A 54,984-nucleotide genomic window follows, 5' to 3' on the forward strand; every position below is an offset into this window, starting at 1 on the left:
CCGGCATCCTGGCGCTGGCCCGGGCCGCCGTGGACCGGGGCCTGGACGTGGTGGTCGCCGCCCCGTTGGAGGAGGCGAGCGGCACCAGCGCGTCGATGACCGCCGTGGAGCGGGAGGGGCACGTCGTGGTCCGCGACCATCCGCTGCCCGAGCTGCCCGGCGTCCCGGCGTACGGCGTGGGGGGCTCGCCCGGTTTCATCGCGCTGATCGCGATGCACGGCGCGTTCGGGCCGCCCCCGTCGCTGGTTCTCTCCGGCGTCAACCGGGGCGCGAACGCCGGCCGGGCCATCCTGCACTCCGGCACGGTGGGCGCCGCCTTCACGGCCGCCGCGAACGGCTGCCGGGCCATGGCGGTCTCGCTCGACGTGCTGTCCGCGGGTGAGGCGACCGCCGCCAGCGGTGGGGCCGCGGTGGCCGCCGCCGGGCGCGTACGGGACGCCGAGCGGCACTGGTCCACCGCCGCCCGCGTCGCCCTGGACCTACTCCCCCGTCTCACCGCCGCGCCGCCGGAGAGCGTGCTCAACGTCAACGCCCCCGACCTGCCGCACGGGCGGCTGCGCGGGGTGCGTCGCGGCTCGCTGGCCACCTTCGGCCAGGTGCAGATGACCGTCGCCGAGACCGGGCACGGCTTCGTCCGCACCTCGTTGCAGGAGCCCGGCCAGGCGGCGCAGGCCGGCACCGACGTGGCGCTGCTGGCCCACGGGTACGCCTCGGTCACGGCGATCCGCGCCGTGAGCGAGGTCGGTGACGTGGACCTCTCGGGCCTCGACGGGGAGTGAACGCCCCGGGCGTCAGGCGCCCGGCAGCACCTCGGGCGTGGGGGCGCCCGCGTAGTAGGGCTCGGGCGCGCCGAACAGCCCGAGCAGGCCGGTCACCCAGAGCTGCCGGTGCACGAAGCGGCTCGGCTCGGTGACCACGAGCTTCACGCCGCTCACCTCGGCGGTCTGGAAGCCGGCGACCATGGCGCTGATGCCCACGGAGTCGATGAAGGTGACCAGGCGCATGTTGAGCTCGATGCGCTCCGGACGGCCCTTGGCCAGCACCTCGGCGATCGCCTCGCGCACCTCGTACGCGGTGTCGACGTCGATCTCGCCCCGCGGGGCGATCTCCACCACACCACCGGACAGAACCGACTTCACGATCGACAGGCTCACGCGAGCACCTCCACCCGCCCGTCCCCCGGGCGCCTCATCAGTACGCGGGCCGCGACCGAGAGTATTCCTCCGACGGCCTTGGTCGCCACCCCTGAGGGATGAGCATTTCGCGGATCAGGGCACGTGTTGTCGCCCTTGTCCCGACTCTTCTCTTCGTCTGTTCGTTCAACGATTCGCCACGACTCATGCGTCGCGGACCCAGGGTAACCCGTGCCGCCCAGCCGGGACGAAACGGCACGTGCCGCCCCGGCCAACCTCTGGTGATCATGAGGGTGCGCGGGGTGGGGCATTCATGATCGACTCCGCCCGGCGCCGTTGCGGGAGCTGCCTAGCATCGGCCGGGAGCCCACCCGCGACGGAGAGGACGATCGATGATCAAGAGACTTGCCGGCCTGGCCGGCGTGGCCGCCCTGCTCGCCCTCGTACTGGCCTGCGGGTTCGGCGGCGGGGACGACGACGATGACGACGACGACTTCGCCCGGGGCGTCACGGTGGCCGTCCTGCGCTGAGCGACCGCCCGGGCCGGCGGGTTTGCGCAGTCGGGGGGCGGGGCACTGGCGGAGGAGGCCAACCGTGACGCGCCGGGACGGACGGCCGAGCAGCCAGCGACCGTCCGCGCCGGCACCCCGAGGAGGTAACCCCGATGTTCGGAACCACCCTGCTCGACCGCCGCAGCAGACCCGAGCGGATCGCGGACCAGGCGTGGCAGCACCTGGCTTCCGCCGTCAGCTCCGCCGGGGACAGCGTCCGCGACACCGCCCGCTCCGCCCGGCGCGGCGGTCACCGTCTCGGCGACGAGGCCGGTGACCTCGTGGGCACCGCCGCCGAGGAGGCCCGGCGCCGGGCCAGCCTCGCCTTCGACGCGCTCGCCGGCCGCCGGCCGGCACTGCCCTGGACCCTGCTGGTCGCCGCGGCCCTGGTCGGCGCCGCCGTCGGTTGGGCCGCCGGCACCGCCGCCCGAGCCGCCGGCAGCCGCGACGACCGGGCGGTCGACGACATCGAGTTCGTCGACGTGGACCGGCCCAGCTCTCCCGCCAACCTGGAGTGATCCGCGCCGTGACGGTGTCGCCACGGCGGCACCGTCACGGTCGGGAAGCGTCCAGCCCGTCAGAATGCGGTGACGTCGGCGGGGGCCCGCTCGGCGCGGGCCAGGGCGCGCAGCACGGCCGGCTGGCCGCGCCGGCGTACGGCGAGCCGGGCGAGCAGCGAGACCACCGGGTCGATCGCCTCGGCGGGAAGGTCCGGGGTGGGCACGTCGACGCTGACCGCGAGGTCGTCGGAGTGCACCGCGATCTCCATGAGCCGGGTGGTGAGGAAGTCGTCCAGGGTGAGCGACCACGGGCCCCGGGCCAGGTGGACCACCCGCTGCGCCGGCTCGGCGGCCAGCGCCTCGGCGAGCCGCTGCACCGCCTCCGCGGTCCGGGCCGTGAGGGCGTCCGGCCCCTCCTCCGCGATCTTCTCGCCGACGCGGCGGATGCCCACGTTCACCTCCGCGTCGACGCCCGCGCCGACCCACACCCCGCGCGCGTAGTGGTCGAGCAGGTCGATGGGCTCGCCGGGCGGTACGGGCTCGGCCAGCACCGCCTCCACCTGGAAGACCTGCGACGCCAGGTGCCCGGCCAGGCCGGCGACACCGAATTCGGCGAGCGCGCTGGGGCTGTTCCACAACCGCGCGACGGCCGGATCGCCCAGCAGTCGTACGGCCGAACGCGCGGCGGTCAGGTAGGCCGTCCGGATCGGACCCATGTCGTACCTCCTCGGGGTGGGACCAGGGCGAGCCTAGGGTGCCGCGCGCGCCGGCCGGGCGGCGGTGGTGCTCCCAGGGCCCGGACCGCCGCTCACCCCCGTCGGGCGAGGACGGCTCACCCCGGGCGGCGGCACCATCGCGTGGAGGCGGCGTCCGTGCCGTGAGGCCGCCCCGCGCACCGGGAGGAGGGACAGATGGCCACCGAGACCGTCACGCGTACCGACCAGGACATCCAGTCCGACGTCCTCGACGAGCTGACCTGGGAACCCCGGGTACGGCCGCACGAGATCGGGGTGTCCGTGTCCGAGGGCGTGGTCACGTTGAGCGGCCGGGTGGACAGCTACGCCAAGAAGTGGGCCGCCGAACGGGCCGCGCACCGGGTGACCCGGGTCCGCGCGGTCGCGAACGACCTGACCGTGCAGCTGCCCGGCGGGGCCGAGCGGGCCGACCCGGACATCGCCGCAGCCGTCGGGCACGCCCTGGAGTGGGACGCCTTCGTGCCGGTGGAGCAGGTGCAGGCGACCGTCTCCGGCGGCTGGGTCACGCTGCACGGCGACGTGGAGTGGGAGTACCAGCGGCGCGCCGCCGAACGGTCGGTGAGCCGGCTCGCCGGCGTACGCGGCGTCAGCAACGGGCTCACCGTCCGCCCGGCGACCCGGCCCGACACCTCGGACCTCGCCCGCCGGATCGTCGACGCGCTGGCCCGCAACCGGGCCACCGAGGCCGAGCGGGTCACGGTGCGGGTGCACGGCGACACCGTGCTGCTGAGCGGTCTGGTGCACTCCATGCCCGAGCGTGCCGAGGTGGAGCGCGTCGCCTGGTCGGCGCCGGGCATCCGGGAGGTGCAGAACCGGATCGCCGTGGCCCCGGCGCTCCGCTAGAACCACCCCGGCCGGGTGACCCGCCCTCACCCGGGCGGCGGCCAGTGTGGGAGTCATGACTGATCCGAACGGTCTGATCGGGCCGGGGCGGCCGGCGCCCGACTTCGCGCTGCCGGCCACCCCGGACGGGCGCCGCACCGGGCCGGGCGACTACCGTGGCCGCCCGGTCGTGCTCGCGTTCTACCCGGCCGACTGGAGCCCCGTCTGTGGGGACCAGATGGCGCTCTACCAGGCCGCCATGCCGGAGTTCGAGCGGTACGGCGCGGCGGTGCTGGGCATCTCGGTGGACAGCATCTGGTCGCACCGGGCCTTCGCGGAGAGCCAGGGGATTCGTTTTCCGCTGCTCGCCGACTTCGAGCCCAAGGGTGCGGTGGCCCGCGCCTACGGCGCGTACGCGCCGAGCGGAGAGGCGGACCGGGCCCTCGTGGTGCTCGACCAGAAGGGCACCGTGGCGTGGAGCCACGTCTCCCCGCCGGACGTCAACCCGGGCGCCGACGGGATCCTCGACGCGCTGGAGCGGTTGTGCAGCAATCGTGAGGTGATGGCCGGATGACAACGCCACTGCAGGTCACCGCCCGTCTGCGGACGCCGGTGACCGGAGCCGACCATGTCCGGGGCGCGGACGACGCCCCGGTGACCGTCGTCGAGTACGGCGACTTCCAGTGCCAGTACTGCGGGGCCGCGTACCCGAACCTGCACGAGCTGCTCCGGCAGCGGGAGGGCACGGTACGCCTCGTCTACCGCCACTTCCCGATCGCCAATGTCCACCCGTACGCCGAGAGCGCCGCCGAGGCGGCCGAGGCGGCCGGTGCGCGCGGCAAGTTCTGGGAGATGCACGACTGGCTCTTCGAACACCAGGACCAGCTCGACCCCGTGCACCTGTCGCTCGGCGTCGAGCAGCTCGGCATGCCTCCCGACGAGATCGGCGCCGAGGTGGAGCGCCAGGCGCACGCCGACCGGGTACGCCGGGACTTCGTGGGCGGCATCCGCAGCGGCGTGAACGGGACGCCGACGCTGTTCCTCAACGACGTCCGGCACGACGGCGGGTACTCCCTGGCCGACCTGCTGGCCGCGGTCGACGCCGCGGCGGAGACGTAAGGCCGGGGCTCGGGCGTTCGCGCCCTCCCGGCCGTCTCAGATCAGCCGCAGCTCGCGCGCCCGCCGCACCGCCTCGCGGCGGCGGGTCGCGTCGAGCTTGCGGTAGATGTTGCGCACGTGCGTCTTCACCGTGTTGACCGAGAGCGACAGCTCGCTGGCGATCTCCACGTTGGACAGGATGCTCTGCAGGTAGCGCAGGATCGTCAACTCTCGCTCGGTGAGCGGCTCGTCCAGCGTCGGCCCGGGCTCGACGGGCGCCCGGTCCGTCGGCTCGTCCGCGCCCCGGACCAGGTCGCTCACGGTCGACCAGTGCGCCGTGCCGGTGTCGAGGTGGGCGGCGAGCAGGTCCCGTACGCCGGGCCCGGCGCGCAGGAACACCCGCCGGAAGCCCTCCGGGGCGGCCAGGTCGAGCACCTGTTCCAGGAGCCGGCCAGCCCGCCGCTCGTCCCCGCCCCGCTGCGCCAGGACCGCGTCGAGCAGGCCGGCCTCCAGCCGTACCGGCAACGGCCAGGCGGCCGCCTCCGGGGCCTGCCAGTCCGGCAGCACCCGGCCGGCGGCGCGCGCGTCGCCGGCCCGCAGCTCGACCCGGGCCAGCGCCACGGCCAGCGGCTCCACCGGCTCGGCGCGGTCCCGGACCGGCTCGGCCAGCAGTCCCCGTGCGCTGTCGAGGTCGCCGCGGTCGGCACGCAGGTCGGCGTCGGCCGCCACCAGCAGGTGCGCCAGCTCCGCCCCACCCGGCCGGTCGGCGGTCCGGGCGCGGGCCTCGGCCAGCAGCCGCTGGGCGGCCGCCGCATCGCCCCGGTCGTGCCGCAGCCACGCCCGGCAGAGCGCCGCCACAGCGGCCGCGGTGGCCTCCCCGGCCGGCACCCGTGCGCCGGGCGGCCTCCCGTTCCGCTCGTCGCCGGTCGCGGGCGCCGCGAGCGCCAGGTTCGCGGCGGCCTCCTCGGGCTGGTCCCGGTGCAGCGCCACCACGGCCAGGGCGAGGTAGGCGTACCCGCAGTCCACACGGCAGGCCCAGCCGTGGCAGGCGGGCATGGCCAGGGCCTCCCGGGCGGACGCCTCGGCGGCGCGCAGCTCGCCGCGTACCGCCTGGAGCAGCGCGGACCGGCTCGCGCACACCAGCTCCGTGCGCGGGCGGCCGGCCTCCCGCGCCGCCGCGAGCGCCCGGGCGAACCGTCCCGCCGGGAGCTGCCCCTCGGCCAGTTCGGTGAGCCCCAGCGCCGTGCCCGCGAACGCGCGCAGGTCGGCGTCCTCGGTGGCGCCGCCCCGCGGCCCACCGGTCGGGCCCGGCGTCTCCTCCGCGGTCGCCGCCCCGCCGGTACGTGCCGCCGGGGCGATGCGGTTGCGGACGAGGCGGGCCGCCGCGGCGCGCACCTCGGCAGGGTCGCCGGCGAGCCGGGCCAGGGTGAGTTCCAGCGCGGTGGCCAGCCGCAGGAAGCGGTCGCGGTGCGGCACGGGCAGCGTGCCCGCGTGGGTGACCGCCGTACGCAGGTGCGCCGCCGCGGCGGTGCCGTCACCGGCGTGGGCCCGCTCGGCGGCGCAGGCCAACGCCACCTCCGGGTCACGCCGCACGGCCTCGGGCGGCGGTGGCGTGGGGGCGGGCCCAGCGGAGGCGACCCCGTCGTACGGGGCCAGCTCCGGCCACTCGGCGACGAAGATCTCGCTGGCCAGGTCCCACCGGCCGGCGGTCAGCGCGTGCCGCAGCGCGTCGGCCGGCCGCCCGTTGTCGGCGTACCAGCCGGCCGCCCGCAGGTGCAGCTCGCGCAGCTCGTCGTCGGGCACCCGGCTCAGCTCGGCCCGCAGCAGGTCGGTGAGCAGCGGGTGGCAGCGGTACCAGGGGGGCCGGCTGTCGTCGCGGGTCAGCAGGCCGCCGTCGCCGGCCAGGTCGCCCAGCACCCGTCCCGAGTCGCCCCGTCCGGTGAGGGCGTCGGCCAGGTCGGCGCAGACCGTCTCGGCGAGGGCGGTGCGGCGCAGCAGGTCACGGGCCTCGGGCTCGACCGCCGCGAGCACCTCCTCGTGCAGGTATCCGGCGATCTCCGGCTGGTCACCGCCGAACCGCTCGACCCACCGCGTGACGTCGGGCTGCCGGCGCAGTGCCAGCGCCGCGAACCGGAGCACCGCGGGCCACCCACCGGTCCGTTCCCGCAACCGGCGCAGGGCCGCGCCGGGCAGGTGGACGCCGTGCGCCGCGAACAGGTCGGCCACCTCGTCGTCGGTGAAGGCCAGGTCGTCCGGCCCGATCTCGGTGAGTTCTCCGGCGAGCCGGAGCCGGTGCACGGCCAGTGGGAGCCCGGCGCGCGCCCCGACGACCAGGCGCAGCCGCTGCTCGGCGTGGCGGAGCAGGAACTCCAGGCCGGTGAGCGCCGCCGGGTCGGTGACCCGGTGCAGGTCGTCGAGGACCAGCAGCACCGGGCGCTCACGGGCGGCGAGGGCGGCGGCCAGCAGCTCCAGTTGGTCGGGGCGCGGCGGATGATCCGGAACCGGCCCCGCCCCCGCCGCGTCGGTGGTGTCCCGCAGCGCCGCCGCCAGGTACGACCAGAGCCGTTCGCCGTCGTCGCCCACCTCCACCGACACCCAGGCCGGCACCGGTGCGGAGGTGGGGTCGACGCTGCCGTCGGGCCGCACCTCGGCGCCCTCCCCCGCGCTGCCGCCCACGAGCCGGATCCACGAGGCGAGCAGGGTCGTCTTGCCCCAGCCCGCCGGGGCGCTCACCAGCGTGACCGGCCCGGCGCTGCCGGCGTCGAGCCGGCGCAGCAACCGGGGCCGGGCCACCACGGGTTCGGGCGGCGCGGGCGGCGTGAGCCGGGACGCCAGCAGCGGCGACCCGGTCGGCCCCCGCTGCGCCGTACCCACCCGCGCGCCGCTTCGCTGTTCCGGCATCCGGCCCACCCCCACGGACGCGTTCCTCCCCCGGTCGGCGGGCGGTTACCCGGCCGGGGGCCGTTCACCCCTTCGGGGCGAGTGGCCTTCCGCGGAACCGGTCGGCGAGGCCGGAGCGGGACGGGACGGGAGCCTGCGGACCTCGTCCGCTGTCGGCGCGGACGGGCGGGTGGCAGACTCGCGGGATGGCCGGGGAGCGGACGTACGACGTGGTGCTGTTCGGCGCGACCGGGTTCACCGGCGGCCTGACCGCCGAGTACCTGGCCCGGCACGCGCCGGCCGGGCTGCGGTGGGCGCTGGCCGGCCGCGACCCGGGCAGGCTCGCCGCCGTCCGCGAGCGTCTCGCCGCGATCGATCCGGGGCTCGGCGGGCTGCCGCTGGTGACCGCCGACGTGTCCGATCCCGCGTCGGTGGACGCGCTCGCCGCGTGCGCCCGGGTGGTGGCCAGCACGGTGGGCCCGTTCGTCCACCACGGGGAGCCGCTGGTGGCCGCGTGCGCCCGCGCCGGCACCGACTACCTGGACATCACCGGCGAACCCGAGTTCGTCGACCTCATGTACCTGCGCCACCACGCGGAGGCGGTGCGCACCGGCGCGCGTCTCGTGCACGCCTGCGGCTTCGACTCGGTGCCGCACGACCTGGGCGCGTGGTTCACCGTACGGCAGCTGCCCGCCGACGTGCCGATCACGGTGGACGGCTTCGTCCGGGCCGGCGGGCGGATCTCCGCCGGCACGTACCAGTCGGCGCTCCTCGCCTTCTCCCGCCGCGCCGAGGCGAGCCGGGCGGCGCGGGAGCGGCGGGCGGTGGAGCCGCGCCCCGAGGGCCGGCGGGTCCGGGCGGTGCCGGGCCGGATCGCCCGCTCCGCCGAGCTGGGCATGTGGGCGGTGCCGCTGCCCACCATCGACCCCCAGGTGGTCCGGCGCACGGCGGCCGCCCGCCCGGAGTACGGCCCGGACTTCCGCTACCGGCACTTCGCGGCCGTGAAGCGGCTGCCCACGGTGCTGGCCGGCGTGGTGGGGCTCGGCGCCGTGGCCGGCCTCGTGCAGCTGCCTCCCACCCGGCGCTGGCTGCTCGGCCGGCTCACCTCCGGTCAGGGACCGTCCCCGGAGCAGCGGGCGCGGTCGTGGTTCCGGATCCGGTTCGTGGGCGCGGGCGGCGGCCGGCGGGTACACACCGAGGTGGCCGGCGGCGACCCCGGCTACGACGAGACGGCGAAGATGCTCGCCGAATCGGCGCTGTGCCTGGCCCTGGACGACCTGCCCCCAGCCGCCGGCCAGCTCACCCCGGTCGCCGCGATGGGCGAGGCGCTGCTGACCCGCCTCGACCGCGCGGGGATCACCTTCCGTGTGCTCGACCGGGTTTGACCCTCGACCAGGTCGAGGCGACAGGATTCCGGGCGTGGAGAGCGGACTGCGCAGCATCGGCGAGCTGGCCCGGGCCAGTGGCCTCACGGTCAGCGCCTTGCGGTTCTACGACTCGGCAGGGGTGCTGGTGCCGGCCCGGGTGGACCCGGTGACCGGCTACCGCTGGTACACCGACGCGCAGGTGGCCCCGGCGCGACTGGTGGCCGGGCTGCGGCGGGTCGGCATGCCGGTGCCCGAGATCGCCGCCGCGGTGCGGGCCGAGCCGGCCGCCGTGCACCGGCTGCTGGACGCGCACCTGCGCCGGCTGGAGGACGGTCTCGCCGACGCCCGCCGCGAGCTCTCCCGGATCCGTACGCTGATCGGCCCCGAGGAGCCCGCCATGACCACCCGTCTCGTGCTGTCCCGCGTCGACCTGGCACGCGCCGTCGACGCCGTCCGGTTCGCCGTCGGCACCGACCCCGACCTGCCCGCCAGCACCGGCGTCCTGCTGGACGTCGAGCCGGACGGGATCCGGCTCGTCGCCACCGACCGGTACCGGCTCGCGGTGGCCCGGGCCGCCGCCACCCGGGCGGACGGGCCGCCGGCCCGGGTGCTCGCCCCGGCGGGCTTCGTCGACGAGGTCCGGGCCCTGCTCGACACGGGGGCCGGGACCACCCCGGAGGCCCACCTGACCGTCGAGGGCGACGCGATCGCCGTCTCGGTCGCCGGCCGGGTGGTGACCGGCGCCGCACTGCCGTACGACTTCCCGGACTACCACCGGCTGGTGCGGGCGGCCGTGGGGGGCCCGCCGGTCCACCGCGTCCCGGTCGACACGGCGGCGCTCGCGGCCGCGCTGCGGGGCCCCGACGCTCCGACGGTCGCGCGGGAGCACGACGGTGTGCCGATCGCGGTGACCGTGCTGGGCCTCGACGACCGCGGCGCGCTGCGGCTGGTCGGCCCGGACGAGCCGGTCGGGCCGGACGACCTGCGGGTCGGGGTGAACGGCGGGTACCTGCTCGACGCGCTGGACGCGGCCGGCGGGCCGCAGCTGGTGCTGGAGCTGGACGGCCCGATCGCCCCGCTGGCGCTGCGCCGCCCGGACGACGGGGACGCCTTCTCGATCCTCATGCCCATCCGGCTCTGACCGGCCGAATCCGTGGCGGGCCGCGACGGTAGCATTCGGTGGATCCACCCGAAGCTCGCAACGGAGGCGTACGGAGCAGCATGCTCGACATGGAGTTGATCCGGAAGGATCGCGAGGCGGTGGCGACCGCGCTGGCGAAGCGTCTGGATCCCGCCGAGGTCAACCGGGCACTGGACGAGATCCAGCGGCTCGACCAGGAGCGCCGCGCCCTGATCAGCGAGATCGACGCCGATCGGCAGCGCCGCAAGGCGGAGGCCCGGGCGTACGCGGAGGCGAAGCGGGCCGGCGTCGAGCCGCCGGTCACCGCGCCGGAGGCCGAGCGCAAGCAGCTCGCCCAGCTGGAGTCCGAGCTGGACGAGGTGCAGGCCCGCCTGCGCACCGCCATGAGCGAGCTGCCCAACCTGCCCGCCGACGACGTGGTCGCCGGTGGCAAGGAGGCCAACCGGGTGGTCCGCACCTTCGGCGAGCCGCCCGCGATCGAGAAGGTCCGCGACCACGTGGAACTGAGCCGGGCCCTCGGCCTGGTCGACCACGAGCGCGGCGTCAAGCTCGGCGGCTCGGGCTTCTGGATGTACACGGGTGTGGGCGCCCGGATGGAGTGGGCGCTGCTCAACTGGTTGATCGAGCAGAACATCGCGGCCGGCTACGAGTTCCTGCTCCCGCCGCACCTCCTGCTGGACAGCGCCGGTTTCGCCGCCGGGCAGTTCCCGAAGTTCTACGACGACGTCTACCACCTCGACCGGCAGTCCGCCCCGCGCGGGCAGTTCCTGCTGCCCACGGCGGAGACGGCGATCCTCGGGGCGTACCAGGACGAGATCCTCGACACGGCGAGCCTGCCGCTGAAGGCGTTCGCCTACACGCCGTGCTACCGGCGCGAGGCGGCCGGCTCGCACTCGGACGAGCGCGGCACCGTACGCGGCCACCAGTTCAACAAGGTGGAGATCTTCCAGTTCACCCTGCCGGATCAGGCAGACGACGCGCTGGCGTCGATGGTCGACCACGTGGAGGGTCTGGTCGGGAAGCTGGGCCTGCACTTCCAGACCAGCCTGCTCGCGGCCGGCGACGCCAGCGCCGCGATGCGCAAGACCCTCGACGTCGAGGTGTGGATGCCGAGCACCGGCAGGTACAAGGAGGTGTCGTCGGTCTCCTGGGGCGGCGACTACCAGGCGCGCCGGGCGGCCATCCGCTACCGGGAGCCGGGCGGCAAGCAGACCCGCTTCGTGCACACACTGAACGGCTCGGCGCTGGCCACCAGCCGGCTCTTCCCGGCCATCCTGGAGCAGTTCCAGCAGGCCGACGGCTCGGTGCTGGTGCCCGAGGTGCTCCGCGACAAGCTCGGCATCGACCGCCTCACCCCGAGGGGCTGACCCGCCCTTCCTCGCTGTCGATCATGCAGGTGTGGTGCCCGGTAGGTGGTGACTCGCCACCTTCGTCCACCACCACACCTGCATGATCGGCGCGTCCGTGGCGGCGAGACAGGGCGGCGACGGCGAGGAGCAGCGCGGCCAGCACCGCCGTGAGGAGCGCCGGGCCGATCGCGTCCAGCATCTCGGCCAGGGCGCGCTGGGCCCGGGTGGCGGCGACGACGATCGGGTCGGTCAGGGCGTCCCGGCGTCCGGCGACGAGGCGGGCCTCGTACCAGCCGTACCAGGCCACGTAGCCGCCGGCCGCCACCAGCACCGCGCCGCTGAGCCGGGGCACCAGGGCGCCGGCGCCGCGCAGCCGGGCCACCAGCCCGTCGCGCAGCAGCGCCACACCGAGCGCGGCCACCGCCACCACGAGACCCATCCCCAGGGCGTACGCCCCGAACAGCGCGAGGCCGGCCCCGGTCGACCCGGCCTGGAGGCTCGTCACGACGGTCGCCAGGAACGGGGCGATCGCGCAGCCGAGCGAGGCCACCGCGTACGCCGCCCCGAAGAGCACCACGGACGGCAACGACCGGGTGAGCCGGGGCGCCCGGGCGAGCCGGCCCGGTGCGGGCAACCGCCGGCCGGCGAGCAGCCAGGCGCCGGCGGCCACCAGCAGCAGCCCGAGCACGACGGTGAGCCACGGAAGCCGGGGTCGCAGCCATCCGGTGAGCGGGGCGAGCGCCAGGCCGAAGGCCCCGAAGACCAGCACGTAGCCGAGGGTCAGCCCGGCCGCCGCGGTGAGGGCCCGGCCGACCGCGCCCCGGGTGCCCGGTTCCCCGGCCACGAGCAGTGACAGGTACGCCGGCAGCAGCGCGAAGCCGCACGGGTTGACCGCGGCGAGCATGCCGGCGGTCAGCGCGAGCAGCAGCCCGGCGGTCATCGGCCGGCGAGCGTTGCGAGGCGGGCGGTGAGCGCCTCCCCGTCGAGGAAGCCCCGGTGGACGATCCGCCCGTCGCGGTCGATGATCACGAAGGTGCTCTGCTCGACCACCTCGAAGCGGCGCCAGAGCACCCCGGCCCGGTCATCGATCTGCGGTGTCCCGGCCAGCGCGAACTCGGTGACGAAGTCGCGCATGGCCCGCTGCTCGCCGAGGCCGGCCACGCCGACGATCGGGACGGTCTCGCGGTACGCCGGCGCGACCTCGGCCACCGTCCACGCCTGGCTCGCGCAGGTGGCGCACCAGGGCGCCCAGAACCACAGCACCACGGGACGGCCGGCCAGCGCGGCGCCGGAGAAGGAGACTCCTTCCAGGGTGGTGGCGGTGAAGGCGAGGGCGTCCGGGACGCGAGACCCTCCCGCCGCCGTGCCGGCGGGCCCGGCCGGGCCGGCGACCCGCGGTGGCTGGCCGCCGCCGCACCCGGCGACCGCCAGCGCCGCGAGCAGCGCCACCACGACAGCGCCGCGGGTCGACGCCCCCATCGCGATCGTCCGCATCGGCGACCTTCCTTCCGTACGGGCCGCTACTCGGCCTTGGCCAGCCGCAGCGCCAGCTCGGGGCAGACCTTGACCGCCTTCATGGCGCCCGCCCGCAGCCACGTCGGCACGGGCGTGGGAGGGAAGGCCGGATAGCCGTTGCCGTCGAGGCGGATGAAGTCGGGTACGACGTGCGCGCAGAGCCCGTGACCGTCGCAGCGGGACCAGTCGAGGGTGAGCTTCTGCGGGTTCGGGTCGGGCGCGCCGGGCAACCCCATGACGCCCTTCACCCGCCGGCCGCACCCCTCCCCGGTGGAGTGCAGGCGCAGGTCCTCCGCGAAGACCTCGATCGCGGAGAGCGCGAACCGGGCCGTACCGTCCGGGTGGCTGCACGCGCCGCGGCCCTTGACCTCGCCGGCGGCGGCCCGGACGACGTCGGCGGGTTGGCTGCCCGCGACCGCGAGGTCCACGGCCCGGGCCAGGTCGGGCAGCCCCATCCGGCACGGCCCGCACTGGCCCGCGGACTCACCGGCCAGGTAGCGCACCACCTGGGCCGCCTCGCCGAGCGGGCAGGTGTCGGCGCCGAGCGGGATCATGATCCCCGCGCCGAGGGTGCCGCCGACCGCGGCGAACCCCTTGCGGGAGATCTCGGCGCGGTCCGCGGCCTCCGCCGTGATCCACTTTCCGTGGTAGCCGCCGGTCAGGATGCCCGGGCCGGCGGGCACCTCGCAGAGGTCGAGGATGTCCCGCAGCGGGGTGCCGGCGGCGCACTCGACCACGGCCGGGCGACCCGCCGCGCCGGTGACGGTGAGCAGCACGGTGCCCGGCTCGTCGTCGGTGCCGACTGCGGCGTACTCGTACGGACCGAGCCGGGCGGCCACCGCGAGGTGGGCGTACGTCTCGGCGTTGGACAGCAGCGTGGGCAGTCCGCTCACGCCGGAGTCACTGGAGCGCTTCTTGGTGCCCGGCGGGATGTGCGGCAGGCCGTTGATGCCGTTGACCAGCGCGCCACCCTCGCCGGAGATGAACCGGTGCGGGACGGTGACCACGCTCGACGGCACCGGCATCCGGCGCTCGGCGAGGGCCTCCATGATCGAGTCCCGCCCCACCCCGTCGTCGGCGACGCCGATCACGATCTCCTCGGCGTCGAGCGCGTAGGCGGCCAGCGCCGCGCCGTCCAGGATGAGGTGCGGCGCCCGGGTGAGCAGCACCTTGTCCTTCCAGCTCGCCGGCTCTCCCTCGGTGGCGTTGACCACCACCACGGCGCTCGCGTCCTGCCGCTCGCAGGATTCGAGCACGGCGCGCAGCTTGCGGGCGAACGGGAAGCTCGCCCCGCCCTTGCCCTTGAGCTGGATTCCCTCGGCGAGCCGCAGCAGCGTGGCGGGTTCCATCGGCCCGACCGGGCCGTGCACCTCGTCGTGCGCCGCCAGGTCGAGCCGGCCGAACTCTGCGAACCCGGCGGTCAGGCGAGGTTCGCCGACGCAGGCCACCGGCGGGACGGTCGTCCTCGTCACCGGGCCTCACCCCGCAGCCCGGCCCAGTACGCCCCGTCCACGGCGTCGGCGTTCGCGCGCCGGCGCCGGCCGGAGCGCCCCTCGCCGGCCGCCTTGCGGGCGCGCCTGGACGCCAGGTCGACGAGCGTCGGGGTGTCGTCGGCGGGCTGGTCCTCCGGCACGTACCGGGCCGGCGGGCGCCAGTAGTCCGGCTCCTCCGGCACGTCGTCGTCGGCGCTGTGCCGTCCACCGCTGGTGGGCGTCGCCGAGACGGGCCCGGCGGAAATCGGCCCGGTGGAGATCGGCCCGGCCGAGATCGGCCCGCCCGAGATCGGCCCGGCCGAGATGGGCTCGACGGAGATCGGGTCGGCGCTCTCCCAGCGGCGCGGGCTGGTCCAGGGCTCCTCCGGCCCGTCGGCCCTGCGGGACACCGGCGCGTACCGGGTGGCGTCGTCGACGTCGTCGCCCCGGCGGCGACGCCCCGCCGGCACCGCCGTCTCGCGCCGGTCGCGTTCGCCGGCGCGGCGGGCCGGTTCCGGCTCCTCCGCGCGGCGCCGCCGCGACCGGCGGGCCACCGACTCGCGCTCCTCCTCGCGGGACCGGATCGCCGCCGACTCCCGCTCGTCCTCGTCCCGGTACCGGCTCGGCTCCCGCATCTCGCCCCGGTTGCGGGTCGTCGCCCGCTCCCCGTCGCGGCGGCGGGTGGACCGCCCGGAGGTCGCCGCTCCCGACCGCGCCGCCTCCTCGTCCCGGCGGCGCCGGTCGGGTCGGGCGGACTCGCGCAGGGTGCCCGGCTGCGGCACGACCGGGACCGTGAACCGCTCCGGGTCGCGTCGCCGGCCACCCGCCGGCACCGAGAACTCGGCGGTGGCCTGCGCCCACTCGGCCTCGCGGCGCTCCCGGGCGGCCTGGGCCGCCCGTCGGGCCTCGGCGCGGCTGCCCAGCCCCGCCAGCAGCGACCGTCCGCGGCCGTCCTCGGCGGGCCGGCCCGCGAGGGCCTTGTTCATGACGGCGGCCTGGTGCTGCTCGCGGCTGCGCCGGCCCAGCGTGACCGAGAGGCGCACCAGCAACGCGAGCACGACCAGCAGGACGCAGGCCAGGTAGCTCAGCACCACCCAGGACTTCGCCGCGCGGCCGGCGTTGAGCCCGTGCACCAGGGCGAACGGCCACGAGACGTACGCCATGGAGTGCAGCGCCCGCCACAGCCACCGCGGACCGACGCCCGCGAAGCGCGCACGTACGACGCCGGTCCAGAGCACGCCCACCATGAGCAGCGCGGCCACCGTGCCGAGCCCGACATAGAGCCCGCCGCCGGAGACGAACGGCACCACCGCGTCGGTGCTCGCCGCCCGGCCGGTGGCCACCTTGGTGAGCACGTGGAAGCCGAGCCCGACGATGCCGAGGACACCGGTGGCCCGGTGCGCGGACTGCATCAGCACGCGATGCCGGATCAGCAGCACGAGCCGGTCGGTGGCGAGCAGGCCGAGCATCACGGTGAGGCTCAGCGCGACCAGGGTCACCACCCCGGCGAAGAACTCGGTGAAGAAGAAGCCGTACGCGTACGCGCGCTGGCCGGCGCCCGTGAGCATGACGGCCGCCCACAGCGCGGCGAGCGTGGAGACCACGAGCACCGCCGCGGCGGACCGGGACGGGGCGCGTACGCCCCGGCTGCTGGCGCTGGTCCGGACGGCCGTCGGCTTCTGCTTCTGCTTGACGCGGGCCATCTGCTCCTCGATCGTCCCGTGGCGGCGAACCGCCGGCCGACTCCGCTCCCCTCTCCAGTACGGAGCGTCGGCGTGGGCGGATCACCGGCGCCCGAGAAATTTCCGCGCCGGATCGAACCGGCCGGCCCCGTCGCGCGTGTACTGGCCATCCAGGACGACAGGCAGTGATGTATGTCCATGCGTTGACAGCCACTGCAATACGCTTGTAACCTTTCCGAAAATTTCAGCCCCGACTGCAAGATCCCAGCAACCAGGGCCTCCCCCGCCGCACCACCCCCGTCCTCCCACCCCTGTCAGGAGGTCTCCGATGCACCGACGCCGTTCGGCGATCCTCGCCTCCGGCCTGGTCGCCGGCCTGCTCGCTCCCACCGCCGTCACCGCACCCCGGGCCGCCGCGGCGCCGAGCGGCACCCGGAAGGTCATCGTCCAGCTCTTCGAGTGGAACTGGCCGTCGGTCGCCGCCGAGTGCCAGAGCACGCTCGGCCCGAAGGGCTACGGCTACGTGCAGGTGTCCCCACCCCAGGAGCACGTCCGCGGCCCCCAGTGGTGGGTCGCGTACCAGCCGGTCAGTTACCGGATCGAGTCACGCAAGGGCACCCGCGCCCAGTTCCAGTCCATGGTGAACACGTGCCACGCCGCCGGGGTGAAGGTGATCGTGGACGCGGTGGTCAACCACATGTCCGGCCAGGACGGCGGCGGCACCGGGTGGGCCGGCTCGACGTACGGCCACTACGACTACCCGGGCACCTACCAGACGCAGGACTTCCACCACTGCGGGCGCAACGGGAACGACGACATCGTCAACTACAACGACCGGTACGAGGTGCAGAACTGCGAGCTGGTCAACCTGGCCGACCTCAGAACCGAGTCCGACTACGTGCGGGGCCGGCTCGCCGCGTACCTCAACGACCTGCTCTCCCTCGGCGTGGACGGCTTCCGGATGGACGCCAGCAAGCACATGCCGGCCGCCGACATCGCGGCGCTGAAGTCGCGGCTGTCGCGGCCCGCGTACCTCGTGCAGGAGGTCATCCACGGTGCGGGCGAGCCGATCCAGCCGGGCGAGTACACCGGCAACGGCGACGTGCACGAGTTCCGCTACGGCAAGGACCTGGCCCGGGTCTTCCGGTCCGAACGGCTCGCCTACCTGCGCAACTTCGGCGAGGCCTGGGGGCACCTGCCCTCCGGCTCGGCGGCGGTGTTCGTGGACAACCACGACACCCAGCGCGACGGCGGCGTCCTCACCTACCGCGACCGGGGCATCTACGCGCTGGCCAACGCCTTCATGCTGGCCTGGCCGTACGGCTCCCCCACGGTCATGTCGAGCTACACGTTCGCCAGCCGCGACCAGGGTCCACCGTCGGACGGCGGAAACCGGACGCTGAACACCACCTGCTACTCCGGCTGGGAGTGCGAGCACCGCTGGCCGGTCATCGCCAACATGGTCGGCTTCCGCAACGCCACCGAGGGGGCCGGTGTCGCCAACTGGTACGACAACGGCAACAACCACATCGCCTTCAGCCGGGCCGGCAAGGGCTACCTCACCCTCAACGACGAGGACAACGCGATCACCGGGCGGTCGTACTACACCGGCCTGCCCGCCGGCCGGTACTGCGACGTCATCCACGGGACGTACGCCAACGGCGCCTGCAACGGCCCGGTCGTCACGGTGGACGGCAACGGCTGGTTCGCGGCGGACGTACCCGCCCACGACGCGGTGGCCATCCACCTAGGCGCGCGTCTGACGCGCCCCGCCGCACTCGGTTGATCAAGAGGTTTGCGTCGATCCGTGCCCGGATTCTGACGCAAACCTCTTGATCACGGATGTGGGGCGTGGGGTTTTTGGGGCTAAGGGGGCTGGTGGTGAGCTATCGGGTTTACAGTGGTTTCGTGCCGTTTGACCGAATCAGATCCCGTGGCCGTCGCGGCTGGCTCGCAGCCGGCGTTGGCGTACCGGTGCTGGTCGTGACCGCCCTGCTCACCGGCCTGGCGCTGACCCCCGCGGCGGAGCAGGCGGCCAGCCCGGCGGACACCGCCACACCCGCCCCGCCGGCGCCGAGCAGCGCGGAGCAGGTCCCCGAGGAGAGCGTGCCACCGGCGGCGCCGGCCCCGGCCGGGCTGCCCGTCATCACGTACGACCCCGCGCCAGCCGGTTTCCCGGACGATCCGGCCGCCCTGGACACCACGCCGCTCACCGAGGGGCTGCACCCGACCCGGAAGATCGTCGCGTACGACGCCCCGGGCGGGCGGCCGGTCGCCTTCCTCGCCCCCACCATCAGCGAGGTCGAGGTCACCATGCCGATCGCCGATCGGCGGGCCGGCTGGACGGCCGTGCTCGTCCCCTCGGCCAACCGCAAGCTGGCCTGGCTCCCGCCCGGCGGCTTCACGACCGTCCCGTTGCGCGACCAGATCGTGGTGGAACGCCGCCAGCACCGGCTGACCTGGTACCGCGCCGGGCGGGCGGTGCGCACCTGGGAGGTCAGCCTCGGCCAACGCGGTCAGGAGACGCCGCTGGGCCGCACGTTCGTCCTCGGGCGCACCCCGCCACCGCAGGACGTGTACGGCGGGGTGGACATCTACGCCCTCGGCTCGGTGCCGGACGACCCGGACGCCGTCCCCTCCGGCCTGCGCGGGGCGCACATCGGCCTGCACACCTGGTACCACGACGGCGAGCTGGGAGAGAACACCACCAACGGATGCATCCGCGTCACCCGCAGCGGCCAGCGGGAACTGCTCGCCGAGGTGCGGCCCGGCAGCAGCGTCGTGGTGGTCGAGGAACTGCCCACGCCACCCCCGACGGCCTGAGCCACCGGGCGCTCAGTCGCCGAGCAGCCAGCCGTTCTGCTCGGCGATCCGCACGGCCGCGGCCCGGTTGCGGGCGCCCGTCTTGCCGATGGCCGCCGACAGGTGGTTGCGGACGGTCCCCTCCGAGAGGTGCAGCGCGGCGGCCAGGTCGGCCACCGTGCCGCCGTCCCGTGCCGCCCGCAGCACCTCGGTCTCCCGCTCGGTCAACGGGCTCGCTCCCGTGGCGAGCGTCTCGGCGGCCAGCGTCGGGTCGACCACCCGCAGGCCGGCGTGCACCCGCCGGACCGCCTCGGCCAGTTGCCGGGCCGGCGTGTCCTTGACGACGAAGCCGTTCGCGCCGGCCTCCATGGCGCGGCGCAGGTAGCCGGGCCGGCCGAACGTGGTCACCACCAGCACCCGGCACGAGGGCAGGGCCGCCCGCAGGGCGGCGGTGGCGGCGATGCCGTCGAGCCCGGGCATCTCCACGTCGAGCAGCGCGACGTCCGGGCCGGTCCGCCGCGCCTCGGGCACCACCTCGTCGCCCCGGCCCACCTCGGCGACCACGGTCAGGTCGGGTTCGAGCGAGAGCAGCGCCGCCAGCGCGCCCCGGACCAGCGCCTGGTCGTCGGCGAGCAGCAGCTTGATCGGCTCGGTCACCGGGCACCCGCCGACGAAAGGGCGACCCGGAGCACGAATCCACGCCCGCGCGGGCGACCGCCGACGACCACCGCCGCGTCGAGCCGTTGCGCCCGCTCGCGCAGGCCGACCAGACCGTGTCCGGCAGCCGCCGTGTCCGGGGTGGGCCCCCGGCCGTCGTCACTGATCTCCACCGCCTCCGGGCTGACCCGGATCGTGCAGTGACGCGCCCCGCTGTGCCGGACCACGTTCGTCACTCCTTCCCGTACGGCCCACCCGAAGAGCTGGTCCCGCTCGGCCGGCAGCTCGGGCAGCTCGGCCGGCAGGTCGGCCGCTATGCCCGCGGCGGCCAGGGCGGAGCGGGCGCCGGCCAGCTCCTCGGCCAGCCGCACCCCGCGGTACGCCCCGACGGTGCGCCGCACATCGGCCAGCGCCGCCCGGGCAAGGTGTTCCACCTCGGCGATCTCCGCGGCGGCCCGGGACGGGTCGACCTCGACGAGGCGGCCGGCCAGCTCGGCCTTGATCGCCACCACCGTGAGCGAGTGGCCGAGGATGTCGTGCAGGTCGCGCGCGGTCCGGGCCCGTTCCTCGGCGACCGCCAGGCGGCCGATCTCCTGCTGTGCGGCGCGGAGCTCGCCGTTGCGCTGCGCCAGCGCGGCGACGCCGAACATGGCGAACGAGGCGAGCAGCACGGCGAAGAAGACGGTGGTCTCCCCCGTCCAGCTCGGCACCAGGTAACCCGCCAGCAGCGGCGTCGCCGCGGCGAGCGCCACGACGACCAGCGCCCACCAGCCGGGAAGCAGGAACACCGCTGCCGTGGCCACGAAGACCAGCGTCGTCATCCAGTCCGCACCGGTGCCGAAGCTGCTGAGCAGGCCCAGCGCGAGCAGGCCCACCAGCTTCGCGACGGCCCGCCCCCGGGGGATCGGGCGGCTCGCCTGCCGGTGCGCCCGCGCCCACTCGAACAGCAGCACGTACGCCACACCGAAGGTGACCAGCGCCCCCACACCGAGCCACCGGCGCCACGGCTCGGCCTGCCCCAGCGCCGTCCCGAGCGGCACGTTGAGGAAGAAGAGCCAGACCGCGGCCAGCAGCCAGCCGGTCAGCCGCCACTTGCGGCTGGCGGGCTGGAGCCGTCCCGTCGACACGTCCATCGGGTCCACGCTAGCGACCGGTTCCCCGGGTCACACCCGCGCGGTGTCGCGGCGGAACAGCCGGGCCGCGCCGACCGCGAAGACGGCCGTCCAGACCAGGATGTTGGCCAGGGCCCCCGCGCTCACGCCGTCGCCGGTCAGCGGGGCGCGTGCCAGCTCGCCCACGCCGTACACCGGGGTGAACCGGGCCACGTCGGCGAGGACGTCCGGCAACACCTCCAGCGGCACGAAGAGCCCGCCGAACATGGCCAGGACGGCCAGGATCGGGCCGATGAACTGCATGACGTTCTCGGCCGGGAAGAGGTAGCCGACGAAGAGGCCGAACGCCGCGAACACCAGCGAGCCGAGCCACGCGCCGAGACCCGCCAGCAGCCAGACGTGGGCGGGCATCCGCACACCCGCGGCGGCGCCGACCGCGAACTCGACGCAGACCGCGACCAGGCCGAGGGCCATCGCGGTGAGGACCTTGATGGCGATGTACGCGGCGGGGCGCAGCGGCGTGAGGCGCAGCTGCCGGCTCCAGCCCAGCGCCCGCTCGGTGGCCACGGCGGCGCCCGTGCTGGTGGTGGCGACCATGGCCGCGTACACGGCCAGGCTGATCATGATGTACCCGAGAACCTGGCTGCCGTTGTCGAGCTGCTGCCCCCGCTGCGGCAGGCCGAAGATGAGGAAGAAGACGGCCGGCATGATCAGCGTGAACGCGAGCGTACGGCGGTTGCGCAGCACTCGGCGCAGCTCGATGCGAAGCACGGCCGGTGAGAACCCGCCGAGGGCGGGCGGACGCCGCTCGGCGGAGTCGGAGCGGGCGGTGGACGCGGCGGTGGGCAGGGCGGTGGTCATCGTGCGGCTCCGATGTGGTCGGTCCGGTCGGTGGTGAGGGCGAGGAACGCGTCCTCCAGGTTCCGGGAGGTGATCTCCAGGTCGCGGGCCGCGGTCCGGGTGAGCAGGTGCCGGGCGACGAGGTCGGAGTCGGCGGTGGTCACCAGCACGGTGTCGCCGCGGACCTCGACGGCGTCGACGCCGGGCAGCGCCGCGAGCGCGGCCTGGTCGGCGTCGGGCAGGGTGGCCCGGACCAGCCGGCCGGATGCCAGGTTCTTGATCTCGGCGGTGGTGCCGTCCGCGACGATCCGGCCCTGCCGCACCAGCACGATCCGGTCGGCGTACGCGTCCGCCTCGTCGAGGTAGTGGGTGGCGAAGATGACGGTCCGCCCGCTTCGCGCGTCGCGCCGCAGCGCCTGCCAGAACTCGCGGCGCCCCTCCACGTCCATGCCCGTGGTCGGCTCGTCGAGCACCATGAGGTCGGGGTCGGGCAGCAGGGCGAGCGCGAAACGCAACCGCTGCTGCTGGCCACCCGAGCAGCGGCCGACCACCCGGTCGGCGATGTCGGCGATCCCGGCCCGCTCCAGCACCTCCGTCGCGGGGCGGCTCTGCCGGTAGAAGTTGGCGGTCAGTCGTACCGTCTCGCCGACCGTCAGGTCCTTGAGCAACCCGCCGGTCTGGAGCACGGCGGCGACCCGGCCCCGGGCGATCGCGTCCGCCGGTGCGCCACCGAGGATCCGCACCGTGCCCGAGTCGGGACGGGCCAGGCCGAGCAGCATGTCGATGGTGGTGGTCTTGCCCGCCCCGTTGGGGCCGAGGAACGCCACCACCTCGCCGGGCTCCACCCGCAGGCTCAGCCCGTCGACCGCGGTGACCGCGCCGAAGGTCTTGGTGAGGCCGCTCAGCTCGACGGCCGGATGCGTACTGGTCATGACAGGAATGCTCCGGCCGGCGGGGCCCGCGTACCCGGAGCGCCCGTCATGATCCGGCCATGACATTTGTCAGGGGGCGGCACCCGCGGTGCCGCCCCCTGACGGATCAGTGCTGCCCGGCCGCGTCCTCGCGAGCCGCCCGTGGCAGCAGGAACGCGGTGACGACGGTCACCGCGAGCAGCGCCGCCTCGACCCAGAGCGTGGCCCGGACGGCCACGCCGGCGCCGTCCTCGGTGAACTGTCCGAAGAAGACGGTGCCGAGCACCGCCACACCGAGGGCGCCGCCGAGCTGCTGCACGGCGGTCAGGGTGCCGGAGGCCGAGCCGGTCTCGGCCGGCTCCACCCCGGACAGCACGATGTCGAAGAACGGGGCCATCACGAGCCCCATCCCGAAGCCGACGACCACCAGCGCCGGGACCAGCCGCCAGGTCGTGACCTCCGGGCCGGCAAGCCGCAGGGTGAGCAGCATCCCGCCGACGCCGGCCAGCACCACGACCAGGCCGGCGTGGATGAGCGTACGGCCGAACCGCCGGGCCAGGCCGGCTCCGGCGAGCACGAAGGCGGCCACCATGCCGAGCGCCTGCGGTACGCCGGCCAGCCCCGCCCGCAGCGGCGAGTAGCCGAGACCGAGCTGGAGGTAGAGGCTGAACACCAGTGAGAAGCCGGTGAGCGCGGTGAAGAACGCCAGCCCGGCCACGAGGCCGCCGGTGAACGCCCGGCGGCGGAACAGCGACGGCACGACGAGCGGGTCCCGCCCGGTGCGCTGGCGGCGGATCTCGTAGCGGGCGAAGATCACGAAGACGGCGACCGCGGCCGCGAGCATCGCGAACATCCAGGCCGGCCAGCCGCGCTCACGCCCCTGCACGAGGGGGTAGACCAGCAGCACCGCGCCGAGCGCGACCAGCCCCACGCCGGGCAGGTCGAGCCGGGACGCGTGCGTCGCGCGGGACTCCGGCAGGAAGCGCAGCGCGCCGAGCGCCGCGAGGAGACCGAGCGGCAGGTTGATGAGGAAGATCGCGCGCCAGCCGGTGCCGGCGATGTCCGCGTCGACCAGCCAGCCGGCGAGGATCGGCCCGCCCACCGCGGAGATCCCCATCACCGGGCCGAACGCGCCGAACGCGGCCGCCATCTCCCGCGGGGGGAACACCTCCTTGATGATGCCGAGGCCCTGCGGGAGCAGGACCGCGCCGAAGAGGCCCTGCGCCACCCGGGAGGCGACCAGCATCCCGGGCGTGACGGACAGCGCGCACAGCGCCGAGGCGGCGGTGAAGCCCAGCACCCCGACGAGGAACATCCGACGGCGGCCGAAGAGGTCGCCGAGGCGGCCGCCGGTCACGAGGCCGACGGCCATGGCGAGGGTGTAGCCCGCGCCGAGCCACTGGATCAGGCTCTCCGAGCCGCCCAGGTCGGCGCGGATCGCCGGCCCGGCGAGGTTGGTGATGAGCGCGTCGAGGAGGTCCATGACCTCCGCGGCGAGGATGACGGCGAGGGCGAGCCAGCGCCAGCGGTACGGCGCGTGTTCGGGGACGGTGGCGCGGCTGGCGCCGTCGGCGCCCGTCTCCCCCGTGAACGTCTGGGACATCGGAATCTCCTCTGGCGAACAGCGTTCGTTGGCGAACACCGTTCTACAACGAACACGGTTCGTCGGCAAGTAGGATGTCGTGGTCCCGATCGGAGGTCACCCGTGAGCGAACTGCCCGACCCGCCCTGGCGTACGCCCTCGCGCAGCCGACCCGCGCGTCGACAGCTGAGCCAGCAGGCCGTCGTGGACGCGGCTATGGCCGTGCTCAGCCGGGAGGGCCTGGGCGGGCTGAGCATGCGGCGGGTGGCCCAGGAGCTGGGCACCGGGCCGGCCTCGCTCTACGCGCACGTCTCCGGCAAGGAAGAGCTGCTGGAGCTGCTGCTCGACCGGGTGAGCGCGGCCATCACCGTGCCCGAGCCGGACCCGGAACGCTGGGCCGAGCAGATCACGGACGTGGCCTGGCAGGCGTACCGGGTCTACGTCGTACACACCAACCTGGCGCTGGCCTCGCTGGCCACCATCCCCACCGGGCCCAACGCGCTGCGCGTCACCGAGGGGATGCTGGCCATCCTGCTCGCCGGCGGCGTACCACCCCAGCCGGCGGCCTGGTTCCTGGACCGGCTCTTCCTCTACATCGCCGGCGACGCGTACGAGGGGGCCCTCTTCGGCGAGAAGGTCCGGGCGTCCGGCAAGAGCATCGAGGGGTACTGGACCGACATGCTCACGCAGCTACGCGAGTACTACCTGAGCCTGCCGGCGGAGCGCTTCCCGCACACCCGGGCACACCTGGACGCCCTGATGTCCGGCGGCGGGGACGAGCGCTTCGCGTTCGGTCTCGACCTGCTCGTGCAGGGCGTCGCCCGCTACGCCACGCCCCGCTGACCGTCCCGCCACGGCGCGGCGCTCCGGCGCGGCGCTCCGGCGCGGCGCCCCGGCGCGGCCGTTGATCGACTCCATTCCGCCGAGCCGGCGGGGTCCCGGCCGGCCCGACACCGCCACATCGGCGAACCGGCGTCGATCAAGCCCGGCCCGGTCGTGATCCACTCGAGATCCTTGAAGTCGCGGTGTCCCGGACGCCCCGACACCGCGACTTCAAGGAACCCGTGTCGATCACCCGCGAACACCGCTCGGCCCCGCCCGCGCCGGCAGGATTCCGGCCCCGCCAGCCGGGTAACCGCCGGGGTCCGCACGCGTGACACCGGGGAGGGACGCTCATGAGCAGCGCGCCGCTGGGAGACGTCGACACGGTCGTCCTGGTCCACGGACTCTGGATGACGTCGCGCAGCTGGGAACGGTGGGTCGACCGGTACGCCGCGCGCGGCCTGCGGGTGCTGGCCCCGGCCTGGCCCGGAATGGAGGGCGAGGTCGAGGATCTGCGTGCCGACCCGACGCCGATCGCCGAGCAGCGGCTCGGCGACATCGCCGACAACTACGAGGGGATCATCCGCGGCCTCCCCCGCCCGCCGATCATCATGGGGCACTCGTTCGGCGGGCTCGTCACCCAGATCCTCGTCGACCGGGGTCTCGGCGCGGCGGCGGTGGGCATCCACCCCGCGCCTGTCAAGGGGGTGGCCAAGCTGCCGCTGAGCACGCTGCGCTCCGCGTTCTCGATCCTGCGCAACCCGGCCAACCGGCACAGGGCCGTACCGTTCACCCAGGACGACTTCCACTACGCGTTCGGCAACACCATGAGCCGGGCCGACTCAGACCGGGCCTGGGAGCGGTACGCGGTCCCCGGCGCCGGGCACGTGCTCTTCGAGGGCGCCTTCGCCAACCTCGACCCGCACTCGGCCGCCGACGTGTACACCCGCCGCGACGACCGGGCCCCCCTGCTCCTGATCGCCGGGGGCGCCGACCACGTGGTGCCGCCCGGCGTGGTACGCAGCAACGCCGCGCTCTACACGAAGTCCCGGGCGTTGACGGCGTACCACCCGTTCCCCGGCCGGTCGCACTTCACCGTGGGCGAGGACGGCTGGGAGGAGGTCGCCGACTACGCGCTGGACTGGGCGTTGGAGGCGGCCGCCATCCCGCGCGAGCAGACGATCGCCAGCGAGAACCCCCGCCGATGACGGTGCGCGGGATCGATAGCACCGGCGGCGCGGGCATGGGCATGGCTGGTGGGGGTATCAGCGGAAGATGAGGGCGAGTTTCCGGCTCGGCCGGGTCGCGGGTGTACCTGTCGGGGTCAACTGGAGCGTCCTGGTCATCTTCGCGTTGATCTGGTGGGGGCTGTCGGCCAGCCAGTTCCCCCGCGCGTACCCCGACCGCCCGGGCGGGCTCTACGTCCTGTCCGGCCTGGTCGCCGCCGTGGTGTTCTTCCTCGGCCTGCTGGCCCACGAGGTGTCCCACGCCATCGTGGCCAAACGTAACGGGCTGGAGGTCGGCGGCATCACGCTGTGGCTCTTCGGCGGGGTGGCCGAGCTGCGCGGCGAGGCGAAGGATCCCGGGGCGGAGCTGCGCATCGCGGGCATCGGCCCGCTCGTGAGCTTCTGCATCGGCCTCGTCTTCGGGGCGTTCGCCATCATCCTCGCGCAGGTCGGGTACCGCGGCCTGCTGCTCGGCGTGCTGGCCTGGCTGGCCGGCATCAACATCCTGCTGGCCGTGTTCAACGTGCTGCCGGCCGCCCCGCTCGACGGCGGGCGGCTGCTGCGGGCTGCGGTGTGGAAGTGGACCGGCGACCGGACGCGGGCCACGGTGGTGTCGGCCCGCGCCGGCTGGGTGCTCGGCGCCGTCCTCATCGCGCTCGGCCTCTGGCAGTTCATCGCGGGCCGGGGCGTCGGCGGGCTGTGGCTCGCGCTGATCGGCTGGTTCCTCATCGGCGCGGCGGGCATGGAGGAACGGCAGGCTCGCATGGGCAGCGCGCTGCGCGACGTCCGGGTCGCCGACGTGATGACCCCGCAGCCGCAGACCGCCTCGGCGGATCTGACGGTCGCGGACTTCGTGGACCGCTACCTCTTCGCCTACCGGCACTCGGCGCTGCCGCTGACCGAGGGCGGGCGGCCGGTCGGCCTGGTCACCCTGGACCGGGTCCGCGGTGTGCCGGCGGACCGCCGGGACGCCACCACGCTGGCCGAGGTGGCCTGCCGGGAGGACCAGCTGGTGCTGGCCAGGCCGGACGAGCAGCTGAACGAGCTGCTACCCCGGCTCAACGAGTGCGCCGACGGCCGGGCCCTCGTGGTGACCGACGGCAACCTCGTCGGCATCGTGTCGCCGAGCGACATCAGCCGGGCCGTACAGCGCGGCAGCATGCGCGACCAGCTCGCCGGCCGGCGCTGACCGCCGCCCGCCGGGACCGCGGGCCGAACGGGCCGACGCCCGCCGGGACCGCGGGCCGAACGGGCCGACGCCCGCCAGGACAGCAGGCCAGGGCCGGCGCCCGCCGGGACCGCACGCCGGACGGGCCGGCGTCCCAAGGACGTCCGGGCCACGGACCGGTCAGCGCGGGAAGTACCGGTCGAGCAGCTCGGTGCGGAACGTTCCGGCCGGGTCGAGGCGGGTCAGCAGGGCCGCGAAGTCGGCGTACCGGGGGTGGGCGGCGGCCACCCGTTCCGGCGCGAGCCCGAACACCTTGCCCCAGTGCGGGCGCGGCGCGAACGGCGCGAGCCGCTCCTCGACGGCGGCCACCACCGGCAGCACCGCGGCGGCGTCGTCGCTCCAGGTGAAGTGGACGGCGAGGCTGTCGCGGTCGTAGTTCGGGCTGAGCCAGAGCCGGTCGGCCGCCACGGTGCGCAGTTCGCAGATCTGGAGCACCGGGGCGATCAGGTGCGCCACCGGATCCAGCGCGGCGAGCACCTCGGCCGCGGCCTCTCGGGGCACGTGGTATTCCGACTGGAGCTCGTCGCCGCTGCTCGGGGTGAAACCGAGCCGGAAGTGCGGCAGCCGCTCGTGCCAGGGCCCGGGCACACCGAGCTGCGCCGTGCAGTTCTCCGCCGGCATGCCGGGCACCGGGTGGCAGGCCGTGACGGCCGCCGTCGTACCCAGCCAGCCGGGCGGCGGCGCGGCCTGGTCGGCCCGCTGCTTGCGCCACACCTGCTCGATGCGGGGCGAGCGCCAGTCGGTGAAGAGGCTGACGCTGTACGCCGAGCCGAACGCGGCGTCCAATTCCTCGCGGGGCAGGCGGAGGTGGACGTACTGCCGGACGTCGAACGTGGGTACAAGGTCGAGCGTGACCCGGGTGACCACCCCGAGCGCGCCGAGGCCGACGACCATCCCGGCGAAGGTGTCCCCGTCGGTGTCGCGGTCGACCCGCAGCAGCTCGCCGTCGGCGGTGACCAGTTCCAGCCCGGCGACGGCGGTGGCCAGGTTGCCGTTGGCCACGCCGGAGCCGTGGGTGCCCGTGGCGACCGCTCCGGCCACCGAGATGTGCGGCAGGGAGGCGAGGTTGGCCAGGGCGTACCCCTCGGCGTGCACGCGTGTGGCCACGTCCCCGTAGCGCAGGGCGGCGGCCACCGTGACGGTCCGCCGCTCCGGGTCGATGGTGATCTCCGGTGGCAGCCCGGCCAGGCTCACGAGGTCCCCGGTGGTGTCGCCCAGCCGGTTGAAGGAGTGGCCGGTGCCGACGACCCGGAGCCGGTCACTGCCGGCGACCAGCCGCCGCAGCTCGTCGACGCTGGTGGGCCGGTGGAACCGGCGGGCCGCGTAGCGGACGTTGCCGGCCCAGTTCCGGCGGGGCACGTCGTGGCCCGGGGTCGCAGCGTCGGCGCCGGCCACAGGCCCGGACGCCGTCGCATCGGCGCCGGCCAGAGGTCCGGACGCCGTCGCATCGGCGTCCGCCGGAGCAGAGGACGCCGGTGCGGCGGGGTCGGTGCGCTGGTCGGCGGTGGTCACGTCGTCGGCTCCCGGTGGGTCGAGGTGTCGTCGGCGAGGGCCGTGCTGAGCCCGTGCAGCGCCTCGTCGACCTGCGCCACGGCGAAGCCACGCCCGGCGACCGGCAGCCCGGCCGCCAGGGCCTGTTCGATCTCGTCCCGCGCCGCCTGCCGCGCGCCGGCGTCACCCCAGGCCAGGGCCTCCTGGCCACGCCGGACGAGCTGGTCGACGCGGTCCATCCGGTAGCCGCGCAGGGCGACGGTGAACTCCTCGACCCCGAACGCGGCCCGCCGGCGGCCGAGCACGTCGACGAACCGGTCGCCCGCGTACCGGGTCAGCGCGGCGGCGATCTCCTCGGGCTTCTCCCGCACCTGGTCAAGATCGAGCAGTTCGGCGGCCGGCCGCCCGTCGATCGGGTGCCGGGCGGTCGTCGGCAGGCCGAGGGCGCCACCCGGAGCGGGTACGAGCAGCAGTCGCGGCGTGGCGGGCCGGTCCCCGGACACCGGTGGCGAGTCGAGCACCAGCGCGCCGACCTCCGTCCACGGGATCGTCCGGCGCAGCCCCGGTCGCCGTACGTCCAGACCGTCAGGGCCGATGGCGAACCGGAACGGCCGCACCGCGCCGAGCAGCACCGCCCCGCCCAGGACGATGACGCCGATCGCGACGACGTTGCGCAACGCGGACTCCCTGCTGGGCATCGCCAGCAGGACCACGCCCCCCAGTACGCAGACCAGGGGCAGCACGAGCGACCCCCGGTTCCGGCGCAGTTCCACGTCGTGACCCCCGATCCGATTCGTGGACGTCGGTGTAGCGCATCCTCCGACAACACGCAAGCGGCGCGCACCGGTCGTTCGGGCACGATTGGCACCGGCATCGGGGGGAACCCTACGCCCATGAGCAGCTATCGAGATCCGGCACCGCGCGGCGACGTGTTCCCCTCCGAGGAGGAGATCGACCCTACGGGCACCGGCGTGGAGCCGGCCGACGTGGCGGCGTACCCCTCGTCGCCCGGGCCCCGGCCGACCCCGGCCCCGCCGCCGGCGCCGACACCCGTGCCGACGCCCGGCCCGCCGCCCCGCCCGCCGCGGATGGTCGGCCCGGCCCGCTGACTGGGCCGGGCCACCGCGGAGGGTCAGACCTTCGGCAGCACCTCGGCCGCCACCAGCTCGATGTGGTCGAGGTCGGCCAGGTCGAGCACCTGGAGGTAGAGCCGCTGGGCGCCGACGGCCGCGTACTCGCCGATCTTCTCGATGATCTCTCCAGGCGTGCCGGCCAGGCCGTTGGCGCGCAGTTCCTCGGGTTCCCGGCCGATCGCGGCGGCCCGCCGGGCCACCTCGGCATCGTCCCGGCCGCAGCAGAGCACCAGCGCGTTGGACCAGCACAGCTGCGCCGGGTCACGCCCGATCTCGGCGCACGCGGCGCGCACCCGGTCGAACTGGGCGGCGGAGTCCGCCACCGAGGCGAACGGGAGGTTGAACTCGTCGGCGTACCGGGCCGCGAGCTGCGGGGTGCGCCGCTTGCCCATGCCGCCGAGCAGGATCGGCGGGTGCGGGTCCTGCACCGGCTTGGGCAGCGCCGGCGAGTCGGTCACCGGGTAGTAGCGGCCCGGGTGGTCGTACGTCTCGCCGCGCGGCGTCCGCCAGAGGCCGGTGATGACGGCCAGCTGCTCCTCGAGCCGGTCGAACCGTTCCGCGAGGGACGGGAACGGGATGCCGTACGCCGTGTGCTCCTCGGCGAACCAGCCGGTGCCGATGCCCAGCTCCACCCGGCCGCCGCTCATCTGGTCGACCTGGGCCACGGTGATCGCGAGCGGCCCGGGCAGCCGGAAGGTGGCGGCGGTCATCAGCGTGCCGAGCCGGATTCGGCTCGTGTCGCGGGCCAGGCCGGCCAGGGTCGTCCACGCGTCGGTGGGCCCGGGCTCACCGCTCACCCCGCCCATCTTCAGGTAGTGGTCGGAGCGGAAGAACGCGCCGTAGCCGGCGTCCTCCGCGCAGCGGGCCACGGCGAGGATTTCGTCGTAGGTGGCGCCCTGCTGGGGTTCGGTGAAGATCCGCAGTTCCATGCCCCGAGCATATGAAGCCCGCCGGGGTGCCGGCCGGGCGACCGTGGGCGCCCCTGGAGGTGTTGATATGCCTTGACAGGCATATGCCTCGCGAGGCATGTTGACGAGGTGACCGCCGACGTCTTCACCGTCCTCGCCGAGCCCACCCGGCGCCGGATCCTCGACCACCTCCGCCTGGGCGAGCGCAGTGTCGGCGACCTGGTCGACACGCTCGGCGTCAGCCAGCCGGCGGTCTCCAAACACCTGCGGGTCCTCCGCGAGTCCGGGTTCGTGACCTGCCGCACGGCCGCCCAGCAGCGGATCTACCGGATCGACGTGCGCCCGCTGCGGGCCGTCGACGGCTGGCTCGACCCGTACCGGCAGCTCTGGACCCGGCACCTGGACGCCCTCGAACGGCACCTCGACAGTCAGGAGCAGTGATGGACCGCGACGCGTACCGCCCGAGCCCGACGGCGGAGGTGGCCTGCGAGACCACCGACGGGCACGCCACCCTCGTCTTCGTACGCGACCTGCGGCACCCACCGGCCACGGTCTGGGCGGCGCTGACCGACCCGGCCCGGCTGGCCGAGTGGGCGCCGTTCCTCGCCGACCGGGATCTCGGCTCGCCCGGGGCCGCCGTGCTCACCATGCTCGACGGCGACACGCGCGAGGACCAGCCGGCCACGGTACGCCGGGCCGAGCCGCCGCACCTTCTCGAATACACCTGGGGTGACGACCTGCTGCGGTGGGAACTGACGTCGACCGCCGGCGGCACCCGGCTCACCCTGCGGCACACCACCACCGACCCGACCGTCGTGCCGATGGTCACCGCCGGCTGGCACATCTGCCTCGACGTGGCCGCCCGCCTGCTCGACGGCGACCCGGTCGGCCCGATCCGCGGCATGGAGGCGATGGACTTCGGCTGGGCGGAGCTGCGCGACGCGTACGCCCGGCGCCTCGGCCTCGGCTGAGCCTCAGAGCTGGCCCAGCCCGGCCTGGCGGGCCCGCTGGATGGCCTGGCTCCGGTCGGCCACCTGCAGCTTCGTGAGCACGTTGGAGAGGTGGTTGCGGACGGTCTTCGGGCTCAGCGTCAGCCGGCGGGCGATGACCACGTTGCTCAGCCCCTGGGCGACCAGGTCGAGCACCTCCCGCTCCCGGTCGGTCAGCTCGGGGAAGGGCACCGGCCCGGCCGTCCGCGGGCCGGCCAGGAAACTCACGGCGCGGCTGGCCACCACCGGGCCGAGCAGCACCTCGCCGTTGGCGACCGCCCGTACGGCCCGCTCCACCTCGGCCGGCGCCGCGCCCTTGAGCAGGTAGCCGCGGGCGCCGGCCCGCAGCGCCGCGAAGATCGAGTCGTCGTCGTCCAGCATGGTCACCACGAGCACCCCGACGTCCGGGTGCCGCCCGACGATCTCGCGGGTCGCCTCCACACCGGAGCGTCCGCCCAGGTGCAGATCCATGATCATGACGTCGGGGCGTACCGTCTCGGCGACCCGCAGCGCGGCGTCGGCGTCCGCGGCCTCCCCGACCACCCGCAGGCCCGCCGTCGACGACAGCAGCGCGGTCATGCCCAGCCGGAACACGGGGTGATCGTCCACCACCGCCACCCGGATCTCCTCGGTCGCCGATCGTCACGACGCCACCACCGCCGGAGCGGCGGGCTGCGGGTCGCCGGCCGACGTGGGCAGGACGCACCGCTCGGCCGGTACGCGCACGGTGACCGTGGTGCCCCCCGTCGGTCCCGGCCCGATCCGGCAGGTGCCGCCGATCCCCTCGGCGCGTTCGCGCATGGAGAGCATGCCGATCCCGCTCGGCACACCGGACGGGATGCCGCTGCCGTCGTCGCCGACGCCCACGGTCAGGCCGGACTCGTCCCGCTGCACCGTGATCCGGCAGGTCCGCGCGCCCGAGTGCCGGTACGCGTTGGCGAGCGCCTCGGCGACGATCCCGTAGACGGCGGTCGCCACCGGCTCCGGCAGCGGCAGCGGCGACGCCGCCACCCGCACGTCGAGCCCGGACGGCGCGTACCGCTGGGCGAGTTCGTGCAGCGCGGGCGCCAGGCCGCGTTCGCCGAGCACCGGCGGGAGCAGCCCGCGGGCCAGGTCGCGGACCTGTTCGACGCCCTGGTCCAGCTCGTCGCGCAACCGGTCGAGCAGCTGCCCCGCCGCGGCCGGGTCGGCGGTGAGCAGGTTCCGCGCGGCCTGGAGGCCGAGCGCCACGCCCGCGAGCGCCGGGCCGAGACCGTCGTGCAGATCGCGGCGGAGCTTGCGCCGCTCCGAGTCGCGTGCCTCGGCCAGCCGGGCCCGGGAGGCGACCAGCGCACGGCTCGTCGCCGCGAGGCTCGCCGCCGAGGAGACCACCGGCACCAGGTCGACCAGCGCGGCGCGGGTCCGCCCGTCGAGCCGCTCCCCCGCCCGGGCCCAGGCCGTGAGCCGGCCGACCTCCCGCCCGCCCCGGCGGAGCGGCAGCACGAGCGGCCTCCCCATCGGCCCGGCCGACGCGTGGTACGCGGTGCACGGCTCCGGCCCGTCCACCACGATCCCGCAGGCGCCCAGGCGCAGCAGGTCGGTGAGGCTCTGCGCCACCCCGGTCAGCACGTCGGTGGCGTCCTCCGCGGCGCTGATCCGGTGCCCCACCCCGCGGACGACGCCGAGCGGTTCGGCCGCCGCGCCGTGGATGAGCCGGTCCACCCAGCGCTGCACCCGGATCCGGCCGGGCTGCACGCCGACCGCCACCAGCGCGGTGACGAGCACACCGGGCAGCGCCGGGGTGGCCGGCAGCAGCGCGTCGAGCACCGACACCCCCAGCACGTACGCGGCGACCAGCAGGAACGTCATGAGGAACCAGACCAGGGTGCGGCGCACGGCGATCTCGATGCCCCAGAGCCGCTGCCGGAGCACGACGGCCAGGACGGCGGCCGGGAAGAACGCCTGCGAGGCGAGCATGGCCGCCGGTGCCAGCCAGTCGGCCAGGTGCGTGGCCGACTCGGCGGGCAGCGCGACCGGGGCGAAGCTCAGCGCGAGCAGCGCGGTGCCGACGGCCAGCCAGCCCAGCCCGACCCGCTCGGCGGCCGGCCCGGTACGCCACCGCCACGCCACACCGACCGCCGCGGCCAGCCCGAGCAGTGGCACCGCGGCGACCAGCACCGGCTGGACGTGCACGATGAGGTCGGCCCAGGCGGCGGAGCGGATCGGCAGCGGCGCGCCCACGCCCGCGGCCGGCCCCGGCCAGGTGAGCTGGAACAGCTCGAAGGCCGCGACGACCAGCGCGCCGGTGAGCACCGCGGCCCGGGCCGGCCACGGCAGCCGGCCCTCCCGGACCAGCCACGGCAGGACGACGATGAGCGAGAGCATGCCGGGCGCCCACGCCCAGTACTGCGCCGAGGTGAGCAGCACCGGGTCGGGCAGCCCGGGGTGCACCGCGAGCAGGTCGACGTACTGGGCGCCGAGGGCGCTGAGGCCACCCCCGATCCCGGTGGCGGCGAGCAGCCACGCCACCGGGTGCGCCCGGCGCAGCAGGATCAGCCAGGCCACCGTGCCGTACACGGCGCAGTCGGTGAAGTCGACCAGGAAGTACAACTGGGACAGCCCCCACGGCCGGCGGGCGGCCACCCAGCAGATCGCGGTGGCGAGGACGAAGAGCGCGCACGCGACGAGGACGGACCAGGCGGCGGCGGGGTGGCGGTGGTCGCCGCCGGCCGCCGCCCGGTCCACGGCGTCCCGCGCGCCCGGCTGAGGTGGCATGCCCGGAATCCTGGCAGCCGGGCGGTCAGTTGCCGATCCTCCGACGCTCCAGCGCGAATGTCAGTCCGGCGACAGTCGCCCACAGGCCACCCGGCACCAGCGCGAGGTACTGCAGCGGCACCAGCTGGGTGGCCGCCACCAGCAGCGCCATGAGCAGGCTGAACACCGCGAACCACCGGCTCACGGCACGGCGCCGCAGTCCGGCGACGGCCACCGCGGCGGCGGTCAACCCGGTCCCGGCCCACACCCACGCGAACGTGTTGTACCCGGCCGCCAGGCCCGCCACCGTGTCCGGATCGGTCTCGTCGACGTGCAGCAGGCTGAAGTACAGCTCGGTGGCGACGCCGCCGCCCACGAGCAGCAGCGCCGCGGTCAGCAGCAGGCCCACGGCGGCCAGGTCGGGCACGAGGCTGCCGGCGGGCTCCCGCCCGGCCAGCCGCCGCCGCAGGCCCGCCGCGAACACGGCCAGGCATCCGGCGGCCAGGCTCGTCACGATCTGGTACGCCCACACCCAGCCCTCGTTGCCGTCCAGCGAGGCGATGTAGCGGGCGTTGTCCACGAACAGGGCCCGGTCGGCCTCGGTGGCGGCCACCGTCACGAAGAGCCCGACCAGGCCGCCCAGCCCGCCGACCGCGCCGGCGAGGGCCCAGGCGCGTCGGCGGGGCACGTCGGCCGCCTGGGCGGCCGGGATCGAACTGGCGTCGACGGAGACGGCCATGTGTACCTCCTCGGGTGGTGGCGCCGCCGCGTCTCGGCGGCGCCCTGCCGCCGAGCCTCACCGTCCCGGTGTCCCGACCGCATGGTGCGCGACGTCCCGAGCTGCCGGGCGCCCGCGGCCCCGGCCGATCCGGTGACGTCGCCTCCGCCTCGGGTGTCCCGGCCGGACGGTGCCGATGTCCCTGGTGGTCGGGTCACCGCGCGCGCCACGGTTGTCCCGAGCCGCACCGCGCCCGGCCGTGGGAGCGGGCGGGCCACCGAGCGCGAGGAGGAGCCGATGGAGGACCAGCACCGGGACCGGCTGATCGGGGCCGCGACGGACCTCGCACCGGAACTGTCCCGCCGGGCCGAGGAGATCGAGGCGGCCCGGGGCATCCCCGCCGACCTGCTGGACGACCTGCGGGCGGCGGGTTTCTGGCGGATGTTCGTGCCGCGCGCTCACGGCGGTCACGAGGCGGACCTGCGCACCGGGCTGCGCGTGCTGGAGGCCCTGGCCCGGGCGGACGGCTCCACCGGGTGGACCGTGATGATCGGGTCGGAGACGCCGCACCTGCTCGCGATGCTTCCGCGCGAGCGGTTCGACAAGCTCTACGCCGACGGGCCGGACGTGGTGGTCGCCGGCGGATTCGCACCGCAGGGGCGGGCCGAACTCGCCGACGGCGGCTTCCAGGTCACCGGGCGGTGGGGGTACGCGAGCGGCAGCCGGCACGCCGACCTCGTCTTCGGCAACTGCGTGCTGACCGGGGACGGGGAGCCGCTGCCCGGGCCGGCCGGCGGCGCCCCGGAGCTGCGCTCGATGCTCTTCCCGGCCGACCGGGTCACCGTGCACGACACCTGGCACGCGCTCGGCCTGCGCGGCACCGGCAGCCACGACGTCGAGGTGTCCGACGCGTTCTGCCCGGCGGAGGACAGCTTCGACCTGTTCACCGGGGCTCCCTGCGTGCCGGGGCCGGGGTTCGTCGCGCCGCTGGTCCACTTCGTCCTGCACCTCGGTGCGGTGGCGGTGGGCATCGCGCAGGGCGCGCTGGACGACATGGTCGCGTTGCTCGGCGGCGGGCGGCAGCGGCTCTACGCCCGGCAGTCACTGGCCGACTCCCCCGCGTTCCGGACACAGCTCGGCCGGGCCGACCTGGACGTACGGGCCGCCCGCGCGCTCGTGCACGACCTGGCCGACGAGCTGTGGGCGGTCTGCGCCACCGACCCGGCCGCCGTCGCGGGGCTGCACCCGCGCATCTCGGCCACGCTGCCCTGGGTGACCGAGCGGACCGCCGCCGCGGTGGACACCTGCTACCGGGCCGCCGGAGGTGGGGCGTCGCGGGACGGCTCGCCACTGCAACGACGGTTCCGGGACATCCACACGTTCAGCCAGCACGCGGCGGCGGCCGAGGGCTGGCTGGGCAACAACGGCGCCCGCCTGCTCGGCCGGCCGGTCGAGCTGGCGTACTGAGCTCCCGCCCGCGGGCACCGGGGGGTTGCCCGCGGGCGGGCAGGGGGCGGCCGGCCGGCCGGGGCACCACGGCCGGCCGGCCCCCGTCGGGGTCCGGCCCGGTCAGACGTACGGGCGGGTGGCGTAGGCGGACTTCAGCGCCGACAGCCCGGTCGCCTTCGGCGACAGCGTGCCCCACCCCGAGTTGAAGTAGTTGGTCCGCACGATCCGCGGTCCCCGCTCGGCGTTGAGGGCCGCGATCGCCGCCGGCACGGTGGCGATCCAGGCGGCCTGGTTCGGGATCTCGGCCACCCGTACCCCCCACTCGGCGATGATCACCGGCCGGGAGAGCGCGACGGGGCCCAGGTCGGCGACCGCCCAGTCCTTCGTACGCCGGAAACGGTCCAGTGCCGTGTGGCTGGCGCTGGTCGCGTAGACGTTCCACTGGAGGTGGTCGAGCCGCGCCATCAGCGACTCCGGGTGGGTGCGCTGGTAGCACGCCCGGTCGAAGCCGCCGAGGCCGATCGAGAAGGTGGTGCCGGCGGGCAGGGTGCGCGCCCGGAACCAGTTCACGATGTACGTAACCGCCTGCACGGCCCGGGCGTCGGACTCGGCCCAGGTGTACGTCTTCCCCGCCTCGGTGGTGCCGAACTCGTGGTCGGTGTCCAGCTCGGAGGCGAGCTGGATGTTCACGGGGACGCCCATGGTGCGGTACTGCGACAGGGCCCGCGCCAGCAGCCCGTCGCACTGCCCGGCGATGACCTGCCCGTACCCGTACGCCTTGGGCCAGGTGGTCCCGGGCCGCTGTTGGATGGTCATCGCGGGCGCCGGCACGGTGTACGACGTGCCGTCCACCGTGAAGCTCTGTGGGCCGTCGGCCGCGCCGTAGTGCTTCAGCTCCAGCACCATGTTCAGCGCGATCCCCGACCTGCCGAGGCTGGTGAGCCACGGTTTCTGGTAGCCGGGGAAGGTGTAGCCGTCGGCGAGGCTGCGGTACTGGGTGAGCGAGCGGACGTTGAGGCCCGCGATGTCGGCCGTCGGGTCGGCGTTGCCGGAGAGGTAGTAGCCGCCGAGCACCGGCGGGGCGACGGTGTAGTCGGCGCTGGTCGTGGCGGTGCGCCCACCCGAGTCGCGCACCGTGACGGTCACCCGGGGCATCACGCCACCGCCCGGTAGACGGCCACCGCGCCGTTGTCCGACAACCGGGTCCAGGCGCGGCCGGAGTCGTCGGTGACGGTGACGGAGACGGGGTCGATGACCGCCGCGACGCGTACCGGCGGGCTGCTGTTGCCCTGGGCGTCGCTGATCACGATGGTGACGGTCAGCGGTCGGGTGTCGGTGTCGCCGTAGGTGACGGTGAGGGTCATCGGGTCACCCGGCGAGTAGGTCGACGCGTTCAGGGATGCGGTCGCGGTGGGAGCGGCCATGCCGGCCCCTCCTCTCTTCCTCGTGCCGGCCGGCCGGTTCGTGGCCGGCGGGCCGGCGGGCTGTGGTCGGTTGCGGCAACGGGTCGGCCGTTGCGGCACCGCGTCGTCGACGACCGGGCCGCCGGGTGCGCCGGTGCGCCGGCGGCGGATCTCGGGGTACGGCGAGCGAGGTCCTGGCCGGACGGCCGTGGTGGACGACCGGATGTGGCGGCGCCGGAGGCTGGTGACGTCGGTGTCGTGCGGCGCGGTCCCGGCCGCCCGGGACGGTGTCCACCGGGCGCGACCTCGGGCGCGGACGGGCCGGCGTTGCGCCACGCCGGGACCACCGCGGTGACGGGGCCGGGCCCTTGTGCGGGCGGCGCCGGCGGGGACGCTGCCGTCCCCGCCGGGCCGGAGACCGGGATGTGGCCCGCCACCCCAACGCCTCTCACCTGCTACAACAGTGCGACGTGAAGGGCGCCGGCGTCCTGTCAGCTATCCGACGATGTGCCGAATTGCCGGTATCAACGCGTGCGTGCCGCGCATTCGGGGCGTCGTGGCCCGGCAGTGTGCGCCGTGTCAGCCGAGGTGCTCAGCGGGCGGGGTCCGCAGAAGCCAGGCCAACGGCATTCTCGGGGCCCGTCGCTGAGGCCGGCCACGCCGACCGGGCACGCGGTGTCGAGGAGGGCGGCCGGGCCGGCGGTCGCGGCCCTCGGTGGGTGGCGTCAGTCGGCGGCGGTGCCGCGTACGGCCCAGGCACGGGCGGTGAGCCGGATCGACCCGTCCGGCCCGGCCGGGATCCGGGCGGCCAGCAGGTCCCGCAGCGCGGCCCGGTGCGGCTCGGGCAGCGCCATCAGGTAGGCCGGCGCCGCGCCCTGCCCGCCCAGGAACGGGGCCCAGTAGTCGTCGAAGCCGGCGAAGTCGGTGGGCACCTCGACGGGCCGCACCGTCACCGCCCGCAGGCCCGCGTCGGTCCAGAGCGTTCCGAGGCCGTCGGGCGAGCAGACCGGGAACCGGAGAGCCTCGTCCAGCTCAGACGCGAACGGGTCCAGTTCCACGGCCGCGTCCCAGAAGTGCCGCATCATCGCCATGCCCTCGGCGTAGTCCCACACGTACGCGGCGACGGTCCCGCCGGGCCGGACGACCCGGGCGAACTCGGCCGCGGCGCGCGCCGGCTCGGGCACGAAGTTGACGGCCAGGCCGCTCACCACGACGTCGACGCTGCGGTCCGGCAGCGGCAGGGCCCGGGCGTCGCCGACCTGGAACGCCGCTCGCGGGTCGCCGACCCGCTCCCGAGCGGCGGCCACGAAGCCGTGGGACGCGTCGACGCCGGCGATCTGTTCCGGGTCGGCCACGGCGAGGACAGTCGACGTGAGGGCGCCGGTGCCGCAGCCCACGTCCAGCCAGCGCCGCCCGGGCGGCACACCGAGCCAGCGGACGAAGTCCTCCGCCACCAGGCGGCTCCACCGGCCCACGTACGTCTCGTACGCCTGTCCGTCGGCCCAGACCTCGCGCGTCATGCCGGAACGATACGCCCCCTGACTGGGCATGACGATGGCCCGAGACGGCCGGCAGGCCCGGCAGCCGGCAGGCCCGGCAGCCGGCAGGCCCGGCGGCCGGCAGGTCCGGCAGCCGGCAGGTTTAGCGGCCCGGCTCCCGGGCAGACGCTACGGGCTGTCCGTCGCGTCGGCGGCCGGCCCGTCGCGCTGCGCCCGGTTCCGGCAGCGCGACCGGCGTCGAGAACGTGTCGGAGACAGCGATGAGCGATCCCCGTCCCGCTGACCACGCGGTCGAGGCGAGCGTGACCATTGACCGGCCGGTCAGGGACGTCTTCGCCTTCTACCGCGACTTCGAGAACCTGCCTCGCTTCTTGGGCGACGTGATGGTCGTCGAACGGACCGGCCCGGCGACGTTCCGGTGGACGATCCAGGGGCCGCTCGGCCTCCGGTTGAGGTCCAGCATCAGGGTGACCGAGGAGCGTACGAACGAGCTGATCCGCTACGAGACGACCGCCGCGCCCGCACTGAGAGGTCAGTGGGTGGTGCGTTTCGCGCCGGCGTCCGGCCCCGGCCGGACCGAGGTGCACGAGACGCTGACGACTCCGTTCGGCAGGCTGGGCCTCGCCGCGCTGGCCCTGATGGGGAAGCCGCCCGCCGCGGAGACGGCCGCGAACCTGCGCCGGCTGAAGCAGCTCCTGGAGACGGGCGAGGTCACCGACACCGACCACGCGGTCGCGGGCAAGTTCGGCCGGGGCGCCCCTGGGCGTTGACCTCGCCGTCGTCGGCTCCCGGCTAGGATCGCCTACCCATGGAACCGAGCGCGGCGGACATGATGGTCGCCGTCCCGTCCGGGCAGGTCACGCTGTCGGACCGACGGACGCAACGCAGGTGGTCGGTCGACGTGGCGGCGTACCACCTCGCGGTGTGGCCGGTCACCCGCGCGCAGTACGCGGAGGTCACCGGCGAGCGGTCGGGCACGGGCCCCGGGGACCGGTCGCCGGCCGTGGAGGTCTCCTGGTGGGACGCCGTCCGGTACTGCAACGCCCGCTCCCGGTGGGAGGGGTTGGCGCCCGCGTACCGGCTGCACCCCGACGGCGAGGAGGTCGAGTGGGACCGGTCCGCCGACGGGTACCGGCTGCCGAGCGAGGCCGAGTGGGAGTACGCGTGCCGCGCCGGGACGGCGGGCCCGCGGTACGGGCCGCTCGACGACATCGCCTGGTACCGGGGCAACTCGCACGAGCGGATCCACGACGTGGGCGGCAAGCAGCCCAACCCCTGGGGCCTGTACGACATGCTCGGCAACGCGTGGGAGTGGTGCTGGGACATCTACGACGCCGAGGTCTACGGCACCTACCGGGTGCTGCGCGGCGGCGGGTGGTTCGACGAGCAGTGGAGCTGCCGCGCGTCGGTGCGGCGGCGTAGCCACCCGACGCTCCAGCTCGACGACGTGGGGTTCCGGATCGCCCGTTCGCACGTGTCCGGAACGTGAGCGGTGGCCGAGGAGCTGGTGACGGTTGCCGCCGTCCGCGGCCTGGTCGCCGCCGCGGCCGGGTCGGCGGTGGGCGTGTCCGCGGTGGAGCGCCTCAGGGGTGGCTCGAAGAAGGGTGTCTTCCGTCTACGGCTCACCGACGGCACGTCCCTGGTGCTCTATCTCTGGCACGACCGTGAGAACTGGTGGAGCACGGTGGGCGAGGCCGGCGCGGACCTCTTCTCCGATGCCAGCGGCCGTACGCTGTTCCGGCAGGCGCACGAGCAGCTCACGGCCCTCGGCGTACCGGTTCCGGAGGTGCTGCTCCTCGGCGATGCCGGCACGTACCTGCCCGCCGACGTGGCCCTGGTCCAGGACGTCCGGGGCCCGTCCCTCGGCGACCTGCTCGGCACCGACCCGGCTGCTGCGGCACCCGCGCTCCTCGCGCTGCGGGAGGCGCTGGGCCGGATGAGGGCGGCGTCGCGCCCGACGTACGGCCGGGTCGGCGCCCCGAGCGGCGTCGAGACCCCCGACTTCCCTGCCGTGGTGCTGGCGCGTGCCCTGCGACACGTCCGCTCCGCCGCAGGTCGTGACGCTCGCATTGCCGCGGCGGCCGACCGCCTGGTGGACGCCCTGCACGCTCGCGCCGCCCCGATCCGGTCGCGCGGCGGCTACAGCCTCGTGCACGGCGAGCTGGGCCCGGACCACGTCCGCCTCGACGACCGCGGCCTCCCCGTGCTCATCGACATCGAAGGCCTGATGTGGGCCGACGTGGAGTGGGAGCACGCCTTCCTGGAACTGCGGTTCGGCCAGCACTACGCCGCCCTCCGGGCCGTCGACCTCGACGAGACCCGCCTGCGGCTGTACCGACTCGCGCTGTCCATCTCGCTGGTGGAGGGGCCGCTCCGGCTGCTGGAGACCGGCTTCCCGGACGCCGACGCCATGCGACGGATCGCCGAGCACAACCTGCGCCGCGCTCTCGCGGCCGTCACGTGACCCCTTTTCTCGGCGGCGATCCGGTCTAATGGGAGCCATGGTGCTGCGCCGGCTGCCGGCCGTCCTTCCCCTCGCCGCGGCGGCGCTCGTGATCCTCGCCGCGCTGGCCCCCGGCTGGCTCGCCGCGCGGCGTGACACACCTCCCGCGGAGGTGGTCCCCAGCCGGGTGCGGGACCCGTGGCTCTGGCAGGCGACCGTCGGTCAACACCCCGTCGGCCCCGCCTCGGTGCTGTTCTTCACCGACCACACCCGCTACTTCGAGTCCACCGGTGTGGTTGTCGGGCGGGACGGCGGCTACCGGCTGCTGCCGATCAACATGGCCGAGCCGCACGGGCTGCTCTCCCCCGACGGCCGCTGGTATCTGCGCCCCGGCACGGGCAGCCTCGTCGACCTGCGGGCGGGTGAGGAGCGGACAACGCACCGGCCGGGCCTGCAGCCGATGGCCTGGTCTCCGGACGGGCGGCGGGTCGTCGCCAGCCAGAGCAACGACGACGCCGTGATCACGTACGGCCCGGACAACCAACCGGTCAACGACCCGTCGAAGCCGGACGACCTGCTCACCGTCGACCCGTGGAGCGGCGCGGAACGGGTGGTGCCGGTCGGCACCTTCGCGAGCCACAGCGCGGCGGCCTGGTCACCCGACGGGTCGCTGCTCGCCGTGGCGGGTCCGGCGGATCCCGCCGCCGAGGTCGCCGCACAGGAACGACTCGTGGTGGCCGACCCGGCCGGGGGCGGGGTGCGCTGGCAGGTCGAGCTGGGCGAGCGGCGGCAGCTCGCGGGCCGCGCCGCCTGGCACCCCGACGGCCGGCGGATAGCCCTGCTGGCGTACGACGGCTGCGTCGTCACGCGCTGCGCCGACACCGCCGAGCTGCTCCGTCGCTCGTGGCGCATCGAGTTCCTCGACGCGGCCACCGGCCGCCAGATCGGTGAGCCGATTCCGGTCCCCGGCTCGGCCGTGGAGCTGGTCGCCTGGCGCGACGGGGACCCGGTGGTGGAGCGGCAGACGCCGGAGGCGGACCATCGGCGGCGGCAGACCGTGCTCGCCGCAGTGTCCGCGGCCCGGGAGCAGGTGCTGCTCACCGCCCCGGAGGGCGTCAGCGACCTGGAGGTGCCCGGCGACCTGCTGGCCCGGGCCGCGTTCGGGGGTCCGCAGACGCGTCCGTCCCCGTTCGCCGCGCCCGCCTGGTTGTACGCCGCGATCGCCGTACCGCTGCTGCTGGCCGCCCTGGCGCTGATCCGTCGGCGTCGCCGCCGCGCCGGCTCACGGTGACCCCGCCCCCGACCGACCCGCTCCCGAGGTGGCGGTCTGGAACAGCGCCGCCGTCGACCTGAGGTGGGCGACCAGCTCCGCCGGGCCGGTGACCTCGAACGGCAGCCCGATCGACGCCAGCCGGAGCGCATGCCATTCGCCGGTGTCCGGCGGCGCGAGCCACCGGCAGGTCCCGTCCGGCTGGTCGGTCAGCGTCCCGGGCGGCGGCCCGCCGAGGCGGTCCACCACTGCGGCGGCCGGTGCGTGGATCACCACGTCGGCCGGATAGGCCGGCGCCATCTGCATGGCCCGGCTGGCCAGGAAGGCGGCCGCGTCCCCGCCGGGTACGTCCCTCGTGGTCGCCCGGGCACCGGTCGCGGCGACGTCCGTGACCCGGTCCAGCCGGAACGTCCGCCAGTCGTCGCGGTCGAGGTCGAAGGCGAGCAGGTACCAGCGCCGGCCGGCCGTCACGAGGGCGCGCGGCTCGACGTGCCGGCCCTCGTCCCGGTACCGGAAGCGCAGCCGCTCGTGGTTGGCGATCGTGGCCGCGGCGACGACCAGCGCGTCGGGGTCCACCGGCTCCGCGGCAAGCGAGAACGGGTGCGCCACCGTGGAGGTGGCCAGCGTGTCGACCCTGCGGCGCAGCCGGGCCGGCAGGACCTGGAGCAGCTTGCCCATCGCGCGTACCGCCGCCTCGTCCACCCCGGCCACCGCCTGCGCCGCCGCGGTACGCAGCCCGATCGCCACGGCGACCGCCTCGTCGTCCTCGAGCAGCAGCGGCGGCATCGCCGTGCCGGCCGTCAACCGGTACCCGCCCCACCCGCCCTGCTCGGCGTGCACCGGGTAGCCCAGCTCGCGCAGCCGGTCGATGTCGCGCCGCACGGTCCGGCCGGACACCCCCAGCCGCTCCGCCAGTTCGCTTCCCGGCCACAGCCGGGGTGTCTGCAGCAGCGACAGCAGGGACAGCAGTCGGGCGCGCGCGTCGGACATGGCGGCCATTCTGCCCGGTGACTAGGACGGAAACTGACCTATAGGGAACCTACAGTGCGCGCAGTCCGCTACGAAACAAGGGAGATTCACCATGAGCAGCATCGCGCCCGCCGGGTACACGACCGTCGCGCCGTGGATCGTCACGCCCGACACCGGGCAGTTGCTGGACTTCGTCACCGCGGTGTTCGACGGGGTCGAGCACGGGCGGGTACGGCTGGAGGACGGCACCATCGGCCACGCCGAGATCCGCGTCGGCGACACCGTCCTGCTCGCCTTCGACCAGCGGCCGGACTGGCCCGCCATGCCGTCACTGCTGCGGGTCTTCGTCCCCGACGCGGACGCCGCGACCGAACGGGCGGTCGCCGCCGGAGCCCGCGTGGTCACCGCGCCGGCCACCCACGCCTTCGGCCAGCGGGGCGGCCGGGTCCGTGACCCGTTCGGCAACATCTGGTGGATCAGCGCGGTGGTCGAGGACGTCGCGCCCGAGGTGGGGATGCGGCGGCTCGCCGAACCGCGGTACGCCGAAGCGATGCGCGACGCCCAGGAGACGTTGGACCGGGAACTGAGCGGGCGTACCGACAGCGTCGTCAGCCGCCCGCTCATCGGCTGAGCCTGGCTCCCGCCCACCTGGCGCGTGGTCCGTGGGGCGGGAGCTGGCTCCGGCATGCTTTGCTGGCTGGTCATGGAGCTCGACATCGAGGTCGACGGCGTACGGCTTCCGGCGACTCTGGACCTTCCAGCGGGTTCCATCCGCGGTGCGGTGGTCGTCCTGCACGGCGCCCAGGCCGGGGACCGCTCGTACTTCTGCTATGCCCACCTTGCCCAGCTCCTGCCCCGCGCCGGTGTCGCGGTGCTGCGCTTCGACCGCAGGCCGCGCCGCGACGGCCAGGATGTCCCCCTGACCCGGCAGGCCGACGACGCCGCCGCAGCCGTCGCCTGCCTGCGCCGGTACGTCGGCGATGCGCCGATCGGGCTGTGGGGCTGGAGCCAGGGTGCCTGGGCGGCCCCACTGACCGCCGCCCGCAACCCCGACCAGGTCGCGTTCCTGATCCTCGTCTCGTCCAGCGGAGTCAGCCCGGCGGCGCAGATGCGCTACGGGACGGCCGAGCAGCTTCGCCGTCACGGCTTCACCGAGGCGGACATCGCCGAGCTCCTCGACGTCCGTGCCGCCATGGAGGACTACCAGCGGGGGCGCCTCGATCGGGACGTCGCCCAGCGCGTGGTGGACGGCGTCGCCGGGCGGGCCTGGTTCCCGCTGGCATGGGTGCCTCGCCAGCTTGCTCCTCATCCCGGCACCTGGGCGGACATGGACGTCGATCCGGAGTCGATGTTCGCCCAGGTGTCCTGCCCCGTACTGCTGTTCTACGGCGCCACCGACGCCTGGGTGCCCGTCGACGCCAGCATCGCCGCCTGGCGGCGCGCAACGGCCGCCGCCGGTACGCCCGTGAGCGTCTGCCGGCTCGCCGGGTGCGACCACCTGCCCACCCTCCACGAAGGTGAAGACCTGGCCAGTATCAGCGAGCAGTACAGCTCCGAGCTGCTGGGCTGGCTCAACTCCCACCTGGGCACCCACGCCGCGACGTGACCCACCGCCCGGGGCTTAGAGTCACGCGATGAACGTGGAGCAGGTTCAGCAGGCGTACGGGTCAGTCGCGGATCTCTACATCGAGTTGTTCGGTGCCAGCCGGCACGTGCCCGCCGACGACCTGGCCCTCATCGGGCGCCATCTGTCGGACCGGCCCGGAACGGTGCTCGACCTGGGCTGCGGGCCCGGCCACATCACCGGGTACCTCCGCTCCCTGGGCGCCGACGCGAGGGGAATCGACGTGGTTCCCGAGTTCATCGCCCACGCCAGGGCCACCCACCCGAGCGTCGAGTTCCAGCTCGGCTCGATGGACGACCTCGACGTCGCGGACCACTCGGTCGCCGGCATCCTGTCCTACTACTCGCTGATCCACCTGCCACCGGAGGATCTTGACGGTGTCCTGGCCGAGTTCCGGCGAGTGATGGCCCCGGCCGGGAGGTTGGTGGTCGGCTTCTTCGAGGGCGACGAGGTTTCCGCCTTCGACCACAAGGTCGTGACGGCCTATCGCTGGCCCGTCGACGAACTGTCCAAACGGCTGGCCCGCGCGGGCTTCACGGAGGTCGAGCGTCTCCAGCGGCCCGGCGATGGCACCCAGCGGGCGCAGGCGGCCATCGCCGCGATCGCCGCGGACGTGTGAGCGGAGCCGGAGAGGGAGTGGAACCGGATCCTCAGGACGCGCGACCACCTGCGTTTCGCGTGAGAGACACTCGTCGCCGATGCCCCGAATGTCGTGGTGCCGCGCGGATTCCCGGCATGGTGAAGACCACCGGCATGGGTAAGGGGATGGGAAGCGTCCACGGGCCTTGCCCCACCTGCGATGGTGTCGGCTACCTGGCCGAAGAGTCGCTCTGTCAGCCGTAGTCACGCTCACAAGACACGTAGAGGGAAAGAACCACCAGTCGGCCAGACGCCACAAGAGCCTGGTCACCAGAGGACAGCTTCCAGAGGTCAAACGGATCACGGTCGCGCTGGTAGCTGTACACCACCACGCGGCAGCTACCGCTCGCCTCGCTGGCTCCCTCACCCTCCAACAGCTCGTTCCAGGGCGGTGAATAGGACCCGTCAGAGGGCCGAAAGGTGAGCGCGGGGCCTGAGAAGACCTGGGCCGGATCCGTGTCGCTGGGGCCGATATAGAAGTACTCCAGGTTGCAGTTGCAGTTCCCCTGGCCGCCCTCACCCACTCGGCGGTACGCGGGGTCCACCTGCACCTGGCTCAGATACTCGCGGGCATGATCTGGGCCGTCCGGTAGCAGTAGCGCCAGCGCCCTCAGGCAGCCGAGCAGCCCCACCACCAGGAAGCCAGCCGTAGCGCAGGCAATGGCGATCCAGACCCGTTTGCGTCGGCCCATCAGGGTCGCGCGTCGTACTCGGCTCGGGCCTGAAACACGCGATCCATGTGCGCCTCTGCCCATGTCTTGATCGCGACCATCACCGGGAACAGGTCGTGGCCGAGCGGGGTGAGCGCGTAGTCGACGCGGGCCGGCACCGACGCGGTCACGGTACGGGTGAGCAGACCATCGCGTTCCAGTGTGCGCAGGGTCTGGGTGAGCATCTTCTGGCTGACGCCGGCGATGCGGCGGGCGAGCTCGCTGTGCCGCTGCGGGCCGTCGGCGAGCGCCGCGATCACCAGTGCCGCCCACTTGTCGGTGAGTGTGCTCAGCAACTCCCGGGTCGGGCAGCTCGCCAAAAACGCGTCATAGTCGCGTTTGGCCTGCTCCCGTCGTTGTCCGGCGGTCGTCGTCGCCATGGTCCGCCACCTCCCGGTGCCCTAGGCACTTCCAGGTACCTACTTACCCACGGTGCCCGAGGATACCTACCGTCATGACGACCATGACGTCCAGCGGGAGGCACGGCGATGCGCGCAGTCAGATATGCACAGTTCGGAGGGCCCGAGGTTCTGCACGTGGCGGCGGACCTGCCGGTGCCGCAGCCGGGGCCGGGGCAGGTACGAGTACGGGTCGCCGCGTCCGTCGTACACCCGGTTGATCTCATGATTCGCGCCGGTCGATTCCCGGCGCCACTGCCGGCCGGGCTGCCGTACGTACCCGGCTGGGACGTAGCCGGCAGGGTCGACGCGGTGGGTCCGTCCGTCGGAGGGTTCGCTGTCGACGACGAGGTCATCGGCTTCTCACCCTGGCTGCGCACCACCGTCGGTACCCACGCGGAGTATGCGGTTCTGGAGGCCGCGTGGCTGACCGCCGCGCCCGCCGGCATTCCCGCCGGCGAGGCCGCGACCCTGCCGACCAACGGCCTCGCCGCCGCCCAGGCCCTCGACCTGCTCGCGCTCCCGGCCGGCTCGTCCGTGCTCGTCACCGGTGCCGCGGGGCAGGTCGGCGGGTTCACCCTGGCGCTGGCCCGAGTCGCCGGCCTGCACGCCACAGGAGTAGCGGGGGCCGACGACCGCGCGTTCGTCGAGTCGCAGGGTGCGACGTTCGTGCCACGCGCGGACGGTCCGATCCCGGTAGCGCCGGGCGGCTTCGACGCGGTTGTCGACCTGGCCGTGATCGGCCCCTCACTGTTGGAACTGGTCCGGGACGGCGGCGGCTACGTGGCCGCCTCACCCCCGCTGCGCCCGGAGCCGGTGCGAGGAATCCGGACGTTCGCGCTGGACGTGCTGCCGGACGGTGCTCGGCTAGGCGAGCTGGTGACACTGGCAGAAAGCGGTGACATCCCGCTACGGATCGCCGGTGTGTACTCCTTCGCCGACGCGGCAGCGGCCCACAACCGGCTCGCCCAGGGCGGCGTGCGGGGCGGCGTGGTGATCGTTCCCTGATCTGCCGCACTGGTCACGCCTCACCACGCACACTCCTGCCGCGACGAGGTGTCTGGCGTACGAGAGGGTCACCTGCCCATCGGATAACGTGCCCTGTGCCCGTCATCGATCTGGATGCGCCGGTCCGCCCTCCGTCGCCGCGCAGGACGACGAACCCGCGGCTCGTGGCGGTGCTGGCGATCCTGGGGCTCGGCTGCCTCAGCGGTGAGCCGGTGAACCCGCCGCAGCTTGCCCCCGAGATGCGGTGCGAGTCGTGGCAGGAATCCATCGCGGGTGAGGCGGGCCCGGCCACCACTCCGGTAGGAGATGCCCCACCAGGGGCAACCGCGGGGGCGGACATTGTGGCAGTTGTGGATGGTCAAACCGGATGCGCGGTTTCCGTGCAGCGGTGGCGTGAACCGGAGTTGCGTGTCCAGCTCGGTAACCACGACCTGCTCGCCATCGTCAAGTCGGGCGGCGAACGCGAACGGCGCCGCTGGACGGTGCTGGTGTCGGGCACGCCGCTGGGCGAGGAACTCGTGCGGTGGGACGGCGACGACCTGGACGCCGGGCTGGCGCGGGTGACGGACACGCTTCGGGAGCGGATCCCGGGACATCCCGACTGAGCTACGGCCTGGGGGTTGAAAGAGAATCGCGGATGGCTGGTCCGGCGGAGCCCTCCTCCATGAAGAGGAATATTCATCCGACTAAAGATGGTCGCTGTACTGCGGCCCGGGGCCGCTACCGTGATCGACGTGAGGAACGATGCGCCTGTTGTGGAGGTGGTGGCCTACGATCCGGCCTGGTCGGAACAATTCGAGGTCGAACACCGGCGGTTGGCGGATTCGTTGCCCACGGCGCTGAGCATCGAACACATCGGATCGACCAGCATTCCCGGGCTGGCGGCCAAGCCGATCATCGACATCCTCGCGGTAGTACCTGTGGTCGATGTCGTTGTCGCCGCCCTCGCGCGTCTTGAGCAGCTTGGATACGTCTATCGGCCGCTGGCCTTCCCCGAGGACAGCGAGCACCTTTTCTTTGTCAAGGACACCGCCGGGAAGCGAAGCCACCACCTGCACGTCTTCGGCGTTACGTCGCCGGCGCCAGAGGAGAACCGGCTCTTCCGCGCCTACATCGCGGCTAACGCCGACGCCGCCCGGCGCTATGAGGCGGCGAAGAGACGCGCGGCCGAACTGCATCCCGACAGTCGAGCCCAGTACGGCGCCGCGAAGGAAGAGGCGTTTATGCAGCTGCTGGCCGAGGCCCGGCTCTGGGGCAGCTCGGGCAGGCGGCAGTCGGCGGAACGCTGAAGCCAGCGTCCGGCGAGGTCGACCCGCTGGGCGGTGGCAGCACCGATGCCATGGGGAGCGTGGCTGACGAGGGCTTTGCGTGGTGGGGCGGGCGGGACTCGAACCCGCGACCGAGGGATTATGAGTCCCCTGCTCTAACCGGCTGAGCTACCGCCCCGGCACCGCGCCGGATCCTATCCCGGCCAGTCGATCACGGGCCAGCACGTGCCAGCGCCGTCGCTCATCGGCGTCCTCGGCGGGGCAGCACGATGGGCAACGCGAGGATAACAGCGCGCAGCGGGCCCGGCGGGGCGCACCACCGCGCGGGGCCCGCTGCCCCAGATCTGGGGCAGCTCGACAGGCCCGCGACGCCCAGGCTCGACGAACGCCCGCGACCCCCAGGCTCGGCAAACGCCCCCGACCCCCAGGCTCGACAGGCCCGCGACCCCCAGATCAGTCGTGGGGCTCGCCGGGACCGATGGCCCGTAGCGAGGCCAGCACCGCTCCGGCGGCTCGCCAGCCGCTGGCCAGCGCCCCCTGGATGGACGGGCTGTCCCGGTGGTCCCCGGCCACGAAGAGCCCGTCGCCGAGCGCCACCGGCTTGCGCAGCCGGCCCTGCGGCGGCGGCGCGGCCGGCAACGCCTCGGGCACCCGCACGGTGGTGAGGTGGGTCCAGTCCGACGTGGAGCGTCCGTAGAGGCGGGCCAGCTCCGCCCGTACGGCGGGCTCGGGCGGCGGCGTCGGGCCGACCACCGACGTGGCCACGAGGTGCCGGCCGGCGGGTGCGTAGCTGGGCACGGCCCGGGTCACCACGACCGTGTTGGCGATCAGCTCGCGCCGGTCGCCGTCGACGAGCAGGATCGGCTCGTCCAGCGGGGCCTGCCCGGTGCTGTGGTAGTAGGTCGTGTAGCTGTGCATCCGTACCGTCGCCAGGGTCGGCAGGAGCGCGGCCGCCGCGGGCGGGTCCACGGCGACCACGACGGCCCGGCAGCGGATGTCGCCGGCCTGCGTGCGCACCCGCCGGGGCGCGACCTCCGCGACCGGGGTCTCCAGGTCGACGAGGTCGGCTGGCAGCGGGCCGGCGATCGCCCGGGGCAGCGCGGCCATCCCCTCGGCGGGTAGGCCGTTGCGCCCGCGGGCGAACGACCGGAGCACCATCGCGAGCACCCGGCTGGACGTCTCCAGCTCGCGGTCGATGAAGACGCCGGAGAGGAACGGGCGGACCAGCTCCTCGATGAACGCGCCGGACAGGCCGGCGCGGCGGAGCGCGACCTCGGTGGTGGTCTCCGGCGCGGTGAGCAGCCGCCCCGCCGGCAGGGCGGCGCAGCCCGCGGCCAGCCCGGCGAACCGGAGCCGGTCCAGGAGCGTGCCCACGCCGGCCAGGACGCTGCCGGGCCCGCCGGCCGGCTCGCGGAGCGGGTTGACCAGCCGGATGAGCCGGTCGTCCTTGCGGACCAGCACGCCGGCGGTGAAGTACCCGAGACGGAGCCGGTCCACGTCGAGCAGGGTGCCGAGCCGGGGATAGGCGGTGTTGAGCACCTGGAAGCCGCGGTCCAGCAGGTAACCGTCGACGGCGTCGGTGGCGACGCGGCCGCCGAGCCGGTCGCGGGCCTCCAGCAGCCGCCACGGCACGCCGGCGCGGTGCAGCCGACGGGCCGCGGCGAGCCCGGCCAGGCCGCCGCCCACGATGACCACGTCCGTCTCAGCCAGCACGATGCCGTCCCTCCACGTGGTTCGTCCGGGCCAACCGGCCCGGCCACCAGATCTTTGGCCCGATGTCGTACGCGAGCGCGGGCACCAGCAGCGAACGCACGATGATCGTGTCGATGAGGACGCCGACCGCGACGGCGGTGCCCAGCTCCACGAGCACCACGAGCGGGAGCACGGCCAGCGCGGAGAACGTCGCGGCGAGCACGATGCCGGCGGAGGTGATCACTCCGCCGGTGACGGCGAGGCCGGCCAGCACGCCCGCCCGGGTGCCGCGCCGGACCGACTCCTCCCGGACCCGGCTCATAAGGAAGATGTTGTAGTCGATGCCGAGGGCCACCAGGAAGACGAACGCGAACAGCGGGAACGACGCGTCGACGCCCGGGAAGTCGAAGGCGTACCGGAACAGCAACCCGCAGAGCCCGAGCGTGGCCGCGAAGGAGAGCAGCACGGTCACGATGAGCAGGACCGGGGCGACCAGGGCGCGCAGCAGCAGCGCCAGGATGACGGCGATGACGGCCAGCACCACGGGGATGATGACGTTCTGGTCCCGTTCGGCGGCGGCCGAGGTGTCCACGTTGATCGCCGTGAACCCGCCGACCACCGCATCCGCTTCCGGCACCCGGTGCACCGCCGTCCGCAGCTCGCGGACCGTCCGTTCGGCGCCGTCGCTGTCCGGCGGGTCGGTGAGCGTCGCCTCCAGTTCGACCCTGCCGTCCACCACCAGCGGCGGCCCCGCCGGTCCGGCGCCGCCGTCGCCCTGCCGGCTCAGCGGGCGTACGGCGGCGACACCGCGGACGCCCTGCGCCGCCTCGGTGACCTGCCGTACGGCCTGCTCGTTCACGATGATCATGGCCGGGCTGCCGGTGCCCGCCGGGTAGTGTCGCGCGATCACCTCCTGGCCGGCGACCGAGTCGGTGCGCTTGGTGAACAGGTCCGACTGTCCGAGCGTGGCGGTGTCGAGCTGGGTGAGGCCGAGCGCGAGGGCCCCCAGGAGCACGGCGGTGGCCACCCAGACCGGTCGGCCCCGTCGGGCCACGAACCCCGCGATCCGGGCCCACAGGCCGTGCTCGGCGGTCGGCTCCGCGCGGTCGTGCCGGGGCCGGCGGGGCCAGAACGCCCAGCGGCCGCCGAGCACCAGCAGCGCGGGCAGGAAGGTGAGCATCACGAGCAGGGTGGCCGCGATGCCGACCGCGGCGACCGGGCCGAGCGCCCGGTTGGAGTTCAGGCTGGACAGCAGCAGGCAGAGAAGGCTGAGGATGACCGTGCCGCCGGACGCGATGATCGCCGGCGCGGCGCCCCGCCACGCGGTCCGCATGGCGCCCCACGCCGAGTCGTGCCGGTGCAGCTCCTCCCGGTACCGGGCCACCAGCAGCAGCGCGTAGTCGGTGCCGGCGCCGAAGACCAGCACGGTGAGGATGCCCTGCGCCTGCCCGTTGAGCGTGACGACGTCGGCGTCGGCCAGCACGTAGACGAACAGTGCCGCCAGCGCGTACGACATCCCCGCCGCGAGCAGCGGAAATATCCACAGCACCGGGCTGCGGTAGACGACGAGCAGGATGACCAGCACCACGGCGAGCGTGACCAGCAGCAGCGAGCCTTCGATGCCGCCGAAGACCTCGATGAGGTCGGCGAGCAGGCCGGCCGGCCCCGCGATGTCCACGGTCAGGCCGCCGGCGCCCTCTCCCGCGATGTCCCGCAGCCGTTCGACGACCGTGCCGATCCGCTCGCCCTCGGCGTCGTCGATGGGCACCACCACCTGGAGCGCCTGCCCGTCGGCGCTGGGGATCGGTGGTGGCAGCGGCGCGACCACGCCGGGCACCTGGGCGAACCGGGCCGCGTCGGCGGCCACCTTCTGCCGGTCGGGCTCGGTGAGACCGGTACGGCGCTCGTAGACGACGAGGGCGGGGGTGGTCTGCCGGCCCACGAACCTCTGTGACAGCTCCTGCGCCCGGGTGGCCTCGGCGTCGGCCGGCAGGAACGCGGCGTTGTCGTTCGTGGCCACGTCGCCGAGTCGCCCGGAGAACGGGCCGGCGACCGCGCCGACGACCAGCCACGCCAGCACCACGATCACCGCGATCAGCGTGGCCCGGCCGCGGCCCACCGATCCGGACATCCGCTCCCACCCGTGAGTCGACGCACCTGCGGGAACAGCCCGAAACCGCCGCCCGACCGTCAATCCTGCCCGCAAGACGCCCCGACCGGGCCAAAACCCCCATAACCCCCGCGCCCCGCCACCCTCCCCGCGATCTTGCACTTTCTGCCCCTCACCTGAGGCGTATGCACCCTTTGCCGGGGCCAAAACTGCAAGATCGCGGGGGCGGGAGGATCGGGGCGAGGGCCGCGCGGGGAGGGCACGGGGGGCGCGCGGGGGACGCGTGAGGGGGTGGGGATGCAGGAACGCCCGCGGCCTTGCGGCGGCGGGCGTTGTGTGGGGTGGCTCCCCCGATTGGACTCGAACCAATAACCTGCCGGTTAACAGCCGGCTGCTCTGCCAATTGAGCTACAGGGGACCGCACCGCACGGGCGGCGGATCTCTCCGACGTCGTGCGACGGGGACAAGAGTACAGGACTCCCGGGGGTGTTGGTCCAGGGGGTTACCGGCCTCATCGGACGCCCGCAGCGATGGGAACCCGCCCGGCAATCCGGACAAATCGTCATCACGGCACAAGCAGGCATGAGCGCAGAGCAGGATGGGTAGTTAGCTGCGTACGACAGGACGCAGGCGCGAGTTGGTCGCGCCCGTCGGGGTATGCCGGCGGGGCGACGGCGCGTCAGGTACGGAAGGAGCCGCCATGCGCGGAAAGATCATGTTTCTTGGCGGGCTGGCTGCGGGATTCGTCCTGGGCGCCCGTGCCGGCCGGGAGAAGTACGAGGAGCTGGTGATGCGGGGCCGCAAGGTGCTCGACCACCCCACCGTCCAGGAGGCGGCGGGCGTCGCGCAGGCTCAGGCGACCCGGCTCTACAGCGAAGGCAAGGACAAGCTCGGCCAGACGAAGCTGGGCGAGAAGCTGGGCGGCAACGGCAACAAGGAGCTGACGGCCGTCGACGACGCGCTCGCCGGCACGCCGGCCACCGTCGGTGCGAAGTCCGGCGGTAGCTCGTCGGGCAGCGGTTCGACCTCGTCCGCCACCACCGCCCCGCGCACCAAGCCGTCCGGCTCGGGCACCAACAGCAACA

At 74.5% G+C, this 54,984-nt stretch carries 54 protein-coding genes, 2 tRNA genes and 1 pseudogene (2 of these 57 only partly in view); 29 read left to right on the top strand and 28 right to left on the bottom strand.

What is annotated here, in order from left to right; all coding sequences use genetic code 11:
• A protein-coding gene (gene surE, locus D7193_RS16065) for a 5'/3'-nucleotidase SurE (RefSeq protein WP_120780247.1) crosses the window boundary here: on the top strand, positions 1-779 show its 3' portion. Its footprint begins 46 nt before the window's first position; 779 of the gene's 825 nt are visible here — the last part of the coding sequence; its start codon lies off the left edge, out of view; its stop codon occupies positions 777-779.
• A 12-nt stretch (positions 780-791) separates the two neighbouring features.
• On the opposite strand, the gene D7193_RS16070 is transcribed toward surE, so the two are convergent.
• The gene (locus D7193_RS16070; RefSeq protein ID WP_120780248.1) at positions 792-1,154 is read right to left on the bottom strand and encodes an STAS domain-containing protein; all 363 of its coding nucleotides are present in this window, start codon (positions 1,152-1,154) and stop codon (positions 792-794) included.
• A gap of 371 nt (positions 1,155-1,525) precedes the next feature.
• Between D7193_RS16070 and D7193_RS33475 the strand changes: the two genes are divergently transcribed.
• Both D7193_RS33475 and D7193_RS16075 read left to right on the top strand, forming a co-directional pair.
• On the top strand, positions 1,526-1,663 hold the full coding sequence (locus tag D7193_RS33475) for a hypothetical protein (RefSeq protein WP_158674817.1): 138 nt from the start codon (positions 1,526-1,528) through the stop codon (positions 1,661-1,663).
• A 134-nt stretch (positions 1,664-1,797) separates the two neighbouring features.
• Entirely contained in the window at positions 1,798-2,202 is a 405-nt protein-coding gene (locus tag D7193_RS16075; protein ID WP_120780250.1) for a hypothetical protein, read from the top strand.
• 59 nt (positions 2,203-2,261) lie between these two features.
• Here D7193_RS16075 and D7193_RS16080 read toward each other — a convergent pair whose 3' ends face one another.
• On the bottom strand, positions 2,262-2,900 hold the full coding sequence (locus tag D7193_RS16080; protein ID WP_120780251.1) for a maleylpyruvate isomerase N-terminal domain-containing protein: 639 nt from the start codon (positions 2,898-2,900) through the stop codon (positions 2,262-2,264).
• Positions 2,901-3,095: 195 nt separating this feature from the next.
• On the opposite strand from D7193_RS16080, the gene D7193_RS16085 reads away from it, so the two are divergent.
• The 3 genes from D7193_RS16085 to D7193_RS16095 are packed head-to-tail and all read left to right on the top strand — an operon-like array spanning position 3,096 to position 4,880.
• Entirely contained in the window at positions 3,096-3,782 is a 687-nt protein-coding gene (locus D7193_RS16085; protein ID WP_120780252.1) for a BON domain-containing protein, read from the top strand.
• A gap of 55 nt (positions 3,783-3,837) precedes the next feature.
• Positions 3,838-4,335 (top strand): redoxin domain-containing protein, encoded by a 498-nt coding sequence (locus tag D7193_RS16090; protein WP_120780253.1) that lies wholly within the window; start codon positions 3,838-3,840, stop codon positions 4,333-4,335.
• Positions 4,332-4,880 (top strand): DsbA family protein, encoded by a 549-nt coding sequence (locus D7193_RS16095; protein WP_120780254.1) that lies wholly within the window; start codon positions 4,332-4,334, stop codon positions 4,878-4,880. The genes D7193_RS16090 and D7193_RS16095 overlap by 4 nt, the downstream gene beginning before the upstream one ends.
• A 36-nt stretch (positions 4,881-4,916) precedes the next feature.
• On the opposite strand, the pseudogene D7193_RS16100 reads toward D7193_RS16095, so the two are convergent.
• Positions 4,917-7,828, bottom strand: a pseudogene (locus tag D7193_RS16100) (winged helix-turn-helix domain-containing protein).
• Between the two features lie 117 nt (positions 7,829-7,945).
• Between D7193_RS16100 and D7193_RS16105 the strand changes: the two are divergent.
• The 3 genes from D7193_RS16105 to serS all read left to right on the top strand — a co-directional run bounded on the left by D7193_RS16105 (position 7,946) and on the right by serS (position 11,614).
• On the top strand, positions 7,946-9,124 hold the full coding sequence (locus tag D7193_RS16105) for a saccharopine dehydrogenase family protein (RefSeq protein WP_120780256.1): 1,179 nt from the start codon (positions 7,946-7,948) through the stop codon (positions 9,122-9,124).
• A gap of 46 nt (positions 9,125-9,170) precedes the next feature.
• The gene (locus tag D7193_RS16110; RefSeq protein ID WP_120780429.1) at positions 9,171-10,247 is read left to right on the top strand and encodes a DNA polymerase III subunit beta family protein; all 1,077 of its coding nucleotides are present in this window, start codon (positions 9,171-9,173) and stop codon (positions 10,245-10,247) included.
• A gap of 80 nt (positions 10,248-10,327) precedes the next feature.
• The gene (gene serS / locus D7193_RS16115; protein ID WP_120780257.1) at positions 10,328-11,614 is read left to right on the top strand and encodes a serine--tRNA ligase; all 1,287 of its coding nucleotides are present in this window, start codon (positions 10,328-10,330) and stop codon (positions 11,612-11,614) included.
• Here the strand turns inward: serS and D7193_RS16120 are convergent.
• Genes D7193_RS16120 through D7193_RS16135 form a run of 4 tightly spaced genes read right to left on the bottom strand, consistent with a single transcriptional unit; the run spans position 11,598 to position 16,479 of the window.
• Positions 11,598-12,536 (bottom strand): cytochrome c biogenesis CcdA family protein, encoded by a 939-nt coding sequence (locus D7193_RS16120; RefSeq protein WP_120780258.1) that lies wholly within the window; start codon positions 12,534-12,536, stop codon positions 11,598-11,600. The two genes, serS and D7193_RS16120, sit on opposite strands and share 17 nt — an antisense overlap.
• On the bottom strand, positions 12,533-13,090 hold the full coding sequence (locus D7193_RS16125; protein WP_120780259.1) for a redoxin domain-containing protein: 558 nt from the start codon (positions 13,088-13,090) through the stop codon (positions 12,533-12,535). Before D7193_RS16125 ends, D7193_RS16120 begins: the two co-directional genes overlap by 4 nt.
• A 26-nt stretch (positions 13,091-13,116) precedes the next feature.
• Positions 13,117-14,583, bottom strand: coding sequence for an NADH-quinone oxidoreductase subunit NuoF family protein (locus tag D7193_RS16130; RefSeq protein ID WP_120780260.1), 1,467 nt, complete (start codon positions 14,581-14,583; stop codon positions 13,117-13,119).
• A 6-nt stretch (positions 14,584-14,589) separates the two neighbouring features.
• The gene (locus D7193_RS16135; RefSeq protein WP_421930405.1) at positions 14,590-16,479 is read right to left on the bottom strand and encodes a pentapeptide repeat-containing protein; all 1,890 of its coding nucleotides are present in this window, start codon (positions 16,477-16,479) and stop codon (positions 14,590-14,592) included.
• A gap of 114 nt (positions 16,480-16,593) precedes the next feature.
• Here D7193_RS16135 and D7193_RS16140 point away from each other — a divergent pair, with 114 nt between their 5' ends.
• Positions 16,594-18,051 carry an alpha-amylase gene (locus tag D7193_RS16140; protein WP_120780261.1) on the top strand — a complete coding sequence of 486 codons (1,458 nt, stop codon included), beginning with the start codon at positions 16,594-16,596 and terminating at the stop codon, positions 18,049-18,051.
• A 122-nt stretch (positions 18,052-18,173) separates the two neighbouring features.
• Positions 18,174-19,088 carry a L,D-transpeptidase gene (locus tag D7193_RS16145; protein ID WP_120780262.1) on the top strand — a complete coding sequence of 305 codons (915 nt, stop codon included), beginning with the start codon at positions 18,174-18,176 and terminating at the stop codon, positions 19,086-19,088.
• A 12-nt stretch (positions 19,089-19,100) separates the two neighbouring features.
• Here D7193_RS16145 and D7193_RS16150 read toward each other — a convergent pair whose 3' ends face one another.
• From D7193_RS16150 to D7193_RS16170, 5 genes are all read right to left on the bottom strand, one after another.
• Complete coding sequence (locus D7193_RS16150) at positions 19,101-19,724, bottom strand: response regulator transcription factor (RefSeq protein WP_120780263.1); 624 nt, start codon at positions 19,722-19,724, stop codon at positions 19,101-19,103.
• Positions 19,721-20,857 (bottom strand): sensor histidine kinase, encoded by a 1,137-nt coding sequence (locus D7193_RS16155; RefSeq protein WP_120780264.1) that lies wholly within the window; start codon positions 20,855-20,857, stop codon positions 19,721-19,723. Before D7193_RS16155 ends, D7193_RS16150 begins: the two co-directional genes overlap by 4 nt.
• Positions 20,858-20,887: 30 nt before the next feature.
• A complete protein-coding gene (locus tag D7193_RS16160; protein WP_120780265.1) occupies positions 20,888-21,697 on the bottom strand; it encodes an ABC transporter permease in 810 nt (269 codons plus the stop codon).
• Entirely contained in the window at positions 21,694-22,608 is a 915-nt protein-coding gene (locus tag D7193_RS16165) for an ABC transporter ATP-binding protein (protein WP_120780266.1), read from the bottom strand. Before D7193_RS16165 ends, D7193_RS16160 begins: the two co-directional genes overlap by 4 nt.
• A 106-nt stretch (positions 22,609-22,714) precedes the next feature.
• A complete protein-coding gene (locus tag D7193_RS16170; protein ID WP_120780267.1) occupies positions 22,715-24,190 on the bottom strand; it encodes an MFS transporter in 1,476 nt (491 codons plus the stop codon).
• A 102-nt stretch (positions 24,191-24,292) separates the two neighbouring features.
• On the opposite strand from D7193_RS16170, the gene D7193_RS16175 reads away from it, so the two are divergent.
• The 3 genes from D7193_RS16175 (at position 24,293) to D7193_RS16185 (ending at position 27,406) form a co-directional block, all read left to right on the top strand.
• The gene (locus tag D7193_RS16175) at positions 24,293-25,012 is read left to right on the top strand and encodes a TetR/AcrR family transcriptional regulator (RefSeq protein WP_120780268.1); all 720 of its coding nucleotides are present in this window, start codon (positions 24,293-24,295) and stop codon (positions 25,010-25,012) included.
• 332 nt (positions 25,013-25,344) lie between these two features.
• Positions 25,345-26,199 carry an alpha/beta hydrolase gene (locus D7193_RS16180; RefSeq protein WP_120780269.1) on the top strand — a complete coding sequence of 285 codons (855 nt, stop codon included), beginning with the start codon at positions 25,345-25,347 and terminating at the stop codon, positions 26,197-26,199.
• Between the two features lie 67 nt (positions 26,200-26,266).
• Complete coding sequence (locus D7193_RS16185) at positions 26,267-27,406, top strand: site-2 protease family protein (protein WP_120780270.1); 1,140 nt, start codon at positions 26,267-26,269, stop codon at positions 27,404-27,406.
• A 159-nt stretch (positions 27,407-27,565) separates the two neighbouring features.
• On the opposite strand, the gene D7193_RS16190 is transcribed toward D7193_RS16185, so the two are convergent.
• Positions 27,566-28,804 (bottom strand): FAD-binding protein, encoded by a 1,239-nt coding sequence (locus tag D7193_RS16190; protein WP_120780431.1) that lies wholly within the window; start codon positions 28,802-28,804, stop codon positions 27,566-27,568.
• A gap of 149 nt (positions 28,805-28,953) precedes the next feature.
• A complete protein-coding gene (locus D7193_RS16195; protein ID WP_120780271.1) occupies positions 28,954-29,709 on the bottom strand; it encodes a hypothetical protein in 756 nt (251 codons plus the stop codon).
• 120 nt (positions 29,710-29,829) lie between these two features.
• Here D7193_RS16195 and D7193_RS16200 point away from each other — a divergent pair, with 120 nt between their 5' ends.
• Entirely contained in the window at positions 29,830-30,045 is a 216-nt protein-coding gene (locus D7193_RS16200) for a hypothetical protein (RefSeq protein WP_241562994.1), read from the top strand.
• A 23-nt stretch (positions 30,046-30,068) separates the two neighbouring features.
• Here D7193_RS16200 and D7193_RS16205 read toward each other — a convergent pair whose 3' ends face one another.
• The gene (locus tag D7193_RS16205) at positions 30,069-30,998 is read right to left on the bottom strand and encodes an LLM class F420-dependent oxidoreductase (RefSeq protein WP_120780272.1); all 930 of its coding nucleotides are present in this window, start codon (positions 30,996-30,998) and stop codon (positions 30,069-30,071) included.
• 108 nt (positions 30,999-31,106) lie between these two features.
• On the opposite strand from D7193_RS16205, the gene D7193_RS16210 reads away from it, so the two are divergent.
• Both D7193_RS16210 and D7193_RS16215 read left to right on the top strand, forming a co-directional pair.
• On the top strand, positions 31,107-31,418 hold the full coding sequence (locus tag D7193_RS16210; protein ID WP_120780273.1) for an ArsR/SmtB family transcription factor: 312 nt from the start codon (positions 31,107-31,109) through the stop codon (positions 31,416-31,418).
• A complete protein-coding gene (locus D7193_RS16215; RefSeq protein WP_120780274.1) occupies positions 31,418-31,948 on the top strand; it encodes an SRPBCC family protein in 531 nt (176 codons plus the stop codon). The genes D7193_RS16210 and D7193_RS16215 overlap by 1 nt, the downstream gene beginning before the upstream one ends.
• A 3-nt stretch (positions 31,949-31,951) precedes the next feature.
• On the opposite strand, the gene D7193_RS16220 is transcribed toward D7193_RS16215, so the two are convergent.
• Genes D7193_RS16220 through D7193_RS16230 form a run of 3 tightly spaced genes read right to left on the bottom strand, consistent with a single transcriptional unit; the run spans position 31,952 to position 35,438 of the window.
• A complete protein-coding gene (locus D7193_RS16220) occupies positions 31,952-32,584 on the bottom strand; it encodes a response regulator (protein WP_241562995.1) in 633 nt (210 codons plus the stop codon).
• 24 nt (positions 32,585-32,608) lie between these two features.
• Positions 32,609-34,720 carry a sensor histidine kinase gene (locus D7193_RS16225; RefSeq protein ID WP_120780276.1) on the bottom strand — a complete coding sequence of 704 codons (2,112 nt, stop codon included), beginning with the start codon at positions 34,718-34,720 and terminating at the stop codon, positions 32,609-32,611.
• Between the two features lie 25 nt (positions 34,721-34,745).
• Complete coding sequence (locus D7193_RS16230) at positions 34,746-35,438, bottom strand: hypothetical protein (protein ID WP_120780277.1); 693 nt, start codon at positions 35,436-35,438, stop codon at positions 34,746-34,748.
• A gap of 276 nt (positions 35,439-35,714) precedes the next feature.
• Between D7193_RS16230 and D7193_RS16235 the strand changes: the two genes are divergently transcribed.
• Positions 35,715-36,884 (top strand): acyl-CoA dehydrogenase family protein, encoded by a 1,170-nt coding sequence (locus D7193_RS16235; RefSeq protein ID WP_120780278.1) that lies wholly within the window; start codon positions 35,715-35,717, stop codon positions 36,882-36,884.
• A gap of 102 nt (positions 36,885-36,986) precedes the next feature.
• Here the strand turns inward: D7193_RS16235 and D7193_RS16240 are convergent, their stop codons facing one another.
• The 3 genes from D7193_RS16240 to D7193_RS16250 all read right to left on the bottom strand — a co-directional run bounded on the left by D7193_RS16240 (position 36,987) and on the right by D7193_RS16250 (position 39,789).
• The gene (locus tag D7193_RS16240) at positions 36,987-38,021 is read right to left on the bottom strand and encodes a hypothetical protein (RefSeq protein ID WP_120780279.1); all 1,035 of its coding nucleotides are present in this window, start codon (positions 38,019-38,021) and stop codon (positions 36,987-36,989) included.
• Positions 38,021-38,290: a hypothetical protein gene (locus D7193_RS16245; RefSeq protein WP_120780432.1), complete on the bottom strand. Its 270-nt coding sequence runs from the start codon at positions 38,288-38,290 to the stop codon at positions 38,021-38,023. The genes D7193_RS16240 and D7193_RS16245 overlap by 1 nt, the downstream gene beginning before the upstream one ends.
• A gap of 704 nt (positions 38,291-38,994) precedes the next feature.
• The gene (locus D7193_RS16250; RefSeq protein ID WP_241562996.1) at positions 38,995-39,789 is read right to left on the bottom strand and encodes a class I SAM-dependent methyltransferase; all 795 of its coding nucleotides are present in this window, start codon (positions 39,787-39,789) and stop codon (positions 38,995-38,997) included.
• Between the two features lie 239 nt (positions 39,790-40,028).
• Between D7193_RS16250 and D7193_RS16255 the strand changes: the two genes are divergently transcribed.
• The 4 genes from D7193_RS16255 to D7193_RS16270 are packed head-to-tail and all read left to right on the top strand — an operon-like array spanning position 40,029 to position 43,502.
• On the top strand, positions 40,029-40,538 hold the full coding sequence (locus D7193_RS16255) for an SRPBCC family protein (RefSeq protein ID WP_120780281.1): 510 nt from the start codon (positions 40,029-40,031) through the stop codon (positions 40,536-40,538).
• A gap of 38 nt (positions 40,539-40,576) precedes the next feature.
• Entirely contained in the window at positions 40,577-41,257 is a 681-nt protein-coding gene (locus D7193_RS16260) for a formylglycine-generating enzyme family protein (RefSeq protein ID WP_120780282.1), read from the top strand.
• Positions 41,258-41,260: 3 nt separating this feature from the next.
• On the top strand, positions 41,261-42,232 hold the full coding sequence (locus tag D7193_RS16265) for a phosphotransferase family protein (RefSeq protein ID WP_241562997.1): 972 nt from the start codon (positions 41,261-41,263) through the stop codon (positions 42,230-42,232).
• 37 nt (positions 42,233-42,269) lie between these two features.
• Positions 42,270-43,502, top strand: a complete 1,233-nt coding sequence (locus D7193_RS16270; RefSeq protein ID WP_120780283.1) for a TolB family protein — start codon at positions 42,270-42,272, stop codon at positions 43,500-43,502.
• Here D7193_RS16270 and D7193_RS16275 read toward each other — a convergent pair.
• On the bottom strand, positions 43,494-44,471 hold the full coding sequence (locus D7193_RS16275) for a helix-turn-helix transcriptional regulator (protein ID WP_120780434.1): 978 nt from the start codon (positions 44,469-44,471) through the stop codon (positions 43,494-43,496). The genes D7193_RS16270 and D7193_RS16275 overlap by 9 nt on opposite strands.
• 91 nt (positions 44,472-44,562) lie before the next feature.
• On the opposite strand from D7193_RS16275, the gene D7193_RS16280 reads away from it, so the two are divergent.
• From D7193_RS16280 to D7193_RS16290, 3 genes are all read left to right on the top strand, one after another.
• Positions 44,563-45,081 carry a VOC family protein gene (locus tag D7193_RS16280; RefSeq protein ID WP_120780284.1) on the top strand — a complete coding sequence of 173 codons (519 nt, stop codon included), beginning with the start codon at positions 44,563-44,565 and terminating at the stop codon, positions 45,079-45,081.
• 72 nt (positions 45,082-45,153) lie between these two features.
• Entirely contained in the window at positions 45,154-46,056 is a 903-nt protein-coding gene (locus D7193_RS16285; protein WP_120780285.1) for an alpha/beta hydrolase family protein, read from the top strand.
• 28 nt (positions 46,057-46,084) lie between these two features.
• Positions 46,085-46,693 carry a class I SAM-dependent methyltransferase gene (locus D7193_RS16290; RefSeq protein WP_120780286.1) on the top strand — a complete coding sequence of 203 codons (609 nt, stop codon included), beginning with the start codon at positions 46,085-46,087 and terminating at the stop codon, positions 46,691-46,693.
• 214 nt (positions 46,694-46,907) lie between these two features.
• Here the strand turns inward: D7193_RS16290 and D7193_RS16295 are convergent, their stop codons facing one another.
• Positions 46,908-47,405 (bottom strand): hypothetical protein, encoded by a 498-nt coding sequence (locus D7193_RS16295; protein ID WP_120780287.1) that lies wholly within the window; start codon positions 47,403-47,405, stop codon positions 46,908-46,910.
• Positions 47,405-47,803 carry a winged helix-turn-helix transcriptional regulator gene (locus tag D7193_RS16300; RefSeq protein WP_120780288.1) on the bottom strand — a complete coding sequence of 133 codons (399 nt, stop codon included), beginning with the start codon at positions 47,801-47,803 and terminating at the stop codon, positions 47,405-47,407. The genes D7193_RS16295 and D7193_RS16300 overlap by 1 nt, the downstream gene beginning before the upstream one ends.
• Before the next feature lie 108 nt (positions 47,804-47,911).
• Between D7193_RS16300 and D7193_RS16305 the strand changes: the two genes are divergently transcribed.
• The 3 genes from D7193_RS16305 to D7193_RS16315 all read left to right on the top strand — a co-directional run bounded on the left by D7193_RS16305 (position 47,912) and on the right by D7193_RS16315 (position 50,118).
• Complete coding sequence (locus tag D7193_RS16305) at positions 47,912-48,829, top strand: NADP-dependent oxidoreductase (RefSeq protein ID WP_120780289.1); 918 nt, start codon at positions 47,912-47,914, stop codon at positions 48,827-48,829.
• 95 nt (positions 48,830-48,924) lie between these two features.
• On the top strand, positions 48,925-49,434 hold the full coding sequence (locus D7193_RS33265; protein WP_147434416.1) for a hypothetical protein: 510 nt from the start codon (positions 48,925-48,927) through the stop codon (positions 49,432-49,434).
• Positions 49,435-49,563: 129 nt separating this feature from the next.
• Positions 49,564-50,118 carry a GrpB family protein gene (locus D7193_RS16315; RefSeq protein ID WP_158674818.1) on the top strand — a complete coding sequence of 185 codons (555 nt, stop codon included), beginning with the start codon at positions 49,564-49,566 and terminating at the stop codon, positions 50,116-50,118.
• An 80-nt stretch (positions 50,119-50,198) separates the two neighbouring features.
• Here the strand turns inward: D7193_RS16315 and D7193_RS16320 are convergent.
• From D7193_RS16320 to D7193_RS16335, 4 genes are all read right to left on the bottom strand, one after another.
• Positions 50,199-50,275, bottom strand: a tRNA-Ile gene (locus D7193_RS16320).
• A 275-nt stretch (positions 50,276-50,550) separates the two neighbouring features.
• The gene (locus tag D7193_RS16325; RefSeq protein ID WP_377456352.1) at positions 50,551-51,807 is read right to left on the bottom strand and encodes an FAD-dependent oxidoreductase; all 1,257 of its coding nucleotides are present in this window, start codon (positions 51,805-51,807) and stop codon (positions 50,551-50,553) included.
• Positions 51,800-53,920 carry an MMPL family transporter gene (locus D7193_RS16330; RefSeq protein ID WP_120780293.1) on the bottom strand — a complete coding sequence of 707 codons (2,121 nt, stop codon included), beginning with the start codon at positions 53,918-53,920 and terminating at the stop codon, positions 51,800-51,802. The genes D7193_RS16325 and D7193_RS16330 overlap by 8 nt, the downstream gene beginning before the upstream one ends.
• Positions 53,921-54,241: 321 nt before the next feature.
• Positions 54,242-54,317 (bottom strand) — tRNA-Asn (locus tag D7193_RS16335).
• A gap of 282 nt (positions 54,318-54,599) precedes the next feature.
• Between D7193_RS16335 and D7193_RS16340 the strand changes: the two genes are divergently transcribed.
• Positions 54,600-54,984, top strand: the 5' portion of a protein-coding gene (locus D7193_RS16340; protein ID WP_120780294.1) for a hypothetical protein. It continues 8 nt past the right edge of the window; 385 of the gene's 393 nt are visible here — the first part of the coding sequence; it begins with the start codon at positions 54,600-54,602; its stop codon lies beyond the right edge, outside the window.

This window comes from Micromonospora costi (assembly GCF_003626655.1).
In the GTDB taxonomy this organism is placed as follows: Bacteria; Actinomycetota; Actinomycetes; order Mycobacteriales; family Micromonosporaceae; genus Micromonospora; species Micromonospora costi.

Excerpts from the sequence above, each read along its gene's own strand:
- D7193_RS16280 (WP_120780284.1), top strand. The coding sequence starts at position 44,563 with ATGAGCAGCATCGCGCCCGCCGGGTACACGACCGTCGCGCCGTGGATC.
- D7193_RS16215 (WP_120780274.1), top strand. The coding sequence starts at position 31,418 with ATGGACCGCGACGCGTACCGCCCGAGCCCGACGGCGGAGGTGGCCTGC.
- D7193_RS16295 (WP_120780287.1), bottom strand. The coding sequence starts at position 47,405 with ATGGGCCGACGCAAACGGGTCTGGATCGCCATTGCCTGCGCTACGGCT.
- D7193_RS16085 (WP_120780252.1), top strand. The coding sequence starts at position 3,096 with ATGGCCACCGAGACCGTCACGCGTACCGACCAGGACATCCAGTCCGAC.
- D7193_RS16155 (WP_120780264.1), bottom strand. The coding sequence starts at position 20,857 with ATGGACGTGTCGACGGGACGGCTCCAGCCCGCCAGCCGCAAGTGGCGG.
- D7193_RS16305 (WP_120780289.1), top strand. The coding sequence starts at position 47,912 with ATGCGCGCAGTCAGATATGCACAGTTCGGAGGGCCCGAGGTTCTGCAC.
- D7193_RS16080 (WP_120780251.1), bottom strand. The coding sequence starts at position 2,900 with ATGGGTCCGATCCGGACGGCCTACCTGACCGCCGCGCGTTCGGCCGTA.
- D7193_RS16160 (WP_120780265.1), bottom strand. The coding sequence starts at position 21,697 with ATGACCACCGCCCTGCCCACCGCCGCGTCCACCGCCCGCTCCGACTCC.
- D7193_RS16250 (WP_241562996.1), bottom strand. The coding sequence starts at position 39,789 with ATGACGCGCGAGGTCTGGGCCGACGGACAGGCGTACGAGACGTACGTG.
- D7193_RS33475 (WP_158674817.1), top strand. The coding sequence starts at position 1,526 with ATGATCAAGAGACTTGCCGGCCTGGCCGGCGTGGCCGCCCTGCTCGCC.
- D7193_RS16255 (WP_120780281.1), top strand. The coding sequence starts at position 40,029 with ATGAGCGATCCCCGTCCCGCTGACCACGCGGTCGAGGCGAGCGTGACC.
- D7193_RS16285 (WP_120780285.1), top strand. The coding sequence starts at position 45,154 with ATGGAGCTCGACATCGAGGTCGACGGCGTACGGCTTCCGGCGACTCTG.
- D7193_RS16290 (WP_120780286.1), top strand. The coding sequence starts at position 46,085 with ATGAACGTGGAGCAGGTTCAGCAGGCGTACGGGTCAGTCGCGGATCTC.
- D7193_RS16245 (WP_120780432.1), bottom strand. The coding sequence starts at position 38,290 with ATGGCCGCTCCCACCGCGACCGCATCCCTGAACGCGTCGACCTACTCG.
- D7193_RS16275 (WP_120780434.1), bottom strand. The coding sequence starts at position 44,471 with ATGTCCGACGCGCGCGCCCGACTGCTGTCCCTGCTGTCGCTGCTGCAG.
- D7193_RS16230 (WP_120780277.1), bottom strand. The coding sequence starts at position 35,438 with ATGGCCGTCTCCGTCGACGCCAGTTCGATCCCGGCCGCCCAGGCGGCC.
- D7193_RS16180 (WP_120780269.1), top strand. The coding sequence starts at position 25,345 with ATGAGCAGCGCGCCGCTGGGAGACGTCGACACGGTCGTCCTGGTCCAC.
- D7193_RS16075 (WP_120780250.1), top strand. The coding sequence starts at position 1,798 with ATGTTCGGAACCACCCTGCTCGACCGCCGCAGCAGACCCGAGCGGATC.
- D7193_RS16090 (WP_120780253.1), top strand. The coding sequence starts at position 3,838 with ATGACTGATCCGAACGGTCTGATCGGGCCGGGGCGGCCGGCGCCCGAC.
- D7193_RS16200 (WP_241562994.1), top strand. The coding sequence starts at position 29,830 with ATGAGCAGCTATCGAGATCCGGCACCGCGCGGCGACGTGTTCCCCTCC.
- D7193_RS16105 (WP_120780256.1), top strand. The coding sequence starts at position 7,946 with ATGGCCGGGGAGCGGACGTACGACGTGGTGCTGTTCGGCGCGACCGGG.
- D7193_RS16300 (WP_120780288.1), bottom strand. The coding sequence starts at position 47,803 with ATGGCGACGACGACCGCCGGACAACGACGGGAGCAGGCCAAACGCGAC.
- D7193_RS16165 (WP_120780266.1), bottom strand. The coding sequence starts at position 22,608 with ATGACCAGTACGCATCCGGCCGTCGAGCTGAGCGGCCTCACCAAGACC.
- D7193_RS16185 (WP_120780270.1), top strand. The coding sequence starts at position 26,267 with ATGAGGGCGAGTTTCCGGCTCGGCCGGGTCGCGGGTGTACCTGTCGGG.
- D7193_RS16330 (WP_120780293.1), bottom strand. The coding sequence starts at position 53,920 with ATGTCCGGATCGGTGGGCCGCGGCCGGGCCACGCTGATCGCGGTGATC.
- D7193_RS16120 (WP_120780258.1), bottom strand. The coding sequence starts at position 12,536 with ATGACCGCCGGGCTGCTGCTCGCGCTGACCGCCGGCATGCTCGCCGCG.
- D7193_RS16170 (WP_120780267.1), bottom strand. The coding sequence starts at position 24,190 with ATGTCCCAGACGTTCACGGGGGAGACGGGCGCCGACGGCGCCAGCCGC.
- D7193_RS16260 (WP_120780282.1), top strand. The coding sequence starts at position 40,577 with ATGGAACCGAGCGCGGCGGACATGATGGTCGCCGTCCCGTCCGGGCAG.
- D7193_RS16205 (WP_120780272.1), bottom strand. The coding sequence starts at position 30,998 with ATGGAACTGCGGATCTTCACCGAACCCCAGCAGGGCGCCACCTACGAC.
- D7193_RS16240 (WP_120780279.1), bottom strand. The coding sequence starts at position 38,021 with ATGCCCCGGGTGACCGTCACGGTGCGCGACTCGGGTGGGCGCACCGCC.
- D7193_RS16225 (WP_120780276.1), bottom strand. The coding sequence starts at position 34,720 with ATGCCACCTCAGCCGGGCGCGCGGGACGCCGTGGACCGGGCGGCGGCC.
- D7193_RS16125 (WP_120780259.1), bottom strand. The coding sequence starts at position 13,090 with ATGCGGACGATCGCGATGGGGGCGTCGACCCGCGGCGCTGTCGTGGTG.
- D7193_RS16140 (WP_120780261.1), top strand. The coding sequence starts at position 16,594 with ATGCACCGACGCCGTTCGGCGATCCTCGCCTCCGGCCTGGTCGCCGGC.
- D7193_RS16270 (WP_120780283.1), top strand. The coding sequence starts at position 42,270 with ATGGTGCTGCGCCGGCTGCCGGCCGTCCTTCCCCTCGCCGCGGCGGCG.
- serS (WP_120780257.1), top strand. The coding sequence starts at position 10,328 with ATGCTCGACATGGAGTTGATCCGGAAGGATCGCGAGGCGGTGGCGACC.
- D7193_RS16235 (WP_120780278.1), top strand. The coding sequence starts at position 35,715 with ATGGAGGACCAGCACCGGGACCGGCTGATCGGGGCCGCGACGGACCTC.
- D7193_RS16095 (WP_120780254.1), top strand. The coding sequence starts at position 4,332 with ATGACAACGCCACTGCAGGTCACCGCCCGTCTGCGGACGCCGGTGACC.